Source organism: Frigoribacterium sp. PvP032 (genome assembly GCF_017833035.1).
In the GTDB taxonomy this organism is placed as follows: Bacteria; Actinomycetota; Actinomycetes; order Actinomycetales; family Microbacteriaceae; genus Frigoribacterium.
Genome location: NZ_JAFIBM010000001.1, coordinates 1,132,061 through 1,186,195 on the forward strand (window position 1 = coordinate 1,132,061; position 54,135 = coordinate 1,186,195).

The window sequence follows — 54,135 nt, forward strand, 5'->3', positions numbered from 1 at the left end:
TCGTCGCGGCAGCCACCGACGTCGCCGAGATCATCGGCGGCGCACTCGCCCTGCAGCTGCTCTTCGGCGTCCCGCTCGTCGTCGGCGGCCTGATCACGGGTGCGGTCTCGCTCGGGCTGCTGATGCTCACGCAGTACCGCGGCGGGCACGTCTTCCAGTCGGTGATAATCGGCATGCTGGCGATCCTCACCGTCGGCTTCTGCGCCGGCCTCTTCTTCTCGCCCCCGTCGGGCCCAGGCATGCTCGAGGGCCTGGTGCCCCGCTTCGAGGGCGCGCAGTCGGTGCTGCTCGCCGCCTCCATGCTGGGCGCGACCGTGATGCCGCACGCCGTCTACCTGCACTCGGCCCTCGTCCGCGACCACCACGGCACCGTCACCGAGGGCGACGACCGTCGGCGCGTGCTGCGGGCCACCCGGTGGGACGTCGTGCTCGCGCTCGTCGTCGCCGGCGGCGTGAACATCTCGATGCTCGTGCTGGCTGCCTCGACGCTGCCGGGCCGGACCGGCACCGACACCATCCCCGGCGCCCACGACGCCATCCGCGATGCCCTCGGGCCCGTCGTCGGCGTGCTCTTCGCCGTGGGGCTGCTCGCGTCCGGTCTCGCCTCGACCTCGATCGGCTCGATGGCCGGCGCCGAGATCATGCACGGGCTGCTCGAGGTGGAGGTGCCCTTGTTCGTACGCCGAGTCGTGACGCTCGTGCCTGCCCTGGTGCTGCTCGCGACGGGCATCAGCCCGACCTGGCTGCTGGTGCTGAGCCAGGTCGTGCTGAGCTTCGGGATCGCCTTCGCGCTCGTCCCGCTCGTCGTCGTGACGAGCGACGCGCGCCTGATGGGCACGGGCCGCAACGCGACCGGCACCCGTGTCGCCGCGTGGGCCGCGATCGCCGTCGTCATCGCGCTCAACGTCGCGCTGATCGTCCTGACGGTGTCGGGCGAGGCCTAGGAGGTGCCCGACGCCTTGCCCTCGTCGTCGTCGTGCTGTCGCTCGGCGCGGTCGTGGGCCGCGAGCATCGCCTCCGCGTGCTCCGACTTGGCCTCGCCGATGGCGGCGTCGTCGCCGCGTGCGATGGCGATCCCCTCGCGCACGGTCGCCAGCATCGCCTTGGCCGCCTCCTCGGGGGTGAAGTCGAACTCGCCCCGCTCGGTGCCGTCGCCGGCGTCCGCGTAGTGCTGCAGCTCGCCGCCCTCTCCCGGGCGCGGCGGCTGCTCGGCGTGCTCGACGCAGAGCCGGGCGACCTCCTCGGCGTGGGCGTGCATGACGGAGTGGGCCGCGCCCGGCATCTCCCAGAGCCTCGACGACGGCACGAGCCGCCCGATCTGCTCGACCCAGCTGCGCGGCGCCACGGCGTCGTGCTCGCCGCGGATGACGAGCGTGTGCGCCCGCACCTTCGGCAGCTGCTGCTCGATCGGGTAGGTCATCATCTTCGGCAGGACCTGCGAGAACCAGTGCACGCCGCAGACGACGTACGCCCGGAGTGCGAGCACCTTGACCCTGCCTGGCTCGTGCCACGCGGCCTGCAAGAACCTGCGCGCCGCCACGGTGACACGCCGCTCGGCGGGGTTCACGACGGGGCCGATCAGCACGAGCGTCGACAGCTCGGGACGGCGGGCCGCGAGGTCCGTGACGATCTGGGTGCCCATGGAGTGCCCGACGACGATCGGGTCCTTCAGGCCGAGGTCGTCGATGGCGGCCCCGACGAGGTCGGCGAACTGGCGGATCGAGAGGGCCTTGCGAGGGTGCTTCACGCCCGCGAAGCCCGGCAGGTCGAGAGCGTGCACGGGGCCGAACGAGTTCAGGTTAGGGGCGAGCCGCTCGAAGTAGTCGGACGAGACCCCGATGCCCGGCACGAGCACGAACGGGCGCTCGCCGGTCGTGCCGATGGTGCTGACCCGCACCCACAGGTCGCCGCGCTCGACGCGGCTGACGCGCACACGGGTGCTGGACTCGTCGCGACCTCGCTTGCTCGTGTGCCCGCGTGTGCGTGTGACGGCCATGCGCCTCCTCGTCGGTGTCCGGGCCGCAGCGCTGCCGGGGCAGGCGGTGCGGGAGGGTGGGCGACCAGTCTCGCACCCTCGCCGAGGCTCGGGCTCAGCGGCCGAGGACCGGATCGAGAGCGCGCAGGTTGCGGTGCAGCAGGAGGCGCAGCGCGAGCCCGGAGGCCGGGCCGGCCAGGCGCATCCACCAGGCTCCCGGTCGCCAGACGACGCGGATGTCGAGGGTGACGCGGTCGTCGGGGTGGTGCGTGACGACGTAGCTCTCCCAGCCGCGCTGCGGGTGTCCGACCAAGGCGGCGTGCAGGAAGCCCGTCGCGCGGGGGAGCGACTCGTCCTCGGGCTCGCCGACCGGCTCGTCTGCCGGCTCGTCCTCGAGCACCCGGACGACGCGACAGGCCACGCGGGGGCGCAGCGGCCCGAACGGGATCGCCCACGTGCTGATCGCGCCGACCTGGACCCGGTCGGGCACCTGCAGCGGCACGAAGCCCGAGCCCCTGTGCACCTGCCAGCCGAGGACGGCGTCCCCGGCGATCCGTGCGTCGTCCTGGCCGTGGCCGACCAGGCGCGAGACTGCCGTCACGTGGAAGCCCTCCGGTACCGGGCCGGACAGCGTCGGCTCGCCCTCGAATGCCCACGCGTCGACGAAGCCGGGCGGGACGCTCTGTGACGACATGGGTCGAGCCTGGCACGTCCGACGGCGCCCCTCGGGCAGGATCGGCGGATGACGACGAGCGCGCCCGGGTTCCTGCTGCTGCACGGCTGGCAGAACAGGCGCCCCGTCGACCACTGGCAGCACCAGCTCGCCGAGGAGCTCCGCGGGCGGGGGCTCGCCGTGCGCTACCCGCAGCTGCCCTCGCCCGACGAGCCCGACCCGGCAGCGTGGGAGGCGGTGGTCAGGTCGGAGCACGCCGCCCTCGGTCCCGGCCCGGTGACGGTCGTCTGCCACAGCCTGTCGACCCTGCTCTGGCTGCGGATCCAGGCCGGGGCCCGCCCGCTCGCGGCCGACCGGGTGGCGCTCGTGTCGCCTCCCTCGCCCGAGCTGATCGCCGGGCAGGACGCCGTGCACGCGTTCGTCGACGGGGGCCGGGCTGCCGGTGGCGACGCCGTCGGTGCGGAGACCGCGAGCGCGGAGCCCGCGGGTGCGGAGGCGGCGGACTCGCCGGAGCCCGCGGGTGCGGAGGCGGCGGACTCGCCGGAGCCGCTGCTGTTCGACGGCCGCCTCCTGGGGACGGGTGCCGTCGGCGACGCCGTGGTCGTGGCCGGCGACGACGACCCGTGGCTCCCGCTCGGCCTCGGCGACACGTGGCGCGGCCGCCTGGACGCCCGCCAGGTCGTCGTCCGCGGCGGCGGACACCTCACCCCCGACTCGGGCTACGGGCCCTGGCCGGCGATGACCGCCTGGGCCCTGGGCCAGCGAGGCGAGGTCGCGCTCGGCTGACGTGCAGGGCGGCTGGCGGCCGCATGGCTGCGTCGGCAAGGCGGGCGGGTTCGTCCTGCACGGGCGCACCCGACGGCCCGCTGACGACGGACCCGCCCGCCCCGCGAGGACGAGCCCCTAGGAGGCGGGGGCCAGGAACGCGGCCGCGGCAGCCGAGAGCGAGGCCGGGTCGTCCACGCCGCAGAGCTCGCGTGCCGAGTGCATGCCGAGCAGGGGCACGCCGACGTCGATCGTGCGGATGCCGAGGCGCGTCGCGGTGATCGGCCCGATGGTCGACCCGCAGGGCACGCTGTTGCTCGAGACGAACTCCTGGAACGGCACGCCGGCCTGCTCGCACGCCCGCACCCACTCGGCGGCGCCGAGGCCGTCGGTGGCGTAGCGCTGGTTCGCGTTGATCTTCAGCAGCGGCCCGCCGTTGACGACGGGCTGGTTCGCGGGGTCGTGGCGCTCGGGGTAGTTCGGGTGCACGGCGTGGCCGGCGTCGGCGCTGAGGCACCAGGAGGCGGCGAGTGCGCGTCGGTGGTCGGTCGCGTCGGCGCCGAGCCCGGCCGAGACCCGCGCGAGGACGTCCTCGAGGAACGGCCCGGCGGCGCCGGAGGGGGTGGCCGACCCGACTTCCTCGTGGTCGAACGCGGCGAACACGGCCACGTGGTCGAGGTCGGTGTCGGCATCGGCGTCGGCGACCGCGAGGAGGGCCGCGAGACCGGCGTGGGTGGACGACAGGTTGTCCATCCGGCCGGCCGCGAACAGCTCGCCCGAGAGACCGAGCACGGCGGGGGCGGCGGTGTCGGCGACGACCACGTCGTAGCCGACCACGTCGGAGCCCGAGAGACCGGCGAGGCCCGCGAGGTGACCCAGCACGTCGGCCTGGTCGAGCGGGCCGGCTCCCACCACGGGAGCGAGGTGGCGCTGGGGGTCGAGCTTGAGCCCCTCGGAGTTGACGCCCCGGTCGAGGTGCACGGCGAGCTGGGGGATGCGGAGCAGAGGACCCGTCCGCACCAGGTGCGTCTCGCCAGAGCGTGTCACGAGCCGACCGGCGAACTCCAGGTCGCGGTCGAGCCAGGAGTTGAAGAGCGGACCGCCGTAGACCTCGACGCCCGCCTGCACCCAGCCGCGCGTGCCCGTCGTGGGCTTCGGCTTGAGCTTGAAGCCGGGGGAGTCGGTGTGCGCCCCCACGACCCGGAACGGCGTGGTCGACGAGGCCCCGCCCGGCTCGACCCACGCGATCACGGCACCGTCGCGGACGACGTAGCGTCGCCCGGGACCGGTGGGCCACCCGGCCGTCTCGTCGAGGGCCGTGAACCCGGCCGCGTCCAGCCGACGTGCGGCCTCGGCCGCGGCGTGGAAGGAGGAGGGGGACGCCTGGATGAAGGAGGCGAAGTCGTCGAGGTGCGCGCGCGAGGAAGTCATCCCCACCAGCTTGCACCATCCCGCCGACGGCACACCCGAGTCAGCATCGCGCCCTCAGCGCCCGCCGCTGCCGGTGACCTGTGCCCCGGGCTCGGCGCCGCTCTCGCCGCGGCCGTCCTCGTCGTCGGCCGTGAGGCCGGCCGTGCGGTCGCCCGAGACGCCCGCGGGGTCGACGGCGACGTAGCCGTCCTCGCCCGACATCGGACCGCCGAGACGCTCGGTGACGTCGCCGTCGGGCGTGACGTCCCTGCCCCTGGCAGGACGGCCCTGGGTGTCGGTGGCGCCGTCGGCGGGGTGGCCGGCCGTGCCGGCAGCGGCTGCCTCGTCGTGGGAGGCGAGGGCCGCCTCCTCGACCCGCCCCTGCAGGGCGCTGCCCCCGGTGGCGTGGTCGTCGGCGGAGTCGTGGTCGTGTGTGTCGCTCATGGGGTTCGTCCTCTCGTGGGGCGGATCGAGTCCGACAGTAGGCGTCGCGCGGACTGCGGGTCAGGGGACGGTCGGCAGGGCGTGCGACCACAGGTGGAAGAGCGCGTAGGCCCGCCACGGTGCCCAGGGCGCGGACGCGACCTCGGCCTGCTTCGTCGTGACGCCGCCCAGCGCCCGCCTGAGCACGAGGTCTCCGGCCGGGTAGGCGTCGCGGTCGCCCAGGGCGCGGACGGAGAGGTAGTCGACCGTCCAGGGGCCGATGCCGGGCAGGGCCAGCAGGGAGGCCCGCGTCGCCGCGCGATCGCCGTCGGGGGAGATGACGAGGCCCTCGGCCACGGCCTCGGCGACCGCGTGCAGGGTGCGGCCGCGCGCTCCGGTGACGCCGACGGCGGCCCGGAGCTCGTCGACGGGCAGGGCCGCGACGACGTCGGCCCGGGGGAACCTGCGGAGGCCCGTGCCTGCGACGTCGCTGCCGAGCGCCGTGACGAGCCGTCCCGCGAAGGTGCGGGCGGCCGCGAGCGAGACCTGCTGCCCCAGCACGGTGGTGACCGCCGCCTCCCAGCCGTCGGGGCTGCCCGTGATGCGGATGCCCGGTCGTGCGCGGACGAGCGGGCCGAGCACGGGGTCGTCGCCCAGGCCGGCGAGCACCGCGCCGGAGTCCGCGTCGAGGTCCAGCCACCGACGGACCAGCCGCTCGACCCGGTCGCGGTCATCTGGCGAGGCGGCGAGACCCGAGGAGGCGGTGGCCACGACGTCGACACCGCTCGGCTCGAGCCGCAGGTCGAGCCGCAGCACGCGGCTCGGTTCGTCGGCCGTGGCCACGTCGACGAGGCGCGAGTGCGTGCCCGCGGCGACGTCGGTCAGCTCGGCGCCCGGGACGGAGTGCGCCGCGAGCAGGCCGATCGCGTGAGCGGCGTCGTACGGGCCGTCGGTCTCGAGCCGCAGCTCGAAGGGGCGTGCCGCGAGGTCGGTCACGGGGTCGTGCTCCAGACGCCCGACGAGCCCCGTCGGTGGCTGTCGACCAGGTGGGTGTCGACGATGCCGGTGGCCTCCATCAGCGCGTGCATGGTCGTCGGGCCGACGAACGCGAAGCCGACGGCCTTGAGCGACTTCGAGAGCGCCACCGACTCGGGCGAGGTCGTCGGCACGTCGGCGAGCTCGACGGGGCGAGGAGTCTCGGCCGGCCTGTGCGACCACACGAGCTCGACGAGCCCGCCGTGCTCGCGCAGGGCCACGGTCGCGCGGGCGTTCGTGATCGTCGCGTCGATCTTGAGCCGGTTGCGCACGATGCCCGCGTCGGCGAGCAGGCGTTCTCGGTCGGCGTCGTCGAAGCTGGCCACCACGTCGGGGTCGAAGTCGCGGAACGCCGAGCGGAAGGCCTCGCGCTTGCGCAGGATGGTGGCCCACGACAGCCCCGACTGGAAGGCCTCGAGGCTCAGCCGCTCGAAGATCCCGCGCTCGTCACGGACGGGCATGCCCCACTCGGTGTCGTAGTACTCGCGCATCAGCGGATCGACGGCTGCCCACGGGGGCCGGGCCAGGCCGTCGTCACCGACCACCACGCCGCTCACGAGCGGGCTCCCGACGCGAGCTGCGACTCGAGCCCGAGCAGGACCGCCTTCGCGGCCTCGCCGCCGCGGTACCGGCCGGGGGTGCCGTCGCTGCGCACTACGCGATGGCAAGGCACGACGACGGGCAACGGGTTCGTCGCGCAGGCTGTGCCGACGGCTCTGACCGCACGCGGGCTGCCGCTCGCCGTGGCGACCCTGGCGTAGCTCGCCGTCTCGCCGTAGGGGATCTCGGGCAGGTGCTCGAGCACCGTCCGCTGGAAGCCCCTCGACAGCCGGCGATCGAGCACGAGATCGAAGCCTCGTCGACGGCCGGCGAAGTACTGGTCGATCTCGACGGCGACGTCGTCCAGACGACGGGCGGACCGCAGCACCCGGGAGCCGACCTGGACGGCGACCCGGTCGAGCACCGCGTCGTGGTCCTCGACCTCGAAGGCGACACGGAGGAGGCCGACGTCCGTGGCGCAGAGCAGCAACGGCCCGACGGGCGACGGGACGGTCCGCCAGAAGACGTCGACGGTGCCGACGGCGGCCGCCTCGTCGGCGAGCCGGTCGCGGAGCAGGTCGAGGTGCTCGTCGAGGCGGGGGCCCGCCTCGGTGCCGGTCGCCTCGGCGAGACGGCGCTGCAGCGCCGTGTCGACGTCGGGTGCGGTGTCGGTCATCGCCGTGCTCCTTCTCGGGGCGTCGCGTGTCGGGGGGATGTCGGAAGGGAGAATTCCTCCCAGGCAGGGGCAGGGGCAGGGGCAGGGGCAGAGGCAGAGGCAGGGGCGGCGGCGGTCTCGTCGCCCGGGCCGAGCACCCGGCGGAGCGCGGCGACGCCGTCGGCGGCGGCGCGTCGACAGGCGGCGTGGCTCCGGCCCGTCAGCTCGGCGACCTCGAGGTGGCTGAGCCCGGTGAGGTGGTGCAGCACCACCGCGTCGCGTTGCCCCTCGGGCAGGGACCGGACTGCGCGGAGCAGTGCGTCATCGCGAGCCAGCAGCTCGTCGAAGGAGACCGGCGGCGCGGACTCGGGCACCAGCTCGACGGGCTGGGGTCGACGGCTCTTGCCCCGGATGACGTCGAGTGCCTTGCGACGGGCGACGGTGACGAGCCACGCCTCGACGTTGACGTCTGCCGGCAGGTCTGGCCACGCGACGAGGGCGGCCAGGAACGTCTCGGACCAGGCATCGTCGGCGTCGGCCGCGTCGAGCAGGGCCCGGCAGACGCGGAGCACGGTGGTGCCGTGCAGCTCGACGACACGATCGAAGGGAGGCACGTCAGAAGAGCCGACCGGAGCCGGACGCCGACGGGGCCTCGTGGTCGAGCAGGAACCGCTTGCGGTCGAGCCCGCCGGCGTACCCGGTGAGGGAGCCGGCCGAGCCGACGACCCGGTGGCACGGCACGACGATGCTCAGGGGGTTGGCCCCGTTGGCCGTACCCACGGCCCGGGCCAGCCTGACGTCGCCGAGGCCGAGCGCGAGCTGGCCGTAGGTACGCGTCTCGCCCCACGGGATGGCAGCGAGCTGCTGCCACACCCGCTGCCGGAACTCGGTGCCGACCGGGGCGAGGGGCAGGTCGAAGACGCGACGCTCGCCGGCGAACCACGACGCGAGTTGGCTCTCGACCTCGACGAAGTCGGAAAGCCCCGTGCCCACCGCCGATCTCGGACCGAACCCGGCCGGATCGGGCAGGCGGCGGTGCTCGGGGAACCAGAGGCCGGTCAGGCCGTCGTCACCGCCGACGAGGGTGAGGGTGCCCACGGGGCTGTCGATCGTCGTGTGGACGACGGAGATCGTGCTCATGGGGGCTCCTGTCTCGGCTGATGGTACTCATCATGGAGACGCACGACGCGCCTCCTTTGTGAGGTGCGGGTGGTGAACCTGCGCGGGCTGCACCGATCGGAACATGAGCCGCGAGTCTCAGCGGACGCCCCGGCGCAGCCTGGTACTACTGATGGCGCGCCCTTCGAGGGCGCCACCGGCCCGGTCCGGGGACTCCACGCTGTCGGGTGCGTGCGAGCACCCGGGCCGGGTCCTCTCGTCCGGGGCCGCGCAGGTCGGTGCCGGTGGGCGCGAGCCGGTGCCGGTGGGCACGGGTCAGTGCCGCGTCTCGAAGCCGCCCTCGCCGGTGGGGGCGATCTCCTCCACGTCGACGCGCGACACGTCCGCGCCGGCGGGGCCCTCCTCGAGCCAGGCCAGCAGCTGCCCGACGGCCGCAGGCGTGCCCTCGACCTCCACCTCGACCGTGCCGTCCGGCCGGTTGCGCACGAAGCCGTCGACGCCGAGGCGGTCCGCCTCGCCCTCGGTCGAGAAGCGGTACCCGACGCCCTGCACGGTGCCGTGCACCAGGGCGCGCCGTCTGATCACGTCGTCCATCGCTCGACCGTACCCGCGCCTCCTCGGCTCGGCTCGTCGCGCGCCCCGCCACGCGCCGCGCCTCGTGCCCGGCGACTCCAGCGCGACGAATTGCAGCTCTCGCACGTCGCGCGCTCGAGGGCGGGTCGACGTCGTCGAGGGCGGGTCGTCGCGGACCCGCCCTCGATGCAAGCGACCCGCCCTCGACGGAAAACCGAGCAGGAGCAGCTACAGCAGCAGCTACAGGAGCAGCTACAGCAGCGACTGCAGCAGCAGCTACAGCAGCGACTAAAGCAGCGGCTACGAGCTAGCGGTCGATCGTCGACATGTCCGCGTAGCGATCGCCCTTCGGCGCCGCCACGTCGTCGAGCTGGTGCACCTGCTCCTCGTTCAGCTCGATCGCGTCGGCCGCCACGTTCTCGTCGAGGTAGGTGCGGCGCTTCGTGCCCGGGATCGGCACGATGCCCTCGCCCTTGGCGAGCAGCCACGCGAGAGCGACCTGGCCGGGCTTCGCGCCGACCTGGCGGGCGACCTCGTCGACCTGCTCGACGATGCGGACGTTGGCCTTGAGGTTGTCGCCCTCGAACCGCGGGTTGAAACGACGGAAGTCGTCGTCGGCCAGCTCGTCCACCGAACGGAGCGCGCCGGTGAGGAACCCGCGTCCGAGCGGCGAGTAGGGGACGAAGCCGATGCCGAGCTCACGCACGGTGGGCAGCACCTCGGCCTCCGCGTCGCGGCTCCAGAGCGACCACTCGGTCTGCAGCGCCGTGATCGGGTGCGTGGCGTGGGCGCGACGGATGGTCTCGGGTGATGCCTCCGACAGCCCGAGGAACCGCACCTTGCCGGCCTCGACCAGCTCGCCCATCGCGCCGACGGTGTCCTCGATCGGCACCAGGGGGTCGACTCGGTGCTGGTAGTAGAGGTCGACGTGGTCGATCCCGAGCCGCTTCAGCGAGCCGTCGATCGACTTGCGCACGTACTCGGGGCGACCGTCGATCGCCCGCTCGGCTCGCGCCTCCGGGTCGGTGACGTTGCCGAACTTGGTCGCGACCACTGCGTCGTCCCGACGGCCCTTGAGCGCCCGGCCGAGCAGCTGCTCGTTCGTGTGCGGGCCGTACATGTCGGCCGTGTCGAGCAGGGTGACCCCGCGGCCGAGCGCGGCGTGGATCACGCGGACCGACTCGTCGTCGTCGGTGCCGCTGCCGGTGTAGAAGGCGGACATGCCCATCAGGCCGAGGCCGATGCGGCCCACGTCGAGTCCGCCGTCGACGCTGCCGAGTGTGGTGTTCTTCATGACGTCAGGCAACACCCGTGCGCTGTGCGCCGTCCGCAGGAGGCGCGGGTCAGCCCCGCGAGGAGCGCGCCTCCGCCACCGTGGCCGGCGCCATACGACGACGCCGCAGCGCGGCGCTGGCGCCCACCAGGCCGAGACCCGCCGCCAGCAGCCCGCCGGCGAGGAGGAGCGGCTGGTCGACGTCGCTGCCGGTGAAGGCGAGCGGCCCGCGACCGCCGGCCGCGCCGGTGCTCGTGCTCGTGCCGCCGGTCCCGGGGCCGCCGGTGCCCGCACCGCCCGCAGGAGGTGTGCTCGGCGTCCCCGCACCCGGGTCGGTCACGGGCGGCTCGACCGGCGGCTGGACCGGAGGCACCTCGGCGGCGGCCAGCGTGAACGGCCCGATCGTCCGGCTCGCGTCGGCGACGACGGTGGCCGGCTGCAGCACGCCGTCGACGGTCAGCGTGTACTCGCTGCCGAACACCAGGCCGTCGAGCACGAAGCGCCCGAGGGAGTCGGTCGTCGCCGTGACCACGGGGTCGACCGGGGTGGTGGTGTCCACCGGCGTGGCGACGACGACGATGCCGGGTGCCGCCGCTCCGTCGGAGTCGAGCACGGTCCCGTCGATCAGCACCTCGGGAGCAGGCACGACGAGCTCGAACGGCGGGGGCGTCTCGCCGAGCGCGGGCGCCGTGAAGGGGATCGGGTTCTCGGCGTCGTCGCCGACGACGATGACGTAGTCGCCGCCCGGCGTCAGCCCCTCGGCCTCGAAGCTGCCGTCGGGACCGGTCACCACGGACACGTCAGGGCCCGTGGGCTGTGCGGTCGCGTCGTCGGGAACGGGGACGAAGTCGAGGGTCTCGTTCGCCGCGGGCGTGCCGTCGGCGTTCGTGATCGTGCCGCTGACCTCGACGGTCTCCGGGGCCGCGGGGATCGCGTAGACACGGTCGCTCGGCTGGTAGGCCACGTACGCGGTGCCCGAGGCCACGTCGACCACCGAGTAGAGGCCCTCGGGGTCGAGGCCGGGGACCGCGAAGCGGCCGTCGGCGCCGGTCGTCGTCGTGCCGAGGGGGTCGGTGTCCCCGTCCGCGAGCAGCTGGAGCACCCTGCCGGGGGCAGGCTGTCCGTCGACGGTCACGACGCCCGTCAGGGACGCGGTCACAGGAGGCGCGACGACGGTCGGGAAGGCGAAGTCCAGCCCGCCGAGGTCGCCGGTCGCGAGGGAGAACGGCAGCGGCGTGGCCGGCGCAGAGCCGTCCGGCTCTGCGATCGACACCGAGTAGCCGGGCGCGGCGACCAGGGCGCCGAACGAGTACGAGCCGTCCGGCCCGGTCTCCGTCGTCCCGACGACGTCGCCCGCGGCGTTCGTCACCGTCACGCGGGCGCCTGCGTACGGCGTCGCCGCCCCGCCCGTCCCCACTGTCGCCGTCCCCGACGCGCTGAACGTCTTCGTCGCGAACCAGGTCTGGTACACGGGGAACCCGGAGCGCTGCTGGTACGTGATCGTCAGCGTCTCGAGCGGCACGCTCGGGCTGAACCAGCCGGCGGCGCCCTCGGTGTCGGCGGCGGCGGCGTTGCCGACCAGCGTCCTCGTGGCGGCGTCCCAGCGGGGCTGGTCGCCCGTGCCGGCGCTGTCGCACGACGGTGTGCCCGTGCCGGCGCAGTAGTTGTACGTGCCCTGGAAGCCGAGCTGCGCAGCAGAGACGGGCGCGCCTCCGACGCCCGTGGCGGTGATCGTCGCCTGGTCGGCGTCGATGTCGCCGAGCACGAACGACCAGCCAGACGAGGGCGTTGCCGACGCGAAGGCGTAGGTCGTCACGGCGGCACCGGCCGCGGTCGGCGAGTCCTGTGACGGACGCTGGTTCAGGTAGGGCAGCCCACGGCTCGTGCCGTACTGCGCGCCGGGCGGGGTCGAGGCTGCCTGCCAGGTGCTCGAGCCGCTCGGCACGGTCGCCTGTCGCGAGGTCGAGGTGAAGGTCGTGGCGGGGAACCCGCCGGCGAGGGTCATCGTCCCGGTGTAGGCGCGGGCCGAGCCGGAGACCTGGAACTCGCCCCAGGACGACCCCTGAGCTGCGGAGGCGCCGGTCGCGCCCCCGAGGGCGAGGGCCAGGGCGACGACGCCGGTGGTCGTCGCGGCGGCGAGGCCGCGGAGCGACGCTCGACGCGGCAGCCACGAGGGCCGAGCGGGACGAACGGCGGAGCTGATGGCGGAGCGGTCGTGCATGCGGGCCTCACAGACGGGAGACCGTGGCGCCCCCGGCCTGAGGTTATTTCACGAAAGGCCCTCTTGTCACCCGCTGGCCGCAACGCGACGAGACACGGCCCCTGCGGTCAGGGGGATCACGCTGCCGTGACGTCCCCCGACCGTCGGACTAGCGCTTCTTGACGTTCGAGACCGCGTCCTCGGCGTGCGACGCGGAGCCGCTCTTGGCCTTCTTGTCCGCGCGCTTCTCCTTGAGGCTGCGGACGGCCACCTTCGCGGTGGTCTTCTTCGCTGATTTCTCTGCCATGGTGGTGCCTCCGTCGTCGGACCGAGCTGGTCCGGTGCGCGGAGCTTACGGCCACATCGTCCCCGCGCCTCCCTCACCGGGCACTCTCACGGCTCGTACACTGCGGGCATGGCCCGCGCCTCCTCGACCGGCCCGCCGACCGGCCCGCCGACCGCAGCATCGAGCGGTCGCACCTCGACGGCGCACCTGCGCGACGTCGCCGTCGCCCGCACCGCGGCCCAGCGCATCAGCGTCCCGGGCGAGCCGACGGTCGCGGCGACCGCCAGGGCGATGCTCGGCACACAGGCGCAGGACCTCGCCGCGGCGACCTGGAGCCTGGCGCTGCGCACGTCGGGCGCCGACGCGGCAGCGGTGCAGGCCGCGCTCGCCGACCGCAGCGTCGTGCGTGGCTGGCCTGCGCGAGGCACGCTCTTCCTGGTCGCGGCTGACGACCTGCGCTGGCTCACCGAGTTGCTGGCGCCGCGCTCGCTCGCCGCGAGCGCGGGCCTCTGGCGCCGGGCAGGCCTCGAGCCGCGGCACTTCGCCCTGGCCGAGGAGGCGGTGGTCGCGGCCCTCGCCGAGCACGGCCAGCTCTCGAGACCCGACCTGCTCGGGGCCGTCGCCCGTCACGGCGTCGACACCGCGGGCGAGCGGGGCTCCCACCTGCTGCGCTGGCTGAGCGCCCGGTGCGTGATCGTCTTCGCCGCGCCTCGGGGCACGCAGCAGCGCTTCGCCCTCTTCGAGGAGTGGATCCCCGCCTCCCGCCGCATCGACGACCGGGAGGAGGCGCTCGCCGAGTACGTCCGCCGGTGGCTGGCGCGGCGGGGCCCGGCGACGGTGCGCGACCTCGCGTGGTGGGGCGGGCTGACCCTCACCGAGGCGCGGCACGCGGTGTCCCTGGTCGACGACGTGGAGACGACCGTCGTGGGCGACGCGACCTGGATCGAGCGGGCGGACGCAGGAGCCGAAGGGGCTGGAGGAGGGAATGCCCGGCAGGCGCGTCCTGCACGAGGCGACCTCCGCCTCCTGCCGCCGTTCGACGAGCTGCTGCTGGGCTACGGGGCACGGGAGGCGTCGCTCGACCCGGCCGACGCCTCCCGTCTCGTGCCTGCCTCGAACGGCCTGTTCCTGCCGGCCGTCACCGTCGACGGTCGCGTGGTGGGGACCTGGCGGCGCACCGTCGCGCGCGGCACGGTCGCGGTCGAGGTCGATCCCTGGGTAGCGTGGACCGAACGTCGACGCGCCCAGGTGCGACGCCGGGCCGAGCAGTACGCGCAGCACCTCGGCCTCGCGCTCGCCGAGGGCTCCGCGTCGACGCCCACGCCGCCCTGACCCTGCGTCGTGCCGTCCTCAGCCCAGGAACCTCGATGACCGACGACGTCACGCCCCCCACGCCCGGCACGGCCAGCACGGCCCCCGCTCCCGGTGCGCCGCACCCGCCCGGCGCGGCCCCGACCCGCACCGAGCGGCTCGACGAGCTGCCCTTCACGCGCAAGCACGGACGCCTGCTCGTCGGGTCGGGCCTCGGCTGGGCCCTCGACGCCCTCGACGTCGGGCTGCTCTCGTTCGTCATCGCGCAGCTCGCCGTCGTCTGGAGCAGCGACAAGGGCGCCCTCGCCTTCGTCGCGTCGGCCGGCTTCGCGGGCATGGCGATCGGCGCCGCGGTCGGCGGCTCGCTGTCCGACCGGCTCGGCCGCAAGACGGTCTTCGCCCTGACCTTGCTCGTCTACGGGCTCGCGACCGGTGTCAGCGCGCTCAGCTGGTCGGTCGGCGCCCTGCTGGTGCTCCGCTTCGTGGTCGGCCTCGGCCTCGGTGCCGAGCTGCCGGTCGCCTCGACCCTCGTCTCGGAGTTCTCGCCCCGCCGCATCCGGGGCCGCGTCGTCGTCCTGCTCGAGGCCTTCTGGGCGCTCGGCTCCATCGCCGCCGCGCTGGTGGGCTACCTCGTGATCCCGACGAGCGACGACGGCTGGCGGTGGGCGCTCCTGATCGGCGCGCTGCCGGCCCTCTACGCAGTGTTCGTGCGTCTGCGGATGCCCGAGTCGGTGCGTTTCCTCGAGTCGAGGGGTCGGCACGACGAAGCCGAGCGCACGGTGCGCGCGTTCGAGGAGGCGGCGGGCGTGACCCAGCCGGTCGCGGCACCGCGAGCGGCGGCCGCAGTGCCGTCCGCCCCTGCCGACGCCCGCCCCGCCGACGCGCCTCGCGCCTCCTCCGCGGCCGCGCTGCTCCGGGACGGCCTGCGCCGCCGCACCGTCGCGATCTGGGTCGTCTGGTTCATGACCAACTTCTCGTACTACGGGGCCTTCGTCTGGCTGCCCACGCTGCTGGTCGAGGCGGGCTTCCCGCTCGTGAAGTCGTTCGAGTACACGCTGCTCATCACGCTGGCGCAGCTGCCCGGCTACGCCGCCTCGGCCTGGCTGATCGAGAAGTGGGGCCGTCGCGGCACGCTCGCCGTGTTCCTCCTCGGGTCCGCGGTCGCGGCCACCGCGTTCGGCTTCGGCGCCGTGAGCGGCAGCGCGACGCAGATCGTCGTGTCGGGCATGTTCCTGTCGTTCTTCAACCTCGGCGCGTGGGGAGCGCTGTACGCCGTCACGCCCGAGCTCTACCCGACGCGGCTGCGCGGCACGGGCGCGGGCTGGGCCGCGGGAGTGGGGCGGATCGCGTCGATCGCGGCCCCGCTGACCGTGCCGCCCCTCCTCGTCCTCGGCGGCACGCCGGTGCTCTTCGCGGTGTTCGGCGGGGTGTTCGTCGTCGCGGCCGTGGCCGCGCTCGCCCTGCCCGAGCTGCGCGGCACGAGGCTGGCCGAGTGAGCCGCTCGACCGCGGCGTCGCGCCGCCGCACACGGGACCGGTCCCGCTCACGCGCCGGCGGTCGCCGTGCCCTGCTCGGCCTGGCCGTCGTCGCCGTCGGCGCCGTGGTCGTCATCGCTTTCCCGCAGCTGCTCGACGGGGGATCGCCGGACGGCTCCTCCGGCAGCGCGGGAACCTCGGCGTCGACCGGTGCGACCGCGTCCGTCCCCTCGAGCGTCCCGCCCGCAGCCGTGGCCGCGACCGTCGAGCGGGTCGTCGACGGCGACACGGTCATCGTGGTCACCGCAGCCGACGGCGCTCGCGAGCGCCTCCGCCTGATCGGCGTCGACACCCCCGAGACCGTGAAGCCCGACGCCCCGGTCGACTGCTTCGGCCCCGAGGCGAGCGCGTTCACGACCGACGCGCTGCCCGTCGGCTCGACCGTCTGGCTCGAGGACGACGCCTCGCAGGGCGACGCCGACCGCTACGACCGGCTGCTGCGCTACGTCTGGACCGAGGGGGGCAGCCTGCTGAACCAGCAGCTGGTCGCCGCGGGCCTCGGCACCGAGGACACCTACGACCAGCCGTACCGCTACCGGGACGCGTTCGTCGCCGCGGAGGCCGCCGCGCGCGACTCGGCCGCCGGCCTCTGGGGCGCCTGCCGCTGACCTGCCCGCCGCCGAACCGTCACGAAGTGCTCTCGCCGGCCGTCGGAAGAGCACTTCCTGCCGGTTCGTCCCGGCCGGGACGGGCGAGAGGCCTCAGATCCTCCGCTGGAGGGGCTCGGAGGTCGATCCGCGGCCTCTCGCCAGGTCCCGGCGAGCTGGCCGGCTCGGCCACCAGAACGCGTCGCCCGTGAGGAACACCAGCGCCGGCACCAGCACCGTCCGCACGACGAGCGTGTCGAGCAGCACTCCGATGCAGACGATGACGCCGACCTGCGTGAGCGCGACGACGGGCAGCACCCCGAGCACCGCGAAGACGGCGGCGAGCAGCACGCCGGCGCTCGTGATGACCGCTCCGGTCGAGGACAGGGCGCGCACCATGCCCTCGCGGGTGCCGTGCCGCAGCCGCTCCTCCTTCGCCCTCGTCGTCAGGAAGATGTTGTAGTCGACCCCCAGCGCCACCAGGAAGAGGAACGCGTAGAGCGTGACGCTCGTGTCGAGGGCCGGGAACCCGAGGAGGTGCGTGAACAGCCACGTCGCCGCCCCGAGGCTCGCCGCGAAGGTGGCGAGCACCGACGCGATGAGCAGCACCGGCGCCACGAGCGAGCGCAGCAGCACGGCGAGGATCGCGAACACGATCGCGAGGATGACCGGCGCGATCAGGCCGAGGTCGTGGGAGGCGGCGGTGCGCTCGTCGTAGGCGGTCGCGTCGGTGCCCCCGACGAGGGCGTCGGCCACCGCGCCTCCGTCGTCGTGCAGGGCGTCGCGCAGGGCCTGCACGGTCGTCGACGCCTCGTCGCTCTCGGGCTCGGCGTCGAGCTGGACGTCGACGCGGGTCAGGCCGTCCGCCTGCTCGCCGGCCGCGGCGCTGGCGACGCCGTCGACACCCTCCGCCACCCGCACGACGTCTGCGGCGGCGGTGGTCGGCGCGAGCACGATCGTCTGGCTGGTGAGCCCGGCCGAGAACGAGTCGTCGACGATGCGCTGGGCCGTCACCGAGTCGGGGTCGCCGAGCAGCTGGTCGGTCTGCGAGAGGCCGACGGCGTAGCCGCCGAGGCCGAGGCAGAGCACGCCGATGCCCGCGACCGCGGCGACGGCGACGCGGCCGGGACGGCGTTGGACGCCACGGCCGAGGCGCTCCCAGAAGCCCTGGCGGGGACGAGCGTGGCCCGCGTCCCCGGTGTCCGTGCCGATGCTCGAGGAGGCAGAGGCAGAGGCAGAGGAGGCAGAGGAGGAAGAGGAGAAGGCAGAGGAGGAGGAGGAAGAGGAGGCGCGGGGCACGAACGGCCAGAACAGCCCGCGTCCGCAGACCACGAGCGCCGCCGGCAGCACCACGAGCGCGAAGGCGATCGCGACGACGACACCGATCGCACACGCGAACCCGAGTGCGCGGTTGCCCGACAGCTCGGCGAGCAGCAGCGTCGCGAGGCTGAGCGCGACGGTCCCGCCGCTCGCGGCGATCGCCGGGCCGGCGCTGCGCACGGCCGTCCGCATCGCCTCGTGCCGGTCGGGCCGTGAGAGCAGCTCCTCGCGGTAGCGGGCGACCAGCAAGAGCGCGTAGTTCGTGCCGGCGCCGAAGACGAGCACGGAGAGGATTCCCGAGATCGACGCGTCGACGGTCACGCCGAACGGCTCGGCCAGCGCGGCGACCACCCGGCCCGCCAGGAAGTCGGCGACGCCGACGACGACCAGCGGCACGATCCACAGGACGGGGCTGCGGTAGGTGACGATCAGCAGCACGGCGACGACGACCACGGTGACGAGCAGGAGGCGGAAGTCCGCCCCCGCGAACGCGTTCGACACGTCGTCCTGGAACCCGACCGGCCCCGTCAGGTACGCGCTGAGACCGTCGGGCAGGCCGGCCGAGGCGGCCTCGCGGAGGCTCGTCGCGGTGCCGCTCACGTCGGCCTCGACGTCGGCGGCGGACAGCGGCACGGCGACGAGCGCGGCAGAGCCGTCGTCGCTCAGCTGCGGTCGGACGGCCTGCGGCGTGGTCGACTGCTCCGCGAGTGCGGACGCGGCCGTGTCGACCGCGGCGAGGTCGGCGCTCGACAGCTGCGCGCCTCCCCGGCTCCAGACCAGGATCCCCACGGTGGCGTCGGCCGACGGGAACTCGTCGAGCAGCGCGGTCACCTGCGCCGCCTCGCTCGAGTCGGGCAGGCCCGACGGCGGGAACGCCTCGTCGTCGCCCGAGGGCAGCAGGGCGAGCAGCAGGGCGACGACGACGAGCGTGCCGCCGAGCACCGCCCAGGCGGTGCGGTGTCCGCTGACGAGTCGGGCGAGTGCGCGCACGGGGCCCTCCGAGGATGGTCGAGCAGGATGACATGGTTCGTCGACAAAGAGTCTTAGCAACTGAGACTATGGCACACGAGACGCTCCGCGTCCGCGAGAATCAGACGAGGAGGCGCGATGACCGACACGACGACGACGCCCGGCCCTCGAGGCGGCGGCACCGCAGCCGGCGGCGAGCACGGCACCGCAGCCGGCGGCGAGCACGGCGGCGTGCGCGCCGGTGCCCACGTTGGTGCCCACGACGACGTCGTGCGCCGTGACGTGGTCACGTCGATGCAGCGCCTGACGACCGAGTCGCAGCGCGTCGCCCAGGCGTTCGCGGGGCAGCAGGGCCTCGGCCACATCGATCTCGAGGCGCTGCTGCACGTGATGCAGGCCGAGCAGCGCGGCGACCCCGTCACGTCGGGCCGACTCGGCGAGCTGCTCGGGGTCACCTCGGGCGCCGCGACCGGCGTCATCGACCGGCTCGAGCGCGCCGGCCACGTGAACCGCAGCCGCGACGACGCCGATCGGCGCCGCGTGCTGGTGCACTACTCGGAGGCGGCCCGTGCGGTCGCCGGCCAGTTCTTCGGACCCCTGGGCCGGCTCAGCGCGACGGTGATGGACCAGTTCGACGCCGCGGAGCTGCGCACCGTCCAGCGGTTCCTCGCCGACATGTCCCTCGCCATGGCCGAGCACGCCCGCGGCACGGGCGACCGCTCGGCGGGCGCCTCCGCCGCGGCCGCCGCGGCCGCCGTCGGCACGTCCGAGCCGACGCCAGCCTCCCCGACAGCACCAGGAGCAGCACGATGACCGACTACGTCTCCGGCCTCGACCTCTTCTCGATCGGCATCGGCCCCTCGAGCTCGCACACCGTGGGCCCGATGCGCGCCGCCAGGCTGTTCCTCGAGACGGTGCGCGACGCCGGCCGGCTGGACGACGTCGCCCGGGTCGAGGTGGTGCTCTACGGCTCCCTCGCCGCCACGGGCCTCGGCCACGGCACCCCCTCGGCCGTGCTCGCCGGCCTCGCGGGCCTGGCGCCTGAGACGGGCGACCCCGCGACCATCTCGCGGATGCAGGAGGCGGTCGAGGCGGGCGGCGGCATCCGCCTCCTCGGCACCCACCAGATCGCCTTCGCCCGCGGCGACCTGCGGATGGCCCCGCTGACCCGGATCCCGCGGCACCCGAACGCGATGGGCCTCGAGGCCCTCGACGCAGCGGGGCAGAGCATCGCCCGCGACACGTTCTTCTCGATCGGCGGCGGCTTCGTCGTTCGCGACGGCGACGACGAGCACGCCGTGCCCGCCCGCGAGGCGCCGCTCGCGTTCCGCGACGCCGACGACCTGCTCCGGCTCTGCGACGCCGAGGGGATCGGCATCGCCGAGCTGGCCTGGCGCAACGAGGTCGCCCTGCACGGCGAGGAGGCGGCGCGGACCGGCCTCGACGCCCGCTGGGCCGCGATGGAGGCGTGCATCGACACCGGCCTCGCCACCTCCGGCGTGCTGCCGGGCTGGATGAAGGTGCCGCGTCGCGCCCGCCAGGTCGCCGAGCGGCTGCGCCTGCAGGAGGAGCGGGCAGAGCGGTACGCCCTCTCCGGCACCGCGATCGAGCAGGGGCAGGCGTCGTCGCTGCTCACCTCCGACCTGCCCGCCCAGTGGCTGCAGGCCTACGCCATGGCCGTCAACGAGGAGAACGCCGGCGGCGGACGCGTCGTCACCGCGCCGACGAACGGCGCCGCGGGCATCGTGCCGGCCGTCGGCTACTACGCGATGCGGTTCCACGGAGCGACCCGCGCCTCCCTGGCTCGCGACTACCTGCTGACCGCCGCCGCGATCGGCTCCCTCTACAAGCGCAACGCGTCGATCTCGGGTGCGGAGGCCGGCTGCCAGGGCGAGGTCGGCTCGGCCTCGTCGATGGCCGCGGGCGCGCTCACCGGCCTGCTGGGCGGCACGCCGCGCCAGGTCGAGAACGCGGCCGAGATCGCGATGGAGCACCACCTCGGCCTCACCTGCGACCCGGTCGGCGGCTTCGTCCAGGTGCCCTGCATCGAGCGGAACGCCATCGCGGCCGGCACCGCCGTGGCCGCCGCGCGCATGGCCCTGCTCGGCGACGGGAGCCACGTCGTCAGCCTCGACACCGTGATCGAGACGATGCGCCAGACCGGGCGCGACATGGCCGACAGCTACAAGGAGACGAGCCGGGCGGGCCTCGCGGTCAACGTCGTCGAGTGCTGAGCGTCGTCGGGTGCTGAGCGTCGTCGGGTGCTGACGGAGGCGCGGGCTCTGTCGGACCCCGCCGATAGCGTGGTCGCATGACCCCGCCGCGCCGCCCCTCCGCCCGTTCCGTCGCCAGCGCGAGCGGCGGCACCGAAGCCCCGCGGCTCGACCCGCTCGACCCCCAGGGCCTCGTCGACATGGGGGCAGACCTGCTGGGGCCGCGCGACCACCGCGAGCTCGAGCGCTTCGTCGACGCCGACCTGGTCGACCGCGACCTCGAGGGGTCGTCGTTCTCCGAGTGCGTGTTCGAGTCGCCGCGGCTCGGCGGCGCGCGGCTCCGCGGCACACGCGTCGTCGAGTCCGTCCTCTCCGACTCGTTCGCCCCCGAGCTCTCGTCTGCCAGGGCGACCTGGCGCGACGTCCGGGTCGAGCGGCCGCGCTGGGGCTCGGCCGAGCTGTTCGACGCCTCGTGGCAGTCGGTGCGGATCGTCGGCGGCAAGATCGACTACCTGAACCTCCGCGGCGCCCGGCTGACCGACGTCGTGCTCGAGGGCTGCGTGGTCGGCGAGCTCGACCTGCAGGGGGCAGAGGCGCTGCGCGTCGCCCTCGTCGACTGCCGTGTGGGCACGCTCGACCTGACGGGCGCCTCCCTGGCCCACACCGACCTGCGCACCACCGACCTCGACCGGCTCGACGGGCTCGACGGCCTCCGGGGCGCGACGATCGACCACCTCCAGCTCGCGTCGCTCTCGGGCGTGTTCGCCGCGCACCTCGGCGTCGTCGTCGACTGAGCGGCAGCCCCGCGGTGGCCATGGCGGCGGTGCTAGGGTCGCCGTGAGCAACGCGCTCCGGGGTCAGTGCAAATCTGAACCGGCGGTCACAGCCCGCGAACCGGCACGACGCCCCTCGGGGAGTCGTCCGGCCGAACCGGTGGAACTCCGGTGCCGACGGTCACAGTCCGGATGAGAGGAAGCGCGGGCCGGGCGTCGTCTCCGCGGAGCGCGCCCAGCCGAGCGACACTGCGTCGTCCCCCGGAGCCCCCTTCCGGACGGAGACCGACATGACCTCGCTGCACCGCACCTCGTGCGCCCTCGACCCTGCCCTGCGGGCGACCGCTCGCGCGACGGCCCGCGCGGCCACCGCCCCGACCGCGACGGCGGGCCGCTGATGTTCACCGGGCTCGTGGAGGAGGTCGGCGAGGTCGTCCGGATCGACGACGCCGGCGACAGCGTCCGCCTCACCGTGCGCGGACCGCTCGTCGTGGACGACGCCGGGCACGGCGACTCGATCTCGGTCAGCGGCGTGTGCCTCACCGTCGTCGACCGCAGCGAGGGCGCGTTCACCGCCGACGTCATGAAGCAGACGCTCGCCGTCAGCACCCTCGCGGGGCTGGGCGAGGGGTCGTCGGTCAACCTCGAGCGCGCCGCCCGGGTGGGCGACCGTCTCGGCGGGCACATCGTGCAGGGCCACGTCGACGGCACGGCGTCCGTCGTCGAGATCGAGCCGGGCGAGGCCTGGCGCCGTGTCCGGCTGACGCTCGACGACGAGCTGTCGCCGTTGCTCGTCGACAAGGGCTCGGTCACCCTCGACGGGGTCAGCCTCACGGTCAGCGCGATCAGCGAGCCGCACGAGCAGCCCGGCTGGTTCGAGGTGAGCCTCATCCCCGAGACGCTCGCGGCGACGACGCTCGGCCAGGCGGTCGTCGGCAGCAGGGTCAACGTCGAGACCGACGTGGTCGCTCGGCACGTGCGCCGCATGCTCGCGCTCGGCGCGGGGGCGACGTCGTGACCGGCGAGCACGGTGCCGCCGCCGCCGCCCCCACGGCGGCCGACGAGGCAGGCGCGCCCGGCGTTCCTCCCGTCACCGACCCGGGTGCCGCGGCCGAGGCGGCCGAGGCGACGGGCGCCTCCTCGATCGAGGCCGCCCTGGATCACCTGCGGCAGGGGCGTCCCGTGATCGTGGCCGACGACGCCTCACGAGAGAACGAGGGCGACGTCGTGCTCTCGGCCGAGCTCGCCACCCCTGAGTGGCTCGCCTGGACGGTCCGTGTCTCGTCCGGCTTCGTCTGCGCGCCGATGGCGGCGGAGATCGCGGACGCCCTCGACCTGCCGCCGATGGTCGCCCACAACGAAGACGCGCGCGGCACCGCCTACACGGTAAGCGTCGACGCGTCGGCCGGCGTCACGACGGGCATCAGCGCCTCCGACCGGGCGACGACGCTCCGGACGCTCGCCGACCCGGCGTCGGTCCGCGACGACCTTCGCCGCCCCGGGCACGTGCTGCCCCTGCGCGCCCGTCCCGGCGGCGTGCGCGAGCGGAACGGGCACACGGAGGCGGCGGTCGACCTGATGCGCGCCGCGGGCCTCCGCCCCGTCGCGGCCATCAGCGAGATCGTGGCGGACGACGGCGAGATGATGCGCTGGCCGGGCCTCGTCGAGCTCGGCGCCCGCGACGGCGTGCCCGTCGTGTCCATCGCCCAGCTCGTCGTCTGGCTCGACGAGCGCGACCGCCAGGCCTGAGCTCGACCGCGGCCCGATCACCGCCGGCGGCCACGCCGACCGCCGGGCCGTCGTCCACCTACCCACCCGCACCACACCACCCGAGGAGACACACATGAGCGTCGAGGGCGCCCCCACCGAGATCGACGTCGACGGGACCGGCGTCCACGTCGCGATCGTCGCCGGCACCTGGCACGAGACCATCACCGACGGGCTGCTCGCCGGTGCGCTCGCCACCGTGGAGCGGCTCGGCGCGACGGCCGAGGTGCTGCGCGTGCCCGGCAGCTTCGAGCTGCCCGTGGTCGCGAAGGCGGCGCTCGAGGCCGGGGCCGACGCCGCCGTGGCGCTCGGCGTCATCATCCGGGGCGGGACGCCGCACTTCGAGTACGTCTCCGACGCAGCGACGTCAGGGCTGCTGCGCGTCTCGCTCGACACGGGCAAGCCCGTCGGCTTCGGCGTCCTCACCCTCGACGACGAGCAGCAGGGCCTCGACCGGGCCGGCCTGCCCGGCTCGAAGGAGGACAAGGGCGCCGAGGCCGCCCACGCCGCCGTCGCGACGGCCGTCCAGCTGCGGGCGATCGCCGCGGGCGGCTCGGGCCACGTGGCCTAGGGGGCCTGCCTGGCCTCACGGTCGGCGAGTTCGGCGAGCCCGGCGTCGAGGGACCGGGTCTGCATGGGCCCACCCCGTCGCCGTCCCTTCTCCCCTGCGGGGAGCACGCGGCCGGTCGCGCCTAGAGCACCTCGTCGAAGAAGGCGCGCATCTGCGCCCACGAGCGCCGGTCGGCGACGGCCTGGTACTGGGCGCCGTGCTCGGGGGAGTCCGTGCCGGGCACCGCGAAGGCGTGCATCGCGTCGCTGTAGCTGACGACCTGCCAGTCGGGAGCGCCCGCGGTGCGGAGCTCGTCCTCGAAGGCGACGACGGCGTCGTCGGGCACGACGGGGTCGGCTGTGCCGGTCATGACGAGCAGCGGAGCCTGCACGGCGCCCTCCTCGGCGGGCAGCTGCGTGCCGAGGCCGCCGTGGAACGACGCGACCGCCGCGACGTCGGCGCCCGAGCGCGCGAGCTCGAGGGCGCCCGACCCGCCGAAGCAGTAGCCCATCACGGCGATGCGCGCGGGGTCGACGCCGGGCTCGGACCGCAGCCGCTCGAGGTTGGCCGCGAGTCGTGCCCGGAACGCGGGGACGTCCCCGTACCAGGCGCCTGCCTGCGCCGCCGCCTCCTCGGGCCCGGGGCGGACGCCCTGGCCGTAGACGTCGCCGGCGAGGGCGACGTAGCCGAGACGGGCGAGCATCACGGCCCGCACCTTGACGTGGTCGACGACGCCGAACCAGTCGTGCAGCACGAGCACCGTGGGGCGCAGCCCGTCGGGGCCGGCGGACGAGGCGGCGTCCGGGCTCGCGAGCCAGCCCTCGAGGGCCGTCCCGTCGTCGTCCCAGACGACGTCGCCGCCCTGGACGGTGCCGGTGTCGGGCACCGTGTCGAGCACGGTGCGGAGTTCGGGGGAGAGGTCGGGCAGCAGCTCTGTGGTGGTCACGAGCGCGACGCTACTCCGGGCGGGGAGGCGAGGGCGCACCGAGGAGGGGGCGCCAGGAGGCGAGGGGACGCGAGGAGGCGCGGGTCAGCCGACCAGGCGCCTCACGGCCTCCTCCACGACGTCGCAGCGTCGCTCGTGCGGGCCGCCGTGCAGGTTCGTCGCGGACGGCGTCACGAACCAGCCGAGGACGACGCCGAACACCATCGTCAGGAGCTCGTCGGCGTTCCAGCCCGGCGCGATGTGGCCGGTCTCCTGCGCCTCCTGCACCGCGGCGCGTCGCGCCTCGAGCTGGGCGTGGTCGACCACGCCGGGGCTCGGCAGCGAGGCGCCCTCGATCTGGCCCCAGAGCAGCATGCGGGCGTCGTCGGGGTGCAGGGCCAGGTGGTCGTAGAGGCGCCGGGCCCAGCCGGGGAGGTCGTGCGCGTCGAACGGGATGGCCTGCACCCAGCGGTCGATGCTCTCGCCGAGGACGGCGTCGAAGAGGTCGCGCTTCGTCGAGAAGTGCGCGTAGAGACGCTCCTTGCTCGCCTCGGCCTCACGCGCGATGGTGTCGATGCGGGCCCCGGCCAGGCCGGTGGCGGCGAACTCTCCCCTCGCGGCGGCGAGGATGCGCTCTCGGGGCGGGGTGGCACGGCGTTCCATGGCCCGAGTGTAGGGCCGGCCGCGACCGGACGCGACGGTCCGGTCGCCGAACGGCCAGGGCCGCTCTCAGCGCGACGTCGCCGCTCGCGACATCGGCACGTGGGGGATGCCGTCCTCGAGGAACCCCGGGCCGTCGACGGCGAAGCCGAAGCGCGCGTACCAGCCCTCGAGGTGCGCCTGTGCGTCGAGGCGCACGAGGCGCCCGTCGGCGCGCTCGAGCGCGAGGCGCATCAGGTCGGCGGCGAGGCCGCGTCCGCGGGCGGCAGGCGCGGTGGCGACCCGGCCGATCCGCAGGGCGTCGTCACCGCCGTCGTCGACACTGTCGTCGTCACCGCCGTCGGCGTGGTCCACGAGCAGGCGCACTGTGGCGAGCACCTCGTCGTCCTCCTCGGCCCAGAGCATCACCGCGTCGGGCTCGACGTCGCGTCCGTCGAGCTCCGGGTAGGCGCACTCCTGCTCGACGACGAAGACGTCGACGCGCAGCCGCAGCAGGTCGTAGAGGCGCAGGGGGTCGATCTGGGCGACGGAGGAGATGCGGATCTGGACGGTCACCTCACCAGGCTAGGGCCCCGGGGCACCAGCGAGGGCCGGCGGACGCCGTCAGCGCGCCGGGACCGCCCGCACCGCGATCGTCTGCACGCGCGGCCTGCCCTCTGGCGTCAGCCGGATCTCGATCCGCAGCGATCCACGCCGTGCGGGCAGGTGCCAGACGCGGTGCGAGGGCACGGACGAGGAGGCGGCGGGCACGTCGGGCTCGTCGCGCACGATCGAGGGGGCGTCGGCCGGGGCACCCTGCGGGTCCGTCAGCCCGCCCAGCGACTCGACCGCCTCGCCCCAGAGCCGGCGTCGTCGTTCGAGCGGCACGTCGAGCTCGACGTTCTCGCTGAGCAGTCCGCCCGGGACCTCGCCGCCGCGCACGACGGCCTCGACGGCCTCGGCCGCCGCGAGCGTCTCGGGCCAGGGGCGCACGACGACCCGCGCCTCCTCGGCGTCGGTCATCATGCCGTCGAGGGCGAGGCCCACGGGCACGGACACCTGCGCGTAGGTCGCGTTCTCGAAGCCGACGACTCCGAGCCCGGTGGCGGTCTGCCAGCGCATGTGCGCCGAGAACCCGGGGTAGCCGCCGCTGTGCGAGACGACCGTGCCGAGATCGGGGTAGTGCTCGACGACGAGGCCGAAGCCGTAGCCGGAGGGATGCGCCCCGAGGCCGGGCACGAAGCGCTGGAGCTGCTGCATCTCGCGACGGGAGGCGCGGCTCAGCACGCCGTCCACGTCGCCTCGCCCCTCGTCGTCGAAGGCGGACGCGAGCCAGCGCGCCCAGCGGGCGAGGTCGGTGGTCGTGCTGAACAGGCCGCCGATCGGCGAGAAGGCGCCCGGGCCCGAGAAGGGCAACGGCTCCCAGCCGTGGTCACCGCGTCGGTGCCCCACGGCGAGGCCGCCCGAGGCGTCGACGTCGCGGGTGAAGCCCGTCGACGTGAGGCCGAGCGGCTCGAGCACCGTGCGCTCGACGACCTCGCGGTACGGGCGGCCCGTGACCGTGGAGACGACACGTCCCAGCAGGGCCCAGCCGAGGTTCGAGTAGGCGAAGGCCGTGCCCGGCACGCTGTCGAACCGGAGACCGCCGCGGAGCAGGGCGTCGAGCTCGTCGTCCGTGATCGACTCCTGTCGGTCGCCCCACGGGTCGTCGGTGGGGAGTCCGCCCGACATGGTCATCAACATCCGTACCGTCGGCACGGGGGAGTCAGGGGCGGGCAGCACGACGTCGGCGAACGCGGGCACGAAGTCCGTGACCGGTGCGTCGAGCACGAGCCGCCCCTCGTCGCGGAGCGCCAGCAGCGCGACGGCGGTGAAGCTCTTGGTGCACGAGGCGACGCGATAGGCCGTGTGCGGGCCGGGCACGGGGCCCGAGGGGGTGCCGTCGAGCGTGCCGCGGCTGCCGTGGTGGGTGACGCCGTCGTGGTCGAAGGTCGCGAAGACCGAGCTCGGCGCCTTCTCGTCGGACTGGCGGGCGTCGAACACGGCGTCGACGCCGGAGGTGCGGGGCGAGCTGGTCATGGTGTCTCTCGTCGGGAGGCGGCGTGCGTCAGGCGGCGGCGTGCGTCAGGAGGTGCGGCGGGTCACGACGCGGCAGGCGGGGTGCGCCGCATCTTCTCGTAGGCGTCGAGCGCCTCGCGTCGGGACTGCTTCAGGTCGACCATCGGCTCGGGGTAGGCGTCGTCGTCGACCTCGGGGACCCACTCGCGCACGTAGCCGCGGTGCCCGTCGAACTTGCTGGCCTGCAGCTCGGGGTTGAAGACGCGGAAGTACGGTGCCGCGTCGGCGCCCGAGCCGGCCGTCCACTGCCAGTTCGCCGGGTTGTTGGCCTCGTCGGCGTCGACCAGGGTGTCCCAGAACCACTCTTCGCCCACACGCCAGTCGACGAGGAGGTTCTTGACCAGGAAGCTCGCCGTGACCATCCGCACGCGGTTGTGCATCCAGCCCGTCGTCCAGAGCTGGCGCATGCCGGCGTCGACCAACGGGATGCCGGTCGTGCCGTGCCGCCAGCGCTCGAGGTCGGCCTCTGGCAGGTCCTCCCACGGGAACGCGTCGAACTCGGGCCGGTAGTTCTTCGTCGCGAGGTGCGGGTTCGCGAACAGCACGGTGTGGTTGAACTCGCGCCAGACCAGCTCGCGGAGGAACCCCTGCGCCTGCTCGCGGGAGGCGGCGGGCAGGTCGGCCTGCATGCGGTGCCAGACCTGGAACGGGCTGACCTCGCCCCAGCGGAGGCGGGGCGAGAGACGGCTGGTCGCCTCCTGCGAGGGGAAGTCCCGCTGGTCGTAGTCGGCGAGGTGACCCGTCGCGAACTCCTCGAGGACGTCGAGGGCGGCGGACTCGCCCGGCGTCCACGTCTCGCGGAGGCCCGCGGCCCAGTCGGGCTGCGTGGGCAGCAGCTGCCAGGAGTCGAGGTCGTCGCTGGCCGGTGCGGCGTCGGGCGGCGTGAGCTGCTCGGGGGCGGCGAGCGGCTCGCGCGGCTCTGGCCGGCTGAGGCAGGCGCGCCAGAACGGCGTGAACACCTTGAACGGCTCGCCCGACCCCGTCTGCACCGTCCACGGCTCGAACATCAGCGAGCCCTGGAAGCTGTGGGCGTCGACGCCGTCGTCGTGCAGCGCCGTCTTGAGCGCCGCGTCGACCTCGCGGGCGGCGAGCCCGTAGCGACGGTTCCAGAACACGGCGTCGGCGCCGACCTCGGAGACGAGTGCCGGCACCTCTGCGGCGGCCGCGCCCCTGCGCAGCGTCAAGGAGACCCCCAGCTCGCGGAGGTCGTGGTCGAGCGAGGCCAAGCTGTGGTGCAGCCACCAGCGCGCGGCCCCGCCGAGGGCCCGGATGCCGGGCGACCGCTCGTCGAGCAGGTAGAGCACCACGACGGGGCCGCCGTGCTGCACTGCCGCGTCGAGGGCCGGGTTGTCGGCGATCCGGAGGTCGTCGCGCAGCCAGACGATCGCCGGGCCGGTGGTCGAGGAGGCGGTGCTCACGCGGTGGCGTCCGTTCCGGGTGCGGAGACGGCACCCTCGTCGTCAGGCGCGGGCTCGTCGCCGGTCGATCCGGCGCGCAGCCGGGTGCACAGGTCGGTGAGCGTGACGAGCTCGTCGTGGTCGAGGCTGCCGCCGACGCGTCGGGCGATCGCCGCGGCGTGGCTGACGGCGGTGCGGCGATAGAGGGCGGACCCTTCGTCGGTCATCGACACGATGATGCCGCGGCCGTCGCCGGGGTCGCTGTGCTTCACGACGATGCCACGGGACGCGAGACGGTCGACGAGACGGCTGATGCTCGGCTGCGTCAGGAGGAGGTGGCGGGTGAGGTCGCGGATGCGGGCGCTGCGGCCGGGCTGGTTCGAGAGGTTGAACAGCACGTCGTACTCGTTGAACGAGATCTCGTCCGTGGGGAACTGGGCGTTCAGCTCACGCATCACCGTGACCTGCGCTCGGAAGAGCGACTCCCAGGCGCCCACGGCCACCGCTGTCTCGCTCATGCTGCTCCTCGTGCTCTCGGTCCTCTCGAGAGTCTAGGGAAGACCGCCGACACGGGGCCGACGGGGGCAGGGAGCCCTTCTCGCGAGCGGGAACGACAGAGGGCCGGTCGCTGAGCGACCGGCCCTCATTCCCTTGCACCAGAGTTGTCCTGCAATCACATCCTGCCTCGGCCGCCACAGCAAACGACCTCGACCCGCTCACGATATAACGACCAGGTAACGGTCGTCTAGTTATCGAAACGTTATTTTCCTGGGAACTCTCCGCGAGCCGCCGGGAGGACTCCTGTACCCCGCCGCGTACCCCGAACGGACGACCCGGTCAGGCGCCTCAGAAGAGATCGGGCGACGGCGTCGACGCGTGCCGGATCGAGACGTCGGCGTGGCGGTCGAAGCGGTAGCCGGCCCCGCGCACGGTGCGCACGACGTCCTCGAAGGCTCCGAGCTTCGCGCGGAGGCGGCGCACGTGCACGTCGATGGTGCGCTCGTTCGGCACCTCGTCGTCGCCGTCGCCGTCGGCCCAGAGCCCGCTGATGAGCTCCGACCGCTCGATCGTGCGGCCCTCGCGGAGCACGAGGTACTGCAGCAGCTCGAACTCCTTGTACGTGAGGTTCGCGGCCTCGCCGTCGAGCAGGACGCGCTTGCGCGAGATGTCGACGACCACGCCGCCGCGGGCGCCGGGCTCCTCGGCCACCTCGGCGGCCTGGCGGCGGGCGGCGACGGCCGACGGGTCCTGCAGGGCGAGGCGGACGACGTCGACGTCCCGGCCGCCGGCGCCGGTGGGGGCGATGGCGACGGCGGCGTGCGTCTCGGCGGCGGGCGCGATCTGGGCGACGAGCGCCTTGATCTGGGCCACGATGTCGCCGAGCTCGGTGCCGGTCTGCGCGGCCGTGACCTCGTCGATGCCGACGTAGAGGGCGAAGCCGCGGGCCTCGGTGCCCTCGGGGAGGGCGCGGGTCCGGGGAGCGGTCGGCTCGCCAGGGGCAGGTGCCGAGGCAGGGGCGGCGGACGTGGCAGCCGCGGCCGCGGCTGTCGTGGACGCGCGGCTCAGGGGAGCAGCAGCGGCCGAGGAGGTGCGGGCCGGCGAGACGGTGCGGGCGGCGGTGACGGGGCGGTCGAGGATGAGGGACATGACAGGCGGGGTCCTTGCGGGAGGGCGGCAGGACGACTCCACGCCCGGCGTCGGCCGGGGACTGGAGCGTCGTGCTCGATGTGTGACGGTGCTCGATCCCGCCGGCGATGGTGCCGTACGTCACGAGCAGTCGGTGCAGTGCACCGTCCGGACGCGCGTCGGGTGACGACGCGGATCGTCCGGGAGTCGATGACTCGACGTCCGGGTGGGGACGCGAGCTCAGCTGGCGGTGTCAGCAGCTGCGACTCGGCGAGGTGTGTGGCCGGGTCAGGCACACATTCGACACATGACCGCGTGCATCGGCATCATCATGCCGGCGCTCCCGGAGGCCTCGAGGGAGGTCGGAGCGAACACGTGGGAAGTCATGGGGCGATTCTCGGCCAGTGCCGTCGTCCGTGTCAAGACGACACGACGGAGCGCCCGATCCGTGCGCACGTCGCGAGGACGTGGCCGGTTCGGGCGCTCAGGAGGTGCTGGTCGCGACCGCGTCGCTCAGGCGAGGCCGTAGAGGCGGTCGCCCGCGTCGCCGAGCCCCGGCACGATGTAGCCGTTCTCGTCGAGCTTCTCGTCGACGGCGCCGAGGACGACGTGCACGTCGCGTCCCTCCATCGCGGCCTCGACGGCGGCAAGGCCCTCGGGGGCGGCGAGGATGCAGACGGCCGTGACGTCGACGGCCCCCCGGTCGAGGAGGTAGTCGATCGCGGCGATGAGCGATCCGCCCGTCGCGAGCATCGGGTCGAGCACGAAGCACTGGCGGTTCGACAGGTCGTCGGGCAGGCGCTCGGCGTAGGTCGTCGGCTGCAGCGTCTCCTCGTCGCGGACCATGCCGAGGAACCCGACCTCGGCGGTCGGGACGAGCTTCGTCATGCCCTCGAGCATCCCGAGGCCGGCGCGCAGGATCGGCACGACCAGCGGGCGCGGCTGGCTGATCTCGAGGCCGGTGGCCGGGCCGACCGGCGTCTCGATGTCGACGTGGGTCGTCCGCACGTCACGGGTCGCCTCGTAGGCGAGCAGCGTGACGAGCTCCTCGGTCAGGGCCCGGAAGGTCGGCGACGGCGTGTTCTTGTCGCGGAGCACGGTCAGCTTGTGGGTGATGAGGGGGTGGTCCGCTACGTGCACTCGCATAGGCTCCACGGTAGCGGAGTCGACCGGCCCGCGAGTCCCGTCCCAGGAGCGTCGCCGTGCCCCTCGTCCCGTCGCAGCTCGAGGCGTGGATGGGCGACGCGCTCGCCCAGGCCGAGGGCTGCCGCGTCTCCGGGGACGTCCCCGTCGGCGCCGTCGTGCTGGACGCCTCCGGCGAGGTGATCGGCACCGGCCGCAACGAGCGGGAGCTGCTGCAGGACCCGACGGCGCACGCCGAGGTCCTCGCCCTCCGGGCCGCGGCCCGGCACACGGGCGACTGGCACCTGACCGGCACGACGCTGGTCGTCACCCTCGAGCCGTGCCCGATGTGCGCCGGGGCGATCCTCGCCGCGCGCGTGCCGAGGGTCGTCTACGGCGCCTGGGACGAGAAGGCAGGAGGCGCGGGCAGCGTCTACGACATCCTCCGCGACCGCAGGCTGCCGCACCGCGCCGAGGTGTTCGCCGGCGTGCGCGAGGCCGAGTGCCGGGCCCAGCTGGACGCCTTCTTCGCCGAGCGTCGCTGACGAGCGCGGCCCCCGGCAGCCACTGCGGCCGCTAGTCGGCGGCCTTGATCACGATCGCGTCGGTGGGCGGGTCGACCCGGTCCGGCTCGTGCCAGACGTCGGGCTCGACGTAGATGACCCGCGCGATCGGCACGGCCTCGCGGACGCGTGCCTCGATCGCGTCGATGGTCGCCGACACGTCGCGCAGCGCGGTGCGACCGTCCATGGCGACCTTCACGGCGACGAGCAGCTCGTCGGGGCCGAGGTAGAGGGTCTTCATGTGCACGATCTGCTCGACCTCCGGGCCGGCGGTGATCGCGGTGCGGATGGCCTCGACGTCGCCGGCGGAGGCGCCCTCGCCGACCAGCAGGCTCTTCGTCTCGATGCCCAGCACGACGGCGACGGCGACGAGCAGCAGGCCGATGGCGAGCGTCCCGATCGCGTCGAAGACGCCGTTCCCGGTGATCCAGGTGAGGACGACGCCGATCATGGCGAAGCTGAGGCCGAGCAGCGCCGCCGCGTCCTCGAGCAGCACCACCGGCAGCTCGGGCGCCTTGGCCCGGCGGATGAAGGCGGGCCAGCTCTGTGCGCCCTTGGCGGGGCGCGCCTCCTTGATCGCGGTGCGCAGCGAGAAGCTCTCGAGGCCCAGCGAGATCGCGAGCACGAGGACGGGCAGCCACGGCACGTCGAGGGGGTGCGGCTCGCGCAGCTTCTCGACGCCCTCGTACAGCGAGAAGACGCCGCCGACGCTGAACAGGATGATCGAGACGACGAAGGCGTAGACGTAGCGCTCGCGGCCGTAGCCGAAGGGGTGCTCGGCGTCGGCGGCCTTGCGGGCCTGCTTGCCGCCGAGCAGCAGCAGCAGCTGGTTGCCCGAGTCGGCCAGGGAGTGCACGCCCTCGGCGAGCATCGACGACGACCCCGAGAAGAACCAGGCGACGAACTTCGTCACCGCGATCCCGAGGTTGGCGCCGAGCGCCGCGAAGATCGCCTTGTTGCCGCCGGACGTGCTCATGTGGAGGTCCCCTCGTGTCTGGGTCGATCTTAGGATGGCCCGATGGTCACGACTCTCCCCGCCACCGCACTTCTCGGAGCCGGCTCGATGGGCGGCGCCGTCCTCGCGGGCCTGCTCGGCCCCGACGTCGTCGTCGAGGGAGGCATCCGGGTCACGAACCGCACCGAGGCCAAGGCGGGTCCGCTCCGTCAGTCGGGCGTCACGTCCCTGGCCACCGAGACCGACCGCGACGCCAACGCGGCTGCGGTGCGGGGCGCCCGCCTGGTGCTGATCGGCGTCAAGCCGCACATGGTCGTCGACCTGCTGACCGAGATCGCACCGGCGCTCGAGCCCGACGCCGTCGTCGTCAGCCTCGCCGCGGGCGTCACGACGGCCACGATGGAGGCAGCGGTGCCCTCGTCCGTCGCCGTCGTCCGCTCGATGCCCAACACGCCCTCGCACGTCGGCCTCGGCGTCACCGGCCTGAGCGCCGGCTCGCGCTCGTCCGACGACGACCTCGCGCTCGCCCGCCGCCTCTTCGAGGTGGTCGGCGACGTGGTCGTCGTGCCCGAGTCGCAGATCGACGCCCTCAGCACCATCTCGGGCTCAGGGCCCGCCTACGTCTACCTGCTGGTCGAGGCCCTGCAGGAGGCGGCTGTCGGCCTGGGCTTCACGCCCGCCCAGGCGGCCACGATGGTCCAGGGCACCTTCCGCGGAGCCAGCGAGCTGCTCGCCACGAGCGATCTGACCCCGGCCGAGGAGGCGCCCGCCGAGCTCCGCAGGCGCGTCACCAGCCCCGGCGGCACGACCGAGCGGGCCGTCGCCGTGCTCGAGCAGGGCGGCCTGGCCGACCTCTTCGGCCGCGCCGCGCAGGCCGCCCTCGCCCGCAACCGCGAGATCGCCGAGGGCCGCTGAGGCCCGCTGCCGGCCGCTGCCTGCCGCCGGGCCGCTGCCTGCCGCCGAGTCCTGCTGCTGCTGCTGCCGCGTCCGCGGGCGTCAGCCCTCGAGCGCCGCGAACTTCTCGATGGTGCGGCTGTCGCCCGACACGATGATGAGGTCGTGGTTGCTGATGACCGTCTCGGGCGTCGCCTCCTTGAAGGCGCCTCCCGGGCTCTTGACGCCGACGACCGTCACGCCGTACTTGGTGCGGATGTTCGAGGCGGCCAAGGAGGCGCCCCGCACCGGCTTCGGCGGGTACATCTTGACGATCGCGAAGGCGTCGTCGAACTCGATGTAGTCGAGCATGCGGCCCGAGACGAGGTGCGCGACGCGCTCGCCGGCCTCGCGCTCGGGGTAGATGACGTGGTTCGCGCCGATGCGGGCGAGGATCTTGCCGTGCGACTGGCTGATCGCCTTCGCCCAGATCTGCGGCACCTTGAGGTCGACGAGGTTCGCGGTGATGAGCACGCTCGCCTCGATCGACGAGCCGACGGCGACGACCGCGATCGAGAAGTCCTGGGCGCCGATCTGCTTCAGCGCGTCGATGCTGCGCGCGTCGGCCTGCACGGCGTGCGTGACGCGGTCGGCCCACTTCTGCACGAGCCCGGCGTCGGTGTCGACGGCGAGCACGTCACGGTCCTGTCGCTCGAGCTGGCCTGCGGTCGCGGCGCCGAAGCGGCCGAGGCCGATGACGAGCACCGGCGCGTCGTGCTTGATCTTGTCAACCAACGATCGGTCGCTCCTCGGCTCTCGTGAACAGCTGGCGTCGCTGGCTGGCGGCCAGGGCGACGGAGAGCGTCACTGTACCAACGCGGCCCATCCACATGGTGACCGCCAGGATGTACTTCGCCGAGTCGGGCAGCCGGTCGGTGAGCCCCGTGCTGAGGCCTGAGGTCGCGAAGGCCGAGATGCACTCGAAGAGCACGTGGTCGAGCGGCTCCTTCGTGATGTGCATGATCAGGATGCTCGAGACGGCCACGATCGTCGCACCCCAGAGCACCACGCTGACCGCGAGGCGCAGCACGTCGCTGGGGATGCGGCGGCCGAACGCCTCCATCGAGCGCTGGCCGCGAGCCTCGGCGAAGGCGGCCAGGAACAGCACGGCCAGGGTCGTGACCTTGATGCCGCCCGCCGTCGAGGCCGAGCCGCCGCCGATGAACATGAGCATGTCGGTGACGAGCAGGGAGGAGCCGTTGAGGTCGGAGATCTGGATCGTCGAGAAGCCGCCCGACCTCGTCATCATGCTGAGGAACAGCGACTGGAAGACCGTGGGCCCTGCCTCGATGTCGCCGAACGTCTTCGGGTTGTCGAACTCGAGCACGATGTACAGGGCGGTGCCGACGACGATGAGGATCGCCGTCGTCAGGAGCGTGAGCTTGACGTGCACCGACCAGCGGCGGGGGTTCCGCGGGTTGCGGGCGAGCGCGTAGATCACGGGGAACCCGATGCTGCCGAGGAACACCCCGACCATGATCAGGCTGAGGAACCAGTAGTCGCTCTCGAACGCGGCCAGCCCGTCGGCGTTCGGGGTGAAGCCCGTGTTCGTGAAGGCCATCGCCGAGTAGTAGAAGCTGTCGAGCACGGCGTCGCCGAGGGCGATCCCGTCGATGACCATCCGCGGGATCATCAGCAGCGCGATGACGAGCTGGATCACGAACGAGCTGAGGGCGACCGTGGTCAGCAGGCCGCCGATCTCGCCGAGGCGCACCGCCTGCCCCTCGGGCACGGGGCCCGCGTGGGCGCGGAGGGGGTTGCTGTCGCCCGCCGCCATCAACCGGGCCCGCAGTCCGAGCTTGCGCGAGACGACGAGGCCCATGATCGACGCGAGGGTCAGCACCCCGATGGCGCCGATCTGCACGCCGACGAAGATCACGACGTGGCCGAAGAGCGACCAGTGCGTCGCCATGTCGACCGTCGCGAGGCCCGTGACGCAGATGACGGACACCGCCGTGAAGAGGGAGTCGGCGAGCGGGGTGACCGTGCGCTCCGCGGAGGCGACGGGCAACGAGAAGAGCACCGTGAAGACGAGGATCAACCCGGTGAAGATCAAGATGGCGAAGCGCGCCGGCGACTTGCGGCCGATGTCGTCGACCCAGTCGGAGAGACGGTGGAAGACGCTCCGAGGGCCGGGGGAGGGTCCGCGCCGCGGCGCGACGGAGGCGCGCGTCACAGCCGTCATGGTACATCCGGCCCGTCGTCGTTACTGTGGCTGCATGCCCGACATCTTCGCCGTGATCGCCGACGGCACGCGCCGGGACATCCTCACCGTCCTGCTCGACGCCCACGTCTCTGCCGACTCGCGGACCGGTGACGTCAGCGTCGGCGAGATGGTGTCGGCGCTCGGGCTGAGCCAGCCGACCGTCTCGAAGCACCTCCGAGTCCTCCGCGACTCGGGGCTCGTGCACGTGCGCGAAGACGGTCAGCACCGCTACTACGGCATCGAGACCGGCCCGCTCGAGGCGGTCGACGACTGGCTCGTGCCTTTCCTCGGGGCCGACCTCGGCGACGGCCTCGACGCTGCCTCCGGGGCGTTCGCCGCCTGGGCGGGCGCCAGCGTGCCGGCGCCCATCCGTCGGGCCGCCGAGTCGCTGCCCGACGCGACCGACGTGGCGAGCGGGCTGGGACGGGCCGTGGCCGACGCGCAGCACCGTGCCTCCTCGGCTCTGCACGACGCCCAGAGCGCCCTCGACGAGCGCGTGATCGACCCGGTGCGCAAGCGGCTCGGGCGCTGATCCCTCCACCTCTGCCACCAGGGTCGCCCCTGTCCACAGGTGGTCCTCGCGACCGTTGCACCCACGGCACGCGCGCCCCTAGAGTGACCACGAGTCACAGGAGCACCTCCTGCCGCTCCAGTCCCGGCGTCGACGTCGGGCCTTCCCCACCAGCGCCAGGAGGCGACGTGACCCACGATCTCTCGGACGTGAGGTTCCTCACCGTGGCCGAGGTGGCCGGCATGATGCGCGTCTCGAAGATGACCGTGTACCGGATGGTGCACTCGGGCGAGCTCCCCGCGATCCGGTTCGGCCGGTCGTTCCGCGTGCCCGAGTCTGCCGTCGCCGCCGTCCTGCAGAACGGCGTCGCCGACGTCGGCTGACCCCGTTTTCGACAATCACGGGTCGCCCTAGTACACTGACCCGAGGCATTTTTCCGCGGTTCTGTTTCGGACCCGGTCGTCCGATCCATGAATCAGTGAGGTCCTCTATGGGTTCTGTCATCAAGAAGCGTCGCAAGCGCATGGCGAAGAAGAAGCACCGCAAGCTGCTTCGCAAGACTCGTCACCAGCGTCGCAACAAGAAGTAGAAGTTGCGTGAGATGTGCCCTCGGCCGTTCCGGTCGGGGGCACATCTCTTTGCCCGCCGTCCGCCCTCGCGCGACCTGTTCCCGTCGCTCCTCAGGCGCGCGCAGCCCGCAACTTGAGAGTCATCCGTCCCCTGGGCACCGCAGATCCGGGGCGGATGTGCCCCTGCCGAGCGGATCTGTCTCGGCTTGGGCGACCCAGCAGCGCCTGACCTGGCCCCGGCACCCACCGCGCAGGAGGCGGCGGCGCGACCCAGCACCTCCTCCGACCGCCGCGCTAGGGTCGAGGGCGTGCCCGTTCCCCGCATCTCCCTGCTGACGAAGCCCGGCTGCCACCTCTGCGACGAGGCGCGCACCGCCCTCGACGCCGTCCTGGTCGAGCCAGAGTTCGCGGCGGCCGACCTCGCCTACGTCGAGACGGACATCCTCGGCGACGACGCCCTGCGCGCCGAGTACGCGGAGGAGATCCCGGTCGTCCTGCTCGACGACCGCGTGCACACCATCTGGCGCGTCGAGCCCGACCGCCTCCGCACCGCCCTCCGGAAGGCCCTCGCATGACCGTCAAGCACATTGTCATCTGGAACCTCGTCGCGACCGACGACGCGTCGCGCCAGCACGCTGCCGCACGCATCGACGAGCTGCTGACCGGCCTGGTCGGCACCGTCGAGTCGATCCGGTCGCTCGAGGTCGTGCGCAACGTCGCCTACCCCGAGACGAACGGCGACGTCGCGGTCGTCGCCGAGTTCGACGACGCCGCCGGCCTCGACGCGTACATCGTGCACCCGGCCCACCAGGAGGCGGCGGCCGAGATCCGCACGCTCGTCACCGGCCGCGGCGCCATCGACTACGAAGCCTGACGCCCAGCGCGAGTAGGTCCGTGACTCAGGACGACCGCCTCCCGCGTTCCTGATCGGTGCACGGATCAGGAACACGAGTCCTCTCCCCGCAGGGATCAGGCAACAAGTTCCTGAATGAGGAGGAGAGCTACGGCGTGAGACGCGTCGGCCCGCGGAACAGGAACGTCACCTCGCGCAGGTTCGGCTGGTGCAGCATGAGCATCAGCACGCGGGCCAGGCCCATGCCGAAGCCGCCGTGCGAGGGCGCCCCGTAGCGGAAGAAGTCGAGGTAGCCGCCGAGCTCCTCCGGCTTCATGCCCTTCTCGCGGATCTGGGCCTCGAGCACGTCGACGCGGTGCTCGCGCTGGGCGCCGGTGGTGATCTCGGTGCCGTTGTAGATCAGGTCGTAGCTCTTGGTGAGCTGGGGGTCGTCGTCGTGGCGCATGTGGTAGAACGGCCGGATCGAGGCGTCGTAGTCGGTCAGGAACACGAAGTCGTGGTCGTGCGTCTCCTTGACCCAGGCCGCGATCTGTCGCTCGCCCTCGGGGTCCATGTCGGCGTCGGCACGGGGCACGACGTAGCCGCGGTCGGCGACGATCTGCTTGGCCTCGGCGAGGGGGATGCGGGGGAACGGCGTCGTCGGGACGGTCAGGTCGACGTCGAAGAGCTCCTTGATCTCCGTGCCGTGCTTCTCGACGACCGCCGTGAAGGCGGCGACGAGCAGTTCCTCCTGCATCTGCATGACGTCCTCGTGGCTGTCGACGTAGCTGATCTCGGCGTCGACGCTCGTGTACTCCGTCGCGTGGCGCGAGGTGAACGACGGGTCGGCGCGGAACACGGGGGCGATCTCGAAGATCTTGCCGAAGCCGGCCGACTGCGCCATCTGCTTGAAGAACTGCGGGCTCTGCGCCAGGAACGCGCTGCCCTCGAAGTACTCGACCTTGAAGAGCTCGGCGTTCGACTCGCTCGCCGACGCCATGATCTTGGGGGTGTGCACCTCGATGTAGCCGCGCTCGACCCAGTAGGTGCGCATGGCGTGCTCGAAGGTGGTCTGGACACGGAAGATCAGCGCGTTGCGGGGGACGCGCAGGTCGAGGAACCGCCAGTCCATCCGCTTGTCGATGCCGCTGTCGGCGGCGATCGGGGTCTCGGGGTCGGCGAGGCTGTCGACGGCGAGCCCGTCGATCTTCACCTCGATGCCGCCGAGCTTCACGCGCTCGTCGTGCTTGAGCTGACCCGTGACCGTCACGAACGAGCCCTGCGAGAGGCCGGAGATCGCGTCGGCGATCTCGTCGGTCTCGCCTGCCTCGGCGAGCACGTCGGCGGCCGTGCGGGGACGGACGAGCTGGACGGCGCCGGACTCGTCGCGGAGGACGACGAACTGCACCTTCTTCTGGTCACGGACCGTGTCGACCCAACCGGACACCGTCACGGGGCCGTCGGGGAGGGGCGAGAGGTCGCTGATGAGGGTGCGTTCGATCACGGGGCCAGAGTTTACCGCGACGTCGAGCTTTCGGCCTCCCGTGAGGGAGGTGGGAGTGCAGGCCCGATCTAGACTGGTGGCCATGCCCGCCCAGCAGATCCACCTCGTGCGCCACGGCGAGGTGCACAACCCCGACCACGTGCTCTACGGCCGACTCGAGGGCTTCGGGCTCAGCGAGCTCGGTCACCGGATGGCCGCCTCCTCGGCCGCGATGCTGCAGGCGCAGGGCGCCCCGGTGGCTGCTGTCGTCGCCAGCCCCCTGCAGCGCACCCGCGAGAGCGCCGCACCGTGGGCCGCCGCGTACGGTCTCGACGTGCAGGTCGACGAGCGCCTGATCGAGCCGACGAACAAGTACGAGGGCCGTCGCTCCGACTTCACCGTCGCCAAGCAGCTCGCGGTGCCGGCCGAGTGGCCGTGGATCGTCAACCCGCTCAAGCCGAGCTGGGGCGAGGCCTACGTCAGCATCGCCGCCCGCATGCTCGCGGCCGTCGACGAGGCCTGGTCGAGCGTCGACTCGGGCGACGTCGTCCTGGTCAGCCACCAGCTGCCGATCTGGATGGTGCACCGCAGCGTGACCGGTGCCCGTCTCTTCCACGACCCGCGTCGTCGTCGCTGCTCGCTGTCGAGCATCACCACCCTCGAGCGCCACGGCGGCCGGTTCGTCGAGGTCGGCTACCAAGATCCGGCTGCCGACCTGCTCGAGCGAGCCGTCGACCTCGGAGCCGTCTGATGCGCCGCGCCTCCTTCGCCGTGGGGGCCGTCGCGGCGGCCTCCGCACTCGCGCTGGTCCTCACCGGCTGCACCGCCCAGTCGGACCCCCTCGCCGAGCAGTACCGCGCCGGCGGCACCGAGAACTACATCAGCGGCGCCGGCACGGTCACCGAGCGTCCCATGTCCGAGCGCACCGATCCGGTCGAGTTCACCGGCACGACCGACGAGGGCGACGAGTTCTCGCGCGCAGACCACGACGGCGAGGTCGTCGTGCTCAACTTCTGGTACGCCAGCTGCCCGCCCTGCCGCAAGGAGGCGCCCGACCTGCAGCAGCTCAGCGTCGACTTCGCCGACCAGGGTGTCCAGTTCGTCGGCGTGAACGTGCGCGACCAGGCCGACACGGCCCGCGCCTTCGCCGAGAAGTTCGACATCACCTACCCGTCGATCGTCGACACCAACGACGGCGCGGTCCAGCTCGCCCTCGCGGGCACCATCGCCCCGAACGCGGTGCCGACGACGATCGTCCTCGACAAGCAGGGTCGCATCGCGGCTCGGGTGCTCGGCGGCCTCGACGGCCCCAGCACGCTCAAGACCCTGATCAGCGACGCCGTCGCCGAGCAGGACTAGAGGTGTACCAGGGCAACCCCTTCTTCGAGGCGGTCGCGGGCGGCCAGCTCGCCGTCGCCCTGCCGGTCGCGCTGCTCGCAGGCCTGATCTCGTTCCTGTCGCCGTGCGTGCTGCCGCTCGTGCCCGGCTACCTCGGCTACGTCGGGGGCCTCGCAGGAGGCGGTCGTCGCGCCGTGAAGACGGCCCCCGCAGCCGACGCGGCCGCGACCACCGCCGCCCGCGACCGTCGCCGCATGGTCATCGGCGTCCTCCTCTTCATCGCTGGCTTCTCGCTGGTCTTCGTCGGCGGCAGCCTCGCCTTCTCGGCTGCGGGCTTCTGGCTGGTCCAGTGGCGCGACCTGATCGTGCGCCTGATGGGCCTGGTCGTGATCGCCCTCGGCCTCGTCTTCGTGGGCCAGTTCACGTTCCTCCAGCGGACGATCAAGCCCGGGTTCGCCCCGGCGACCGGCCTGGCCGGCGCCCCGCTGCTCGGCATCGTCTTCGGCATCGGCTGGACGCCGTGCATCGGCCCCACCCTCACCGCCATCTACGCCCTGTCGTTCACGAGCGGATCGGCGACGTCGAGCGTGCTGCTCGGGCTCGCGTACTGCGTCGGGCTGGGCGTCCCGTTCCTGCTCGTCGCCCTGGGCTTCGGCTGGGCGACGCGCTCCATCTCGTTCGTCAAGCGCCACATGCGCACGGTCAACATCGTCGGAGGCTCCATCCTGATCGCCATCGGCCTGCTCATGGTCACCGGACTCTGGTCCTCCCTCATGTCGCACCTCGGGGCGGTGATCGCGAGCTATGGCACGATCGTCTGACCCCGAGCGCCGCGGCCCCGCCGACGCGATCGGCCCGGTCGACGCGACCGGCCCCGCCGACGAGACGGACGTCTCGTCCGACCCGCTCCGCCCGAGCGACCACTACGACTCGGCCCCCGCGCGCACCCCCGGCGACCAGGGCGCGGGCGCCGCCGACGTCGTGCAGCCGCGCCTCGGCCCCGTCGGCTACCTCCGCTTCTTCTGGCGGCAGCTGACCAGCATGAAGACGGCGCTCTTCCTCCTGATGCTGCTCGCCGTGGCGGCGATCCCCGGCTCGCTCGTGCCGCAGCGCACCTCCGACCCGAACGGCGTGGTCCAGTACCGCGCCGAGCACCCCGACCTGTTCCCGGTGCTCGACAAGCTCGGCGTCTTCGACACCTACTCGTCACCGTGGTTCTCGGCCGTCTACCTGCTGCTCTTCATCTCGCTGATCGGCTGCATCGTGCCGCGCACGAAGCACCACTTCGAGGCGCTCCGCTCGAAGCCGCCCAAGACCCCCGCGCGCCTGTCCCGGCTGGCGGGCTACCGCTCCGTGACGCTGCAGACCGCAGGAGGCGCGGCGGACGACGCGCTCGCCCCCGCCTCCGTCGTCGAGCAGGCCCGCGCGCAGCTGAGGCGCGCCGGGTACCGCACGCAGGTGTTCGGCGACTCGGTCAGCGCCGAGCGCGGCTACCTCCGCGAGACCGGCAACCTCGTGTTCCACACGGCGCTCGTCGGCGTGCTGCTGACGGTCGGGATCGGCGGCGGCTTCGGCTACACGGGCCAGCGCGTGGTCGTCGAGGGCCAGACGTTCACGAACGCCCTCGTGTCGTACGACTCGTTCAACCCGGGTCGCTGGTTCAGCGACGCGCAGCTCTCGCCGTTCAACATCACGCTCGACGAGTTCACGACCACGTACGAAGAATCGAACGCGGACGCGCTCGGACAGCCGCTCGACTACACGGCGGACGTCACGACGACGACCCAGTCGGGCGACACGAGCGAGCACGAGATCAAGGTCAACAGCCCGCTGTCGATCGGCGGCTCGAACGTCTACCTGCTCGGCAACGGCTACGCGGTCGACGTCACGGTGAAGGCGCCCGACGGCTCGGTCGCGTTCCGCGACACGATCCCGTTCCTGCCCCAGGACGCCAACCTCACCTCGCAGGGCGTCGTCAAGGTGCCCGACGGCCTGTCGGACCAGATCGGCATGATCGGCTTCTTCTACCCGTCGGCCGTCGAGACGGGCGACGGGTCGGGGATCCTCGCGTCGAGCTACCCCGACCTGCTGAACCCGGTGCTCAGCCTCAACGTCTACCAGGGCGACCTCGGCCTCGACGCCGGGGTGCCGCAGTCGGTCTACTCCCTGGACACCGACGGGATGACGGAGATCGCCGGCGCCGCCGCCGACCAGTCCGCGCTGCAGCTCTCGCCCGGCACCACCGCGGACCTGCCCGACGGCCTCGGCACGGTGACCCTCTCCGACGTCAAGCGCTTCGCCTCCCTCGACGTGCACCACGACCCGTCACAGCTCTGGGTGCTGCTCTTCGCCGGGCTCGTCTTCGCCGGTCTGCTGACGGCCCTGTTCGTCCCTCGCCGACGCTTGTGGGTCAAGGCCAGCGCCACCGACGGGGGAGTGCTTCTCGAGTACGCCGGCCTCGCCCGCGGCGAGGACCCGACGCTGGCCCGTGCCGTCCGCGACATCGCTCGGACGCACCTCGCCGGGCTCGGCGTGCCCGCCGACGCAGCCCGCGCCGCGACGAGCGACGACGACCCGAACGACGACGCCGGCGACGGCTCGAGCAGCGCAGGCGCCGCCGCGTCCGGCTCGACCTCGAACGACCCTGCCCGCTCGACAGAGGCGCCCAGCCGCGCCGGACGTAGGATGCGACCGTGACCGAAGACCTCGCCAACTTCTCGCTCGTCGCCGTGTACTCGGCGATGGCGATCTACACGATCTCGTTCGTGGCCTTCGCCCTCGACCTGGCGAAGCGGTCCGGTGACGCGCAGCAGGCCCCGGCTCCGAGCGCGACCGCGACCGCAGGGCCCGAGGCAGGGTCCGTCCGCGGGGCCGGTCGCGGCTCCGCCCGAGCCGCGGTCTCCGGCGGCAGCACCATCGTGCTCGACCGCGAGGCCGCCACCACGGTGACGGCCGGCGACGGACGAGGCTCCGGCTCAGCCGGCCCCTCGGGTCCCGGCTCGTCCCGCCGCCGCCGCCGGGGGTCGAGCTTCGAGCGCGTCGCCACGGCGATGATGGTGCTCGGCCTGCTCGTCCACGTCTCCAGTGTCGTGACTCGCGGCATCGCCGCCGAGCGGGTGCCGTGGGCCAACATGTTCGAGTTCTCGCTCACGGGCACGGCGATCATCGTCGCGGTGTACCTGGTCGCCGGTCGCTTCGTCGACCTGTCGTTCCTCGGCGCCTACGTGATGGGCCTGAACCTCGTGCTGCTCGCCATCGGCAGCGTGAACTACTACGTCGAGGTCGTGCCGCTCCAGCCCGCCCTGCAGTCGGCCTGGCTGGTCATCCACGTGCTCGTGGCGATCCTCGGCACCGGCTTCTTCGCCATAGCCGCCGGTCTGTCGATCGCGCAGCTGATCCAGACGAAGCGCGAGCAGGCCCGGCTGTCGGGGCTCCGCTTCATGGACACCCTCCCCGGCGCGGACCGCCTCGAAGATCTGGCCTACCGCGTGGCCCTCGTCGGCTTCGTCCTCTGGACCTTCACCCTCATCGCCGGTGCCGTCTGGGCCGAGCGTGCCTGGGGTCGCTACTGGGGCTGGGACACCAAGGAGGTCTGGACGTTCATCATCTGGGTCCTCTACGCCGGCTACATCCACGCCCGTGCGACCCGCGGATGGCGCGGTGCCCGGTCGTCGTGGCTGTCGATCATCGGCTTCGCCGCGGTGCTGTTCAACTTCGGCGTCGTGAACGTCTTCTTCAAGGGCCTGCACGCCTACTCGGGCCTCTGACGCACTTCTGACCTCAGCGGGCGAGCAGCCCCCAGGAGGCGCGCACCCGACCCAGCCACCACTCGCGTCGGTCGTCGGGTGCCGCGTGCTCTCGCAGCAGGTCGACGTCGACGTCGACCCGGCGCACGTCGATCGACCCGTCCACGGGGACGAGTGGTTCGCGCGTCACGTCGGCCGCCAGCAGGGCGGCCGTCCCCAGGCCGCAGTCGTAGGGGAGGTCGGGCAGGGCAGCCGCGAGGTACGCCCCCATGCTCAGCCCGACCGAGGTGTCGAGGGCGCTCGAGACGACGACGGGCAGCCCTGCCTCGGACACGATGCGGAGCGCCGACCGGATCCCCCCGAGCGGCTGCGCCTTGACGACGAGCAGGTCGGCCGCCCCGGCGCGGGCGACGGCGAGCGGGTCGGCAGCCTTGCGGACGCTCTCGTCCGCGGCGACCGGCACCCCGAGGTCGGCCGTGCGGCGTCGCAGCTCGGCCAGCTCGGGCACCGAGGCGCAGGGCTGCTCCGCGTACTCGAGACCGAACGGGGCCAGGGCTCGCAGCGCCTCCTCGGCCTGGTCGACGCTCCAGCCGCCGTTGGCGTCGACCCGGACGCGGCCCTCGGGGCCGACGTGCTCGCGGGCCGCGGCGACCCGGGCGACGTCGTCGGCGAGCGTCTGGCCGCGCTCGGCGACCTTGACCTTCACGGTGCGGCAGCCGGGGAACCGGGCCAGCACACCCGCGACCTCGTCGGGCCCGACGGCGGGCAGGGTCGCGTTGACGGCCACGCGGGAGGCGCCGGGCGAGAGAGCAGGACCCCAGCCGAACTCGACGGCCGCGGCCAGCCAGGCCGCCGCCTCCTCTGGCGCGTACTCGACGAAGGGGCTGAACTCGGTCCAGCCGCGGGGCCCCTCGACGAGGAGCGCCTCGCGCACCTCGATGCCCCTGAACCTCGTGCGGAGCGGCAGCTGCACCACGTGCGCACGGGCCAGCAGGTCGTCGAGCGGCGGCAGCTCGGTCCGGGGGAGGAGGGGCGTGGTCGGCTGGGCAGGCTCGGCGGGCGTCGTCACCTCGCCAGTCTCGCACCGCGCCCGCTAGGGTCGACCACCATGGCCGCGCCCGATCTGACCCCGTCCGACGACGCCGAGTCGCCCGCCGAGGGGCTCGCGATCTTCGACGACCAGACCCACGACGAGTCCGCCGCCCCGGCGCGCAGCTCGCGGCTGGGCGTCGTCGTGCTCGTGCTCGCCGTGGTCCTGCTCGCCCTCGACGGCGTCGCGATCGCCCTGCTCGCGGGCGACGCCGTCACCGCCGCGGCGTCGATCGCCCTCGTCACGATGCTCGCCTCGATCGGCGTCGGTGTCGTCGCCCTCGTGGCCGTCGCCACGCGCCGCGGCCGGTGGCAGGCCGTCGCCGCGGTGCTGCTCAGCGTCCTGGCCAACCCGTTCGTGTTCGTCTGGCTGCTGGGCGCCCTCGTCCCCTCCCTCTGACGCGCCGCCTCCTCGGCCCGGTCGTAGGCTGGTGGGCATGTCCGCCGCAGTGTCCGACCTGTTCGATCCAGCCGAGTGGCGAGAGGTGCCGGGCTTCGACGGCCTCACCGACGTCACCTACCACCTCGACGTCGACGGCCGGGTGGCCCGCGTCGCGATCGACCGGCCCGAGGTGCGGAACGCGTTCCGGCCGCGCACCGTCGACGAGCTGTACCGCGTGCTCGACCACGCACGCCAGCAGAGCAGGGTCGGCGTCGTGCTGCTCACGGGCAACGGCCCGAGCCCGAAGGACGGCGGCTGGGCCTTCTGCAGCGGCGGCGACCAGCGCATCCGCGGCCGTGACGGCTACAAGGCCGAGGGCGCCGAGGCCAACGTGGCCGATCCTGCCTCGGCGGGGCGCCTCCACATCCTCGAGGTGCAGCGCCTCATCCGGTTCATGCCCAAGGTCGTCATCGCGGTCGTGCCCGGCTGGGCGGCGGGCGGCGGCCACTCGCTCCACGTCGTCTGCGACCTCACGATCGCCAGCCGTGAGCACGGCAAGTTCAAGCAGACGGACGCCGACGTCGGCTCGTTCGACGCCGGCTACGGCAGCGCCTACTTCGCGAAGCAGATCGGCCAGAAGCTCGCCCGCGAGGTGTTCTTCCTCGCCGAGGAGTACAGCGCCGACCGCGCCCACGAGATGGGCGCCGTCAACCGCGTCGTCGCGCACGCCGACCTCGAGAAGGAGGCGCTGGCCATGGCCCGCGTCGTCCTCACGAAGTCGCCCACCGCCATCCGCATGCTCAAGTTCGCGTTCAACGCCACGGACGACGGCATCGTGGGCCAGCAGGTCTTCGCCGGCGAGGCGACGCGCCTCGCGTACGGCACCGACGAGGCCGTCGAGGGGCGCGACTCGTTCCTCGAGAAGCGCGAGCCCGACTGGTCGCCGTTCCCGTGGCAGTACTGACGCCGACGGGGCGCGCAGCAGGGCACGACACGAGGAGGCGCGGCGCGTGACCCGCCCCCTCCTCCCCGTCGACGCGCGACGCCCGCTCGACGTGCTCGAGGCCCTCCGCGAGGCCCTGGCAGGTGGTCCCGCCGTCGCTCCGCGCACCGACGACCACGTCCCCGCCGACCTGCCCGGCTCGGTGCCGCAGCCCGTGGCGCTCGTCGTCGAGACGAGCGGGTCGAGCGGCGTGCCGAAGCGCGTGATGCTGCCGGCCGACGCCCTGCTCGCCGGCGCGGCCGCGGCCGACGGTGCGCTCAGCGGCCCCGGGCAGTGGCTGCTCGCACTGCCGGCGCACTACGTCGCAGGGACGAACGTGCTCGTGCGCAGCATCGCCGCCGACACCGAGCCCGAGGTCCTCGCCCCGGGGCACTTCGACCCGGTCGCGTTCGCCGAGGCCGCTCGTCGCCTCGAGCACCCCGTCCGCTACGCGTCGCTCGTGCCCGCGCAGCTCGCCGCGGTGCTCGACGCCGCCGAGCACGACGACGGCGTGGCCGACGCGGCGCAGAGCTTCGCCGCGGTGCTGGTGGGCGGGCAGGCGACGCCCGCCTCCCTCGTCGACAGGGCCCGCGCCTCCGGCGTGAGGATCGTCCGCACCTACGGGTCGAGCGAGACGAGCGGGGGCTGCGTCTACGACGGCGTGCCCGTCGGTCGCACGCGCGTGGAGATCGTCGACGGACAGGTCGAGCTGGCCGGTCCGTCGCTCGCCCTCGGCTACCTGGGCGACGACGCCCGCACCACGGCAGCGTTCGTCGAACGCGACGGAGAGCGCTGGTACCGCACGGGCGACGCCGGCGAGCTGTCCGACGTCGGTGTCCTGACCGTCGCCGGGCGTCTCGACGACGTCGTCGTCTCCGGGGGAGAGAAGGTCTCGCTGGGGCTCGTCGAGCGGGTCGTCCGCGAGCAGCCGGGGCTCGGCTCCGCGGTCGTCGTGCGGGCGCCGCACGAGCGGTGGGGCGAGGTGCCCGTCGTCGTCGTGGGGGAGCCGGTCAGCCGCGGCCTGCCCGAGGCGCCGGGCCTGCCCGAGTCGCCTGGCCTACCAGCGCTGCCAGGCCTGCCCGAGCTGCGGGCCGCTGTCGCTGCCGCCCTCGGTCGAGCGGCGGCGCCCGACCGGCTCGTCGTCCTCCCCGAGCTGCCCCTGCTCGCCAGCGGCAAGCCCGACCGCCGCGCCCTGCAGGCCCTCGTCGCGGGCGGCGACCCCGCCCGGAACTAGGATCGGTCCCGTGGCACGAGCGACGACATCCCAGAAGAAGAAGCGCGGCGGCCGACCGGGAGGCCGACCGGGCGCCCAGCGAGCCCGCCGCGTCACGCCCGGCGACTGGATCGGCGGCGCCCGGCTGCGCACGCTGCCCCTCGGGGTCGCGCCCGTCGCGCTCGGCACCGGTGTCGCCCGGGCGAACGGCAGCTGGGACCTCCCGCTGGCCCTGCTCTGCCTCGCGATCGCCGTGTTCCTGCAGATCGGCGTCAACTACGCCAACGACTACTCCGACGGCATCCGCGGCACCGACGCGCATCGGGTCGGCCCGGCACGTCTGACGGGCTCGGGCAGCGTCCGGCCGAAGACGGTGCTGCGGGTCGCCCTCGTCTTCTTCGGCCTCGCGGCGCTCGCCGGCGTGGTCGTCGTCGTGACCACCGGCTACTGGTGGATGCTCGCGGTCGGCGCGGCTGCCGTCGTCGCCGCCTGGTACTACACGGGCGGCAAGCGCCCCTACGGCTACAACGCCCTCGGCGAGGTCTTCGTCTTCGTCTTCTTCGGCCTGGTGGCCACCGTCGGCACCGCGTTCGTGCAGCTGCACAGGTTCCCCGCCGACGCCTGGATCGCGGGCATCGCCGCCGGGCTCTTCGCCTGCGCCGTGCTGATGGTCAACAACATCCGCGACATCCCGCAAGACGCTGCGGCAGGCAAGCGCACCCTCGCGGTCGTCGTCGGCGACACCGTGGCACGGGCGCTCTACGCGCTGTTCCTGCTGCTGCCGTTCCTGCTGCTGGTCTACTTCGGCTTCCTGTACTTCAACGCGCCGTACGTCTACTTCGTGCTGATCACGGCGGTGCCCGCAGCGGTCATCGGCGTCACCGGCAAGACGCCGCGCGAGCTGATCCTCGCCCTGCAGCTGTCGTCGCTCACGGCGCTGCTGTTCGGGCTCGGCCTCGGGGCCGCCCTCTTCTTCTAGACAACTGCCCTCTTCTTCTAGATCAGGAGGCGCGTCCCGCGTCGGTCCTAGGAGGCGCGTCCAGCGTCGTGCGCGTCGCGAGCGTCGTCAGCAGCGTCGCCCTCGTGAGCGCCGCGAACAGCATCGGCCTCGCGGGCGTCGCGCTCGGCCAGCTCGGCGTCCTCGGCGAGGCTGTCGCCGTCGAGCGGCTCCGGCTTCGACCGACGCTCGGCGAGCTCGAGCGCGACCTGTCGGCGCAGCGGCGCGAAGAAGAGGTACGAGACGCAGAACGCCACCACGGCGGCGATGAGCGTCGCGAGGTACGGGTTCGGCAGCAGGAGCACCAGCACGACCAGCGCGACGAGGAACACGCCGAGGCGGACGATCGTGTACTTGACCCAGGGTTTCACGCGGCGAGTCTACGCGCGCCCCCCGCACCTCCTCGTCGCCCAGGTCGCCCCCTCGCCCTGTGCGCCCATCGAGTTGCCCCGAAGCGCTGCCCCGACCGGCACGAGGCAGCAGTTCGGGGAAACTCGACGTCGAAGCGGTTGATCGGCGGAGAGCAGGGCTCCCTGCCGACCATCAGGCGACGTCCTGCCGGCCCGCCTATGCTCTGTCCATGGTGAAGTTCTTGGTCGTGGCGATCGTCGCAGCGTCAGCCTTCGTCATCTACGCCCTGATCGACTGCCTCTTCGCCGAGTCGTCGAAGTTCCGGGCCCTCAACAAGCCTCTCTGGGCGCTCGTCATCGTCCTGCTGCCCGTCATCGGCGCCGTCCTGTGGTTCCTCATCGGCCGTGCGCGCAAGACCGGCCAGGCCGAGTCGCGTCGGTTCGTCGCCCCCGACGACGACCCCGAGTTCTCGGGCCGGTCCAGCTCGACCGTCACCGACCTCGACCGGGAGACGACCGACGAGCGCATCCGTCGCCTCGAAGAAGAGCTGGCCGAGCTCGACGGAGACGACAAGAACGACAAGAACAACGCCTGAGGCCCACCCCGTGACACCTCCTGAGGGCGACCGGCCCGACACGGCCGAGTCCGAGCTGCCGTCCCGCCGGGATGCCGTCAGCCACGATGACGGGTCTCCGTCGATGTCGGGCAGCGTCGCCACCGACTACGCCGTGGCCCTCCTGGCCGGGCTGGTCGACGCAGGCGTCCGCGAGGTCGTCCTCAGCCCCGGGTCACGCTCGCAGGCGATCGCCCTCGCGGCCGCCGAGTTCGAGCGTGCCGGTCGGCTGCGCCTCCGCGTCCGCATCGACGAGCGCTCGGCGGGCTTCCTCGCGCTCGGCCTCGCCGTCGAGTCCGGTCTCCCCGCAGTCGTGGTCACCACCTCCGGCACGGCGGTGGCCAACCTGCACCCGGCGGTGCTCGAGGCCCACCACTCCGGCGTCCCCATGATCGTGCTGACGGCCGACCGTCCCGTCGAGCTGCGGGGCATCGGCGCCAACCAGACCACCCAGCAGCCCGGCGTCTTCGGCGTCGCAGCCCGGATCGTCCACGATCTCGAGGCCCCGCGGTCGGGCGCGGTCGAGCCCGCGACCGTCCGCGACGTCGCCCGTGCGGCCGTCACGACGGCCCTCGGCGCCCCCGACGCTGACCGGGCCGAGGGCGCCCCGGTCGTCCCGGGGCCCGTCCACCTCAACATCGCGTTCCGCGAGCCGCTGTCGGCGGCGCTCGACTCCCTCCCCGCTGCCCGTCCCGAACCGGTCGACGCCGCCTCCTGGTCGGACGCCGCCCGCGTCGCCGCCGTGCGCGTCGAGGTCGACGTCGAGCCGTCCACGGTCGTCGTCGCCGGCCACGGGGCCGGCCCCGAGGCCGAGCGGCTGGCCCGCGCCCTCGGCGCCCCCCTCGTCGCCGAGGTCTCGAGCGGGGCCCACTTCGGCCCGAACCTCTCGCTCGGCTTCCGCACTCTGCTCGGCGAGCCCGAGTTCGGCGGTGCCGTGCGTCGTGCCTTCGTGCTCGGGCACCCGACCCTGACCCGGCAGGTGCCTGCTCTCCTCACGCGAGCGGGCGTCGAGGTGCTCGTGGTGCGCGGAGCCACCGCCGACGCCTACGATCCGGGCCGGTCGGCCACGGTCGTCGACGCCGTCGACGTAGTCCAGAGCGAAGGAGGCGCGCCCGACGACCGCGCTCACCGCGCCTGGGTGGGCCGCTGGGTGCACGCCGGACGCCGGGTGGTCGGCGACGACGAGGCCCCGCCCGACCTCGAGGCAGCCACGAGCGACGACGGCTCCGCGCGAGCCGAGTTCCTCCGGGGCGAGGTCGCGCTGTTGCGGCGCCCCGTGACGCGGCGCGCCCTGGCCGAGACCCTGTGGCGCGTGACCTGGCCGCACGACCGTCTCGTCCTCGGGGCCTCCCGCCTCATCCGCGAGGTCGACGAGGTCGTGCCCGGCAAGGCGATCCGCGTGCACGCGAACCGCGGCCTCGCCGGCATCGACGGCACGGTCGCCACGGCAACGGGCATCGCCCTCGCGAGCCAGGTCGACGACGGCGCGCCCGGCGTCACCCGCGTGCTCGTCGGCGACCTGACCCTGCTGCACGACGTCGGGTCGCTCCTCCTCGGCGACGGCGAGGTGCGGCCGCGACTGCAGGTCGTCGTCGGCAACGACGGGGGCGGCACGATCTTCGACGGCCTCGAGGTCGCCGCCACGGCGCCCGTCGACGCGATGCGTCGGGTGCAGTTCACGCCGCACTCCGTCCAGCTCGCCGGGTTGGCGGCCGCCTACGGCTGGCACCACGTGCTCGCCTCGACGCGCGCCGAGCTCAACCAGGCACTCGCCCGCGCGTGGGACGGCCCCGTGCTGATCGAGGTGCCGCTCGCGCGCTGACGGCCCTGGTCTCGTCGGCAGAGTCGACCGAGCCGACCGCGCACACCGCGCCGACCGCGCGGAGATCAGCCCCCGGCCGTAGGCTCGCACCCATGGCCAAGACCTGGACGACCCTGCCCACCGAGATCCTCCGTGCCGGCCCCGAGCTGAGCCTCGCCGACGTCGACCCGGCCTCGACCCCCGGCTTCCCCGGCGACAAGCGCTACGCCGCGCAGGTCCTCGAGTCGGGCCGTGACACGCTCGGCGAGCTGCAGGAGAAGCTCTTCGCCGGCAGCCGTACCGGAGGGTCGCAGGGGAACGTCCTGCTCGTCCTCCAGGGCACCGACACCGCAGGCAAGGGCGGCATCGTCCGCCACGTCGTCGGCGCCGTCGACCCGCAGGGCGTCGCGCACCACGCCTTCAAGGCCCCCACGGAGGAGGAGCTTGCACACGACTTCCTCTGGCGCGTCCGGCGCGAGCTGCCGGGGCCCGGCATGATCGGGGTCTTCGACCGCTCCCACTACGAGGACGTCCTGATCGGCAAGGTCCGTCGGCTCGCCCCGCCCGAGGAGATCGAGCGCCGCTACGAGGCGATCGTCGAGTTCGAGCGCGAGCTCGTCGAGGCCGGGACGACCATCGTCAAGGTGATGCTGCACCTCTCGCGCGACGAGCAGAAGCAGCGCCTGACGGAGCGGCTCGACCGACCCGACAAGCACTGGAAGTTCAACCCCGGCGACATCGAGGAGCGCCTGGTGTGGGACGACTACCAGGACGCCTACGAGACCGCCCTGCGTCGCACGTCGACGGACGCGGCGCCGTGGTTCGTCGTGCCGGCCGATCGCAAGTGGTACGCACGGGTGGCCGTCCAGCGCCTCCTCGTCGACGCCCTCGCTGCTCGTGGACTCGACTGGCCCGCCGCCGACTTCGACGTCGAGCTCGAGCGCACCCGCCTCGCCTCGACCTAGGCGGGGGCGCCTAGGCCGAGCGGCTCCGCAGCGAGTCGCCCGCGCCTCGCGGCAGTCGCAGCCCCTCTGGCAGGCTCAGCAGGGCCAGCGCCGCCAGCACGACGAGCGCGACCTGGTAGCCGGTGGCGGCGCCTCCGACGCCCTCGGCCGTGGCGACCGTGTCGGCGACGCGCACGGTGAGGGCCGTGAGCGCGACGCCGAGGCCGACGGCGAGCTGGCCCGTGATCGACGCGATGGCGTTGGCCGGGGCGATCTGGGCGGCCGGCACGTCGGCGAACTGCAGGGTGTTGTAGGCCGTGAACCCCACCGAGCGGAAGACGCCGCTGACGAGCAGGATCCCGGCCACGAGCACGGGCGAGGTGTCCGGCCCGACGAACGCGGCGGCGACGAAGGTCGCGGCCAGCCCGACTGTGGCGACGACGATGATCGGCACGATCCGGAACCGATGCATCAGCGGAGTCGTGAAGGGCTTGACCCCGAGGTTGCCGACGAAGACCCACATCAGCATCAGGCCGGCCTCGACGGGCGACCAGCCGAAGCCGTCCTGCAGCAGCAACGGGACGACGAACGGGACGCCGTTGACGACGGCCCTGTAGAGCGAGCCGCTGAGGTTCGTGACCCTGAACGTCGCGACGCGGAAGGGCTCGAGATCGAGGAGGGGGTGCCTGGCCCGACGGAACCACCGGCCGGCCGCGAGCCCCAGGGCCACCGCCACGACGGCGAGGAGAGCCCCGAACAGCACCGTCGCCTGGTCGCCGAGCAGCTCGAAGGCGACCACCAGCGCGACGATCGCGCCGACGACGAGCAGCAGCCCCGGCCAGTCGAGC

General features: G+C 73.4%; 59 protein-coding genes and 1 riboswitch (2 of these 60 only partly in view). Of the genes, 30 read left to right on the top strand and 29 right to left on the bottom strand.

The window, feature by feature from the left end:
• On the top strand, positions 1 to 944 hold the 3' portion of the coding sequence (locus tag JOE35_RS05190) for an Nramp family divalent metal transporter (RefSeq protein WP_209560194.1). Its footprint begins 337 nt before the window's first position; 944 of the gene's 1,281 nt are visible here — the last part of the coding sequence; its start codon lies off the left edge, out of view; it ends in the stop codon at positions 942 to 944.
• Here the strand turns inward: JOE35_RS05190 and JOE35_RS05195 are convergent.
• Positions 941 to 1,996, bottom strand: a complete 1,056-nt coding sequence (locus JOE35_RS05195; protein WP_209560195.1) for an alpha/beta fold hydrolase — start codon at positions 1,994 to 1,996, stop codon at positions 941 to 943. The genes JOE35_RS05190 and JOE35_RS05195 overlap by 4 nt on opposite strands.
• A gap of 94 nt (positions 1,997 to 2,090) precedes the next feature.
• Positions 2,091 to 2,669 (bottom strand): DUF1990 family protein, encoded by a 579-nt coding sequence (locus tag JOE35_RS05200; RefSeq protein WP_209560196.1) that lies wholly within the window; start codon positions 2,667 to 2,669, stop codon positions 2,091 to 2,093.
• A 48-nt stretch (positions 2,670 to 2,717) separates the two neighbouring features.
• Between JOE35_RS05200 and JOE35_RS05205 the strand changes: the two genes are divergently transcribed.
• Entirely contained in the window at positions 2,718 to 3,434 is a 717-nt protein-coding gene (locus JOE35_RS05205; RefSeq protein WP_209560197.1) for an alpha/beta hydrolase, read from the top strand.
• A gap of 117 nt (positions 3,435 to 3,551) precedes the next feature.
• Here the strand turns inward: JOE35_RS05205 and JOE35_RS05210 are convergent, their stop codons facing one another.
• From JOE35_RS05210 to JOE35_RS05260, 11 genes are all read right to left on the bottom strand, one after another.
• Positions 3,552 to 4,844 carry a M18 family aminopeptidase gene (locus JOE35_RS05210; protein ID WP_209560198.1) on the bottom strand — a complete coding sequence of 431 codons (1,293 nt, stop codon included), beginning with the start codon at positions 4,842 to 4,844 and terminating at the stop codon, positions 3,552 to 3,554.
• Positions 4,845 to 4,898: 54 nt separating this feature from the next.
• A complete protein-coding gene (locus JOE35_RS05215; protein ID WP_209560199.1) occupies positions 4,899 to 5,267 on the bottom strand; it encodes a hypothetical protein in 369 nt (122 codons plus the stop codon).
• A 60-nt stretch (positions 5,268 to 5,327) separates the two neighbouring features.
• Positions 5,328 to 6,242 carry an AlkA N-terminal domain-containing protein gene (locus JOE35_RS05220; RefSeq protein WP_307802947.1) on the bottom strand — a complete coding sequence of 305 codons (915 nt, stop codon included), beginning with the start codon at positions 6,240 to 6,242 and terminating at the stop codon, positions 5,328 to 5,330.
• The gene (locus JOE35_RS05225; RefSeq protein WP_209560200.1) at positions 6,239 to 6,838 is read right to left on the bottom strand and encodes a DNA-3-methyladenine glycosylase I; all 600 of its coding nucleotides are present in this window, start codon (positions 6,836 to 6,838) and stop codon (positions 6,239 to 6,241) included. The genes JOE35_RS05220 and JOE35_RS05225 overlap by 4 nt, the downstream gene beginning before the upstream one ends.
• Positions 6,835 to 7,497 (bottom strand): methylated-DNA--[protein]-cysteine S-methyltransferase, encoded by a 663-nt coding sequence (locus tag JOE35_RS05230; protein WP_209560201.1) that lies wholly within the window; start codon positions 7,495 to 7,497, stop codon positions 6,835 to 6,837. Before JOE35_RS05230 ends, JOE35_RS05225 begins: the two co-directional genes overlap by 4 nt.
• Positions 7,494 to 8,090 (bottom strand): RNA polymerase sigma factor, encoded by a 597-nt coding sequence (locus JOE35_RS05235; RefSeq protein WP_209560202.1) that lies wholly within the window; start codon positions 8,088 to 8,090, stop codon positions 7,494 to 7,496. The genes JOE35_RS05230 and JOE35_RS05235 overlap by 4 nt, the downstream gene beginning before the upstream one ends.
• A 1-nt stretch (position 8,091) precedes the next feature.
• Positions 8,092 to 8,616 carry a methylated-DNA--[protein]-cysteine S-methyltransferase gene (locus tag JOE35_RS05240; protein WP_209560203.1) on the bottom strand — a complete coding sequence of 175 codons (525 nt, stop codon included), beginning with the start codon at positions 8,614 to 8,616 and terminating at the stop codon, positions 8,092 to 8,094.
• Positions 8,617 to 8,910: 294 nt separating this feature from the next.
• Positions 8,911 to 9,189 carry an acylphosphatase gene (locus JOE35_RS05245; RefSeq protein ID WP_209560204.1) on the bottom strand — a complete coding sequence of 93 codons (279 nt, stop codon included), beginning with the start codon at positions 9,187 to 9,189 and terminating at the stop codon, positions 8,911 to 8,913.
• A gap of 286 nt (positions 9,190 to 9,475) precedes the next feature.
• On the bottom strand, positions 9,476 to 10,462 hold the full coding sequence (locus JOE35_RS05250) for an aldo/keto reductase (RefSeq protein ID WP_209560205.1): 987 nt from the start codon (positions 10,460 to 10,462) through the stop codon (positions 9,476 to 9,478).
• Between the two features lie 49 nt (positions 10,463 to 10,511).
• A complete protein-coding gene (locus tag JOE35_RS05255) occupies positions 10,512 to 12,662 on the bottom strand; it encodes a collagen binding domain-containing protein (RefSeq protein ID WP_209560206.1) in 2,151 nt (716 codons plus the stop codon).
• 148 nt (positions 12,663 to 12,810) lie between these two features.
• Positions 12,811 to 12,948 carry a hypothetical protein gene (locus JOE35_RS05260; RefSeq protein ID WP_209560207.1) on the bottom strand — a complete coding sequence of 46 codons (138 nt, stop codon included), beginning with the start codon at positions 12,946 to 12,948 and terminating at the stop codon, positions 12,811 to 12,813.
• A 108-nt stretch (positions 12,949 to 13,056) separates the two neighbouring features.
• Between JOE35_RS05260 and JOE35_RS05265 the strand changes: the two genes are divergently transcribed.
• Genes JOE35_RS05265 through JOE35_RS16040 form a run of 3 tightly spaced genes read left to right on the top strand, consistent with a single transcriptional unit; the run spans position 13,057 to position 16,381 of the window.
• The gene (locus JOE35_RS05265) at positions 13,057 to 14,259 is read left to right on the top strand and encodes a winged helix DNA-binding domain-containing protein (RefSeq protein WP_209560208.1); all 1,203 of its coding nucleotides are present in this window, start codon (positions 13,057 to 13,059) and stop codon (positions 14,257 to 14,259) included.
• A 35-nt stretch (positions 14,260 to 14,294) separates the two neighbouring features.
• Positions 14,295 to 15,734: an MFS transporter gene (locus tag JOE35_RS05270; protein ID WP_209560209.1), complete on the top strand. Its 1,440-nt coding sequence runs from the start codon at positions 14,295 to 14,297 to the stop codon at positions 15,732 to 15,734.
• Entirely contained in the window at positions 15,731 to 16,381 is a 651-nt protein-coding gene (locus JOE35_RS16040; protein WP_209560210.1) for a thermonuclease family protein, read from the top strand. The genes JOE35_RS05270 and JOE35_RS16040 overlap by 4 nt, the downstream gene beginning before the upstream one ends.
• 93 nt (positions 16,382 to 16,474) lie before the next feature.
• Here JOE35_RS16040 and JOE35_RS05280 read toward each other — a convergent pair whose 3' ends face one another.
• Entirely contained in the window at positions 16,475 to 18,670 is a 2,196-nt protein-coding gene (locus JOE35_RS05280; RefSeq protein ID WP_209560211.1) for an MMPL family transporter, read from the bottom strand.
• 117 nt (positions 18,671 to 18,787) lie between these two features.
• On the opposite strand from JOE35_RS05280, the gene JOE35_RS05285 reads away from it, so the two are divergent.
• The 6 genes from JOE35_RS05285 (at position 18,788) to ribH (ending at position 23,973) form a co-directional block, all read left to right on the top strand.
• Positions 18,788 to 19,462: a MarR family winged helix-turn-helix transcriptional regulator gene (locus JOE35_RS05285; RefSeq protein ID WP_209560212.1), complete on the top strand. Its 675-nt coding sequence runs from the start codon at positions 18,788 to 18,790 to the stop codon at positions 19,460 to 19,462.
• The gene (locus tag JOE35_RS05290; protein ID WP_209560213.1) at positions 19,459 to 20,883 is read left to right on the top strand and encodes an L-serine ammonia-lyase; all 1,425 of its coding nucleotides are present in this window, start codon (positions 19,459 to 19,461) and stop codon (positions 20,881 to 20,883) included. The genes JOE35_RS05285 and JOE35_RS05290 overlap by 4 nt, the downstream gene beginning before the upstream one ends.
• Before the next feature lie 77 nt (positions 20,884 to 20,960).
• Positions 20,961 to 21,656 carry a pentapeptide repeat-containing protein gene (locus tag JOE35_RS05295; RefSeq protein ID WP_209560214.1) on the top strand — a complete coding sequence of 232 codons (696 nt, stop codon included), beginning with the start codon at positions 20,961 to 20,963 and terminating at the stop codon, positions 21,654 to 21,656.
• A 50-nt stretch (positions 21,657 to 21,706) separates the two neighbouring features.
• A riboswitch (FMN riboswitch) is annotated at positions 21,707 to 21,843 on the top strand.
• 189 nt (positions 21,844 to 22,032) lie between these two features.
• A complete protein-coding gene (locus JOE35_RS05300; protein WP_209561885.1) occupies positions 22,033 to 22,653 on the top strand; it encodes a riboflavin synthase in 621 nt (206 codons plus the stop codon).
• Positions 22,650 to 23,384, top strand: a complete 735-nt coding sequence (gene ribB, locus JOE35_RS05305; RefSeq protein WP_374099694.1) for a 3,4-dihydroxy-2-butanone-4-phosphate synthase — start codon at positions 22,650 to 22,652, stop codon at positions 23,382 to 23,384. The genes JOE35_RS05300 and ribB overlap by 4 nt, the downstream gene beginning before the upstream one ends.
• Before the next feature lie 94 nt (positions 23,385 to 23,478).
• Positions 23,479 to 23,973, top strand: coding sequence for a 6,7-dimethyl-8-ribityllumazine synthase (ribH, locus tag JOE35_RS05310; RefSeq protein ID WP_209560215.1), 495 nt, complete (start codon positions 23,479 to 23,481; stop codon positions 23,971 to 23,973).
• Positions 23,974 to 24,094: 121 nt separating this feature from the next.
• Here the strand turns inward: ribH and JOE35_RS05315 are convergent, their stop codons facing one another.
• From JOE35_RS05315 to upp, 8 genes are all read right to left on the bottom strand, one after another.
• Positions 24,095 to 24,898: a dienelactone hydrolase family protein gene (locus JOE35_RS05315; protein WP_209560216.1), complete on the bottom strand. Its 804-nt coding sequence runs from the start codon at positions 24,896 to 24,898 to the stop codon at positions 24,095 to 24,097.
• 84 nt (positions 24,899 to 24,982) lie between these two features.
• Positions 24,983 to 25,540, bottom strand: coding sequence for a TetR family transcriptional regulator (locus JOE35_RS05320; RefSeq protein WP_209560217.1), 558 nt, complete (start codon positions 25,538 to 25,540; stop codon positions 24,983 to 24,985).
• 66 nt (positions 25,541 to 25,606) lie between these two features.
• Complete coding sequence (locus JOE35_RS05325) at positions 25,607 to 26,092, bottom strand: GNAT family N-acetyltransferase (RefSeq protein ID WP_209560218.1); 486 nt, start codon at positions 26,090 to 26,092, stop codon at positions 25,607 to 25,609.
• 48 nt (positions 26,093 to 26,140) lie between these two features.
• Positions 26,141 to 27,595 carry a serine hydrolase gene (locus tag JOE35_RS05330; protein ID WP_209560219.1) on the bottom strand — a complete coding sequence of 485 codons (1,455 nt, stop codon included), beginning with the start codon at positions 27,593 to 27,595 and terminating at the stop codon, positions 26,141 to 26,143.
• A 62-nt stretch (positions 27,596 to 27,657) separates the two neighbouring features.
• Positions 27,658 to 29,052 carry a deoxyribodipyrimidine photo-lyase gene (locus JOE35_RS05335; protein WP_209560220.1) on the bottom strand — a complete coding sequence of 465 codons (1,395 nt, stop codon included), beginning with the start codon at positions 29,050 to 29,052 and terminating at the stop codon, positions 27,658 to 27,660.
• Positions 29,049 to 29,549: a MarR family winged helix-turn-helix transcriptional regulator gene (locus tag JOE35_RS05340; RefSeq protein WP_209560221.1), complete on the bottom strand. Its 501-nt coding sequence runs from the start codon at positions 29,547 to 29,549 to the stop codon at positions 29,049 to 29,051. The genes JOE35_RS05335 and JOE35_RS05340 overlap by 4 nt, the downstream gene beginning before the upstream one ends.
• 328 nt (positions 29,550 to 29,877) lie before the next feature.
• Positions 29,878 to 30,678, bottom strand: a complete 801-nt coding sequence (locus JOE35_RS05345; protein WP_209560222.1) for a winged helix-turn-helix domain-containing protein — start codon at positions 30,676 to 30,678, stop codon at positions 29,878 to 29,880.
• 492 nt (positions 30,679 to 31,170) lie between these two features.
• Positions 31,171 to 31,803, bottom strand: a complete 633-nt coding sequence (gene upp, locus JOE35_RS05350) for a uracil phosphoribosyltransferase (RefSeq protein ID WP_209560223.1) — start codon at positions 31,801 to 31,803, stop codon at positions 31,171 to 31,173.
• Positions 31,804 to 31,859: 56 nt separating this feature from the next.
• Here upp and JOE35_RS05355 point away from each other — a divergent pair, with 56 nt between their 5' ends.
• Positions 31,860 to 32,324 (top strand): nucleoside deaminase, encoded by a 465-nt coding sequence (locus JOE35_RS05355; RefSeq protein WP_307802948.1) that lies wholly within the window; start codon positions 31,860 to 31,862, stop codon positions 32,322 to 32,324.
• Between the two features lie 31 nt (positions 32,325 to 32,355).
• Here JOE35_RS05355 and JOE35_RS05360 read toward each other — a convergent pair whose 3' ends face one another.
• Entirely contained in the window at positions 32,356 to 33,318 is a 963-nt protein-coding gene (locus JOE35_RS05360; protein WP_209560224.1) for a cation diffusion facilitator family transporter, read from the bottom strand.
• A gap of 42 nt (positions 33,319 to 33,360) precedes the next feature.
• On the opposite strand from JOE35_RS05360, the gene proC reads away from it, so the two are divergent.
• A complete protein-coding gene (proC, locus tag JOE35_RS05365; RefSeq protein ID WP_209560225.1) occupies positions 33,361 to 34,212 on the top strand; it encodes a pyrroline-5-carboxylate reductase in 852 nt (283 codons plus the stop codon).
• Positions 34,213 to 34,293: 81 nt separating this feature from the next.
• Here the strand turns inward: proC and JOE35_RS05370 are convergent, their stop codons facing one another.
• Complete coding sequence (locus tag JOE35_RS05370; protein WP_209560226.1) at positions 34,294 to 34,965, bottom strand: TrkA family potassium uptake protein; 672 nt, start codon at positions 34,963 to 34,965, stop codon at positions 34,294 to 34,296.
• Positions 34,958 to 36,415, bottom strand: a complete 1,458-nt coding sequence (locus tag JOE35_RS05375; protein ID WP_209560227.1) for a TrkH family potassium uptake protein — start codon at positions 36,413 to 36,415, stop codon at positions 34,958 to 34,960. Before JOE35_RS05375 ends, JOE35_RS05370 begins: the two co-directional genes overlap by 8 nt.
• A gap of 34 nt (positions 36,416 to 36,449) precedes the next feature.
• Between JOE35_RS05375 and JOE35_RS05380 the strand changes: the two genes are divergently transcribed.
• The 5 genes from JOE35_RS05380 (at position 36,450) to JOE35_RS05400 (ending at position 38,390) form a co-directional block, all read left to right on the top strand.
• Entirely contained in the window at positions 36,450 to 36,968 is a 519-nt protein-coding gene (locus JOE35_RS05380; protein ID WP_209560228.1) for a helix-turn-helix transcriptional regulator, read from the top strand.
• A 167-nt stretch (positions 36,969 to 37,135) separates the two neighbouring features.
• Entirely contained in the window at positions 37,136 to 37,330 is a 195-nt protein-coding gene (locus JOE35_RS05385) for a helix-turn-helix domain-containing protein (RefSeq protein ID WP_123546729.1), read from the top strand.
• A 107-nt stretch (positions 37,331 to 37,437) separates the two neighbouring features.
• Complete coding sequence (locus tag JOE35_RS05390; RefSeq protein WP_003792170.1) at positions 37,438 to 37,536, top strand: 30S ribosomal protein bS22; 99 nt, start codon at positions 37,438 to 37,440, stop codon at positions 37,534 to 37,536.
• A gap of 288 nt (positions 37,537 to 37,824) precedes the next feature.
• Entirely contained in the window at positions 37,825 to 38,091 is a 267-nt protein-coding gene (locus JOE35_RS05395) for a glutaredoxin family protein (RefSeq protein ID WP_209560229.1), read from the top strand.
• Positions 38,088 to 38,390, top strand: coding sequence for a Dabb family protein (locus JOE35_RS05400; protein ID WP_209560230.1), 303 nt, complete (start codon positions 38,088 to 38,090; stop codon positions 38,388 to 38,390). Before JOE35_RS05395 ends, JOE35_RS05400 begins: the two co-directional genes overlap by 4 nt.
• 127 nt (positions 38,391 to 38,517) lie before the next feature.
• On the opposite strand, the gene aspS is transcribed toward JOE35_RS05400, so the two are convergent.
• Positions 38,518 to 39,852 (bottom strand): aspartate--tRNA(Asn) ligase, encoded by a 1,335-nt coding sequence (gene aspS, locus JOE35_RS05405; protein ID WP_209560231.1) that lies wholly within the window; start codon positions 39,850 to 39,852, stop codon positions 38,518 to 38,520.
• Positions 39,853 to 39,934: 82 nt separating this feature from the next.
• Between aspS and JOE35_RS05410 the strand changes: the two genes are divergently transcribed.
• The 5 genes from JOE35_RS05410 to ccsB are packed head-to-tail and all read left to right on the top strand — an operon-like array spanning position 39,935 to position 44,936.
• Positions 39,935 to 40,582 (top strand): histidine phosphatase family protein, encoded by a 648-nt coding sequence (locus JOE35_RS05410; protein ID WP_209560232.1) that lies wholly within the window; start codon positions 39,935 to 39,937, stop codon positions 40,580 to 40,582.
• Complete coding sequence (locus tag JOE35_RS05415) at positions 40,582 to 41,190, top strand: TlpA disulfide reductase family protein (protein WP_209560233.1); 609 nt, start codon at positions 40,582 to 40,584, stop codon at positions 41,188 to 41,190. The genes JOE35_RS05410 and JOE35_RS05415 overlap by 1 nt, the downstream gene beginning before the upstream one ends.
• A 2-nt stretch (positions 41,191 to 41,192) precedes the next feature.
• Complete coding sequence (locus JOE35_RS05420; protein ID WP_209560234.1) at positions 41,193 to 41,990, top strand: cytochrome c biogenesis protein CcdA; 798 nt, start codon at positions 41,193 to 41,195, stop codon at positions 41,988 to 41,990.
• Positions 41,974 to 43,866 carry a cytochrome c biogenesis protein ResB gene (locus tag JOE35_RS05425; protein WP_209560235.1) on the top strand — a complete coding sequence of 631 codons (1,893 nt, stop codon included), beginning with the start codon at positions 41,974 to 41,976 and terminating at the stop codon, positions 43,864 to 43,866. Before JOE35_RS05420 ends, JOE35_RS05425 begins: the two co-directional genes overlap by 17 nt.
• Positions 43,863 to 44,936, top strand: a complete 1,074-nt coding sequence (gene ccsB / locus JOE35_RS05430) for a c-type cytochrome biogenesis protein CcsB (RefSeq protein ID WP_307802949.1) — start codon at positions 43,863 to 43,865, stop codon at positions 44,934 to 44,936. Before JOE35_RS05425 ends, ccsB begins: the two co-directional genes overlap by 4 nt.
• 13 nt (positions 44,937 to 44,949) lie before the next feature.
• On the opposite strand, the gene JOE35_RS05435 is transcribed toward ccsB, so the two are convergent.
• Positions 44,950 to 45,984 carry an o-succinylbenzoate synthase gene (locus tag JOE35_RS05435; RefSeq protein ID WP_307802950.1) on the bottom strand — a complete coding sequence of 345 codons (1,035 nt, stop codon included), beginning with the start codon at positions 45,982 to 45,984 and terminating at the stop codon, positions 44,950 to 44,952.
• Positions 45,985 to 46,023: 39 nt separating this feature from the next.
• Between JOE35_RS05435 and JOE35_RS05440 the strand changes: the two genes are divergently transcribed.
• Genes JOE35_RS05440 through JOE35_RS05455 form a run of 4 tightly spaced genes read left to right on the top strand, consistent with a single transcriptional unit; the run spans position 46,024 to position 49,560 of the window.
• Positions 46,024 to 46,404 (top strand): hypothetical protein, encoded by a 381-nt coding sequence (locus tag JOE35_RS05440; RefSeq protein WP_209560236.1) that lies wholly within the window; start codon positions 46,024 to 46,026, stop codon positions 46,402 to 46,404.
• 37 nt (positions 46,405 to 46,441) lie between these two features.
• The gene (locus JOE35_RS05445) at positions 46,442 to 47,350 is read left to right on the top strand and encodes a 1,4-dihydroxy-2-naphthoyl-CoA synthase (RefSeq protein ID WP_209560237.1); all 909 of its coding nucleotides are present in this window, start codon (positions 46,442 to 46,444) and stop codon (positions 47,348 to 47,350) included.
• A gap of 46 nt (positions 47,351 to 47,396) precedes the next feature.
• Positions 47,397 to 48,602, top strand: coding sequence for an AMP-binding protein (locus JOE35_RS05450; protein ID WP_209560238.1), 1,206 nt, complete (start codon positions 47,397 to 47,399; stop codon positions 48,600 to 48,602).
• A 10-nt stretch (positions 48,603 to 48,612) separates the two neighbouring features.
• Positions 48,613 to 49,560, top strand: coding sequence for a 1,4-dihydroxy-2-naphthoate polyprenyltransferase (locus JOE35_RS05455; protein WP_307802951.1), 948 nt, complete (start codon positions 48,613 to 48,615; stop codon positions 49,558 to 49,560).
• A gap of 47 nt (positions 49,561 to 49,607) precedes the next feature.
• On the opposite strand, the gene JOE35_RS05460 is transcribed toward JOE35_RS05455, so the two are convergent.
• A complete protein-coding gene (locus JOE35_RS05460) occupies positions 49,608 to 49,949 on the bottom strand; it encodes a DUF4229 domain-containing protein (RefSeq protein WP_209560239.1) in 342 nt (113 codons plus the stop codon).
• A gap of 209 nt (positions 49,950 to 50,158) precedes the next feature.
• Between JOE35_RS05460 and JOE35_RS05465 the strand changes: the two genes are divergently transcribed.
• The 3 genes from JOE35_RS05465 (at position 50,159) to JOE35_RS05475 (ending at position 53,308) form a co-directional block, all read left to right on the top strand.
• Entirely contained in the window at positions 50,159 to 50,524 is a 366-nt protein-coding gene (locus tag JOE35_RS05465; protein WP_209560240.1) for a PLD nuclease N-terminal domain-containing protein, read from the top strand.
• Between the two features lie 103 nt (positions 50,525 to 50,627).
• Positions 50,628 to 52,364 carry a 2-succinyl-5-enolpyruvyl-6-hydroxy-3-cyclohexene-1-carboxylic-acid synthase gene (gene menD, locus JOE35_RS05470; RefSeq protein WP_209561890.1) on the top strand — a complete coding sequence of 579 codons (1,737 nt, stop codon included), beginning with the start codon at positions 50,628 to 50,630 and terminating at the stop codon, positions 52,362 to 52,364.
• Positions 52,365 to 52,456: 92 nt separating this feature from the next.
• Positions 52,457 to 53,308, top strand: coding sequence for a PPK2 family polyphosphate kinase (locus JOE35_RS05475; RefSeq protein WP_209560241.1), 852 nt, complete (start codon positions 52,457 to 52,459; stop codon positions 53,306 to 53,308).
• A 10-nt stretch (positions 53,309 to 53,318) separates the two neighbouring features.
• On the opposite strand, the gene JOE35_RS05480 is transcribed toward JOE35_RS05475, so the two are convergent.
• Positions 53,319 to 54,135, bottom strand: partial view of an MFS transporter gene (locus tag JOE35_RS05480; RefSeq protein WP_307802952.1) — the 3' portion only. 662 nt of this gene lie beyond the right edge of the window; 817 of the gene's 1,479 nt are visible here — the last part of the coding sequence; its start codon lies beyond the right edge, outside the window — the gene reads right to left on this strand; its stop codon occupies positions 53,319 to 53,321.

What these genes read in the sequence shown, in the direction of transcription:
- JOE35_RS05195 (WP_209560195.1), bottom strand. Translation starts at nt 1,996, where the DNA reads ATGGCCGTCACACGCACACGCGGGCACACGAGCAAGCGAGGTCGCGAC.
- JOE35_RS05200 (WP_209560196.1), bottom strand. Translation starts at nt 2,669, where the DNA reads ATGTCGTCACAGAGCGTCCCGCCCGGCTTCGTCGACGCGTGGGCATTC.
- JOE35_RS05205 (WP_209560197.1), top strand. Translation starts at nt 2,718, where the DNA reads ATGACGACGAGCGCGCCCGGGTTCCTGCTGCTGCACGGCTGGCAGAAC.
- JOE35_RS05210 (WP_209560198.1), bottom strand. Translation starts at nt 4,844, where the DNA reads ATGACTTCCTCGCGCGCGCACCTCGACGACTTCGCCTCCTTCATCCAG.
- JOE35_RS05215 (WP_209560199.1), bottom strand. Translation starts at nt 5,267, where the DNA reads ATGAGCGACACACACGACCACGACTCCGCCGACGACCACGCCACCGGG.
- JOE35_RS05230 (WP_209560201.1), bottom strand. Translation starts at nt 7,497, where the DNA reads ATGACCGACACCGCACCCGACGTCGACACGGCGCTGCAGCGCCGTCTC.
- JOE35_RS05240 (WP_209560203.1), bottom strand. Translation starts at nt 8,616, where the DNA reads ATGAGCACGATCTCCGTCGTCCACACGACGATCGACAGCCCCGTGGGC.
- JOE35_RS05245 (WP_209560204.1), bottom strand. Translation starts at nt 9,189, where the DNA reads ATGGACGACGTGATCAGACGGCGCGCCCTGGTGCACGGCACCGTGCAG.
- JOE35_RS05250 (WP_209560205.1), bottom strand. Translation starts at nt 10,462, where the DNA reads ATGAAGAACACCACACTCGGCAGCGTCGACGGCGGACTCGACGTGGGC.
- JOE35_RS05255 (WP_209560206.1), bottom strand. Translation starts at nt 12,662, where the DNA reads ATGCACGACCGCTCCGCCATCAGCTCCGCCGTTCGTCCCGCTCGGCCC.
- JOE35_RS05260 (WP_209560207.1), bottom strand. Translation starts at nt 12,948, where the DNA reads ATGGCAGAGAAATCAGCGAAGAAGACCACCGCGAAGGTGGCCGTCCGC.
- JOE35_RS05265 (WP_209560208.1), top strand. Translation starts at nt 13,057, where the DNA reads ATGGCCCGCGCCTCCTCGACCGGCCCGCCGACCGGCCCGCCGACCGCA.
- JOE35_RS05270 (WP_209560209.1), top strand. Translation starts at nt 14,295, where the DNA reads ATGACCGACGACGTCACGCCCCCCACGCCCGGCACGGCCAGCACGGCC.
- JOE35_RS05285 (WP_209560212.1), top strand. Translation starts at nt 18,788, where the DNA reads ATGACCGACACGACGACGACGCCCGGCCCTCGAGGCGGCGGCACCGCA.
- JOE35_RS05290 (WP_209560213.1), top strand. Translation starts at nt 19,459, where the DNA reads ATGACCGACTACGTCTCCGGCCTCGACCTCTTCTCGATCGGCATCGGC.
- JOE35_RS05295 (WP_209560214.1), top strand. Translation starts at nt 20,961, where the DNA reads ATGACCCCGCCGCGCCGCCCCTCCGCCCGTTCCGTCGCCAGCGCGAGC.
- JOE35_RS05300 (WP_209561885.1), top strand. Translation starts at nt 22,033, where the DNA reads ATGTTCACCGGGCTCGTGGAGGAGGTCGGCGAGGTCGTCCGGATCGAC.
- ribH (WP_209560215.1), top strand. Translation starts at nt 23,479, where the DNA reads ATGAGCGTCGAGGGCGCCCCCACCGAGATCGACGTCGACGGGACCGGC.
- JOE35_RS05320 (WP_209560217.1), bottom strand. Translation starts at nt 25,540, where the DNA reads ATGGAACGCCGTGCCACCCCGCCCCGAGAGCGCATCCTCGCCGCCGCG.
- JOE35_RS05330 (WP_209560219.1), bottom strand. Translation starts at nt 27,595, where the DNA reads ATGACCAGCTCGCCCCGCACCTCCGGCGTCGACGCCGTGTTCGACGCC.
- JOE35_RS05340 (WP_209560221.1), bottom strand. Translation starts at nt 29,549, where the DNA reads ATGAGCGAGACAGCGGTGGCCGTGGGCGCCTGGGAGTCGCTCTTCCGA.
- JOE35_RS05345 (WP_209560222.1), bottom strand. Translation starts at nt 30,678, where the DNA reads ATGTCCCTCATCCTCGACCGCCCCGTCACCGCCGCCCGCACCGTCTCG.
- upp (WP_209560223.1), bottom strand. Translation starts at nt 31,803, where the DNA reads ATGCGAGTGCACGTAGCGGACCACCCCCTCATCACCCACAAGCTGACC.
- JOE35_RS05360 (WP_209560224.1), bottom strand. Translation starts at nt 33,318, where the DNA reads ATGAGCACGTCCGGCGGCAACAAGGCGATCTTCGCGGCGCTCGGCGCC.
- proC (WP_209560225.1), top strand. Translation starts at nt 33,361, where the DNA reads ATGGTCACGACTCTCCCCGCCACCGCACTTCTCGGAGCCGGCTCGATG.
- JOE35_RS05375 (WP_209560227.1), bottom strand. Translation starts at nt 36,415, where the DNA reads ATGACGGCTGTGACGCGCGCCTCCGTCGCGCCGCGGCGCGGACCCTCC.
- JOE35_RS05380 (WP_209560228.1), top strand. Translation starts at nt 36,450, where the DNA reads ATGCCCGACATCTTCGCCGTGATCGCCGACGGCACGCGCCGGGACATC.
- JOE35_RS05390 (WP_003792170.1), top strand. Translation starts at nt 37,438, where the DNA reads ATGGGTTCTGTCATCAAGAAGCGTCGCAAGCGCATGGCGAAGAAGAAG.
- JOE35_RS05400 (WP_209560230.1), top strand. Translation starts at nt 38,088, where the DNA reads ATGACCGTCAAGCACATTGTCATCTGGAACCTCGTCGCGACCGACGAC.
- JOE35_RS05410 (WP_209560232.1), top strand. Translation starts at nt 39,935, where the DNA reads ATGCCCGCCCAGCAGATCCACCTCGTGCGCCACGGCGAGGTGCACAAC.
- JOE35_RS05415 (WP_209560233.1), top strand. Translation starts at nt 40,582, where the DNA reads ATGCGCCGCGCCTCCTTCGCCGTGGGGGCCGTCGCGGCGGCCTCCGCA.
- JOE35_RS05425 (WP_209560235.1), top strand. Translation starts at nt 41,974, where the DNA reads ATGGCACGATCGTCTGACCCCGAGCGCCGCGGCCCCGCCGACGCGATC.
- JOE35_RS05440 (WP_209560236.1), top strand. Translation starts at nt 46,024, where the DNA reads ATGGCCGCGCCCGATCTGACCCCGTCCGACGACGCCGAGTCGCCCGCC.
- JOE35_RS05445 (WP_209560237.1), top strand. Translation starts at nt 46,442, where the DNA reads ATGTCCGCCGCAGTGTCCGACCTGTTCGATCCAGCCGAGTGGCGAGAG.
- JOE35_RS05465 (WP_209560240.1), top strand. Translation starts at nt 50,159, where the DNA reads ATGGTGAAGTTCTTGGTCGTGGCGATCGTCGCAGCGTCAGCCTTCGTC.
- menD (WP_209561890.1), top strand. Translation starts at nt 50,628, where the DNA reads ATGTCGGGCAGCGTCGCCACCGACTACGCCGTGGCCCTCCTGGCCGGG.
- JOE35_RS05475 (WP_209560241.1), top strand. Translation starts at nt 52,457, where the DNA reads ATGGCCAAGACCTGGACGACCCTGCCCACCGAGATCCTCCGTGCCGGC.